Below are 55,703 nucleotides of genomic sequence, written 5' to 3'. Positions count from 1 at the left end.
CCCCCCCCCCCCACCCCCTCATCCCACATGGGACTACGCGCGGATCAGCGAGCGCAGCACGTACTGCATGATGCCGCCGTTGCGGTAGTAGTCCGCCTCACCGGGCGTGTCGATGCGGACCGTTGCGTCGAACTCGATGCCGGTTTCCGTCGTCACCCTGACCGTGGCGGGGATCTCGCTGTCGTTCAGGGCGGTGATGCCGGAGATGCGGTAGGTCTCCTCGCCCGTCAGGCCGAGGGAGACGGCGCTCTGGCCGGCGGGGAACTGCAGCGGCAGCACGCCCATGCCGATGAGGTTGGAGCGGTGGATGCGCTCGAAGGACTCGGCGATGACGGCGCGCACGCCGAGCAGCGCCGTGCCCTTGGCCGCCCAGTCGCGGGAGGAGCCGGAGCCGTACTCCTTGCCCGCCAGCACCACCAGCGGCACGCCCGCCGCCTGGTAGTTGCGGGAGGCGTCGTAGATGAACGACACCGGGCCGCCCTCGCGGGTGAAGTCGCGGGTGTAGCCGCCCTCCGTGCCGGGCGCGATCTGGTTGCGCAGCCGGATGTTGGCGAAGGTGCCGCGGATCATCACCTCGTGGTTGCCGCGGCGCGAGCCGTAGGAGTTGAAGTCGCGGCGCGTGACGCCGTGCTCCGTGAGGTACTGACCGGCCGGGGTGTCGGCCTTGATCGCGCCCGCCGGCGAGATGTGGTCGGTGGTGACCGAGTCGCCGAGCCGGGCGAGCACCCGGGCGCCGTCGATGTCGGTCACCGGCTCCGGGTCCATCCGCATGCCGTCGAAGTACGGGGGCTTGCGCACGTACGTGGAGTCCGGGTCCCACTCGAAGGTGTCGCCGGTGGGGATGGGCAGCCCGTTCCACTGCGCGCCGCCGGCGAAGACGTCGGCGTAGCTCTGGCCGAACATCTCCTGGCCGATGGCGGAGGCGACGACCTCCTCCACCTCCTGCTCGCTGGGCCAGATCTCGCTCAGGTAGACCGGCTTGCCGTCGGAGTCGGTGCCCAGCGGCTCCGTGGTGATGTCGACCTTCATCGAGCCGGCGATGGCGTACGCGACGACCAGCGGCGGCGAGGCGAGGTAGTTCATCTTCACGTCGGGGTTGATCCGGCCCTCGAAGTTGCGGTTGCCGGAGAGCACGGAGACCACGGCGAGGTCGTTGTCGTTGACGGCCTTGGAGACCTCCTCCGGCAGCGGGCCGGAGTTGCCGATGCAGGTGGTGCAGCCGTACCCGACGAGGTTGAAGCCCAGCTTGTCGAGGTACGGGGTGAGGCCGGCGCGGTCGTAGTAGTCCATGACGACCTTGGAGCCGGGCGCGAGCGTCGTCTTGACCCACGGCTTGCGCGTGAGGCCGCGCTCCACCGCCTTCTTCGCCAGCAGCGCGGCGCCGACCATCACCGAGGGGTTGGAGGTGTTGGTGCAGGAGGTGATGGCGGCGACGGTGACCGCTCCGTGGTCGAGCTCGAAGCGGGTGCCGTCGGCCATGGTCACGGGGATGGCCCTGCTGGGCACGCCGTTGGAGACGGCCGGGGAGTCGGAGGCGGGGAAGGACTCCTTGCTCGCCTCGTCCTCGTCGACGACGGCGACGTAGTCGCGCACGTCGTGGGCGAACTTCCGCTTGGCCTCGGCGAGCGCGATCCGGTCCTGCGGCCGCTTCGGCCCGGCGATCGAGGGCACGACGGTGGACAGGTCCAGCTCCAGGTACTCGGAGTACTCCGCCTCCTGTGCCGGGTCGTGCCACAGGCCCTGTTCCTTGGTGTATGCCTCGACGAGGGCGAGCTGCTGCGGGTCGCGGCCGGTGAGGCGCAGGTAGCTGATGGTCTCGGCGTCGATGGGGAAGGTGGCGGCGGTCGAGCCGAACTCCGGCGACATGTTGCCGATGGTGGCGCGGTTGGCCAGCGGCACGGCGGCCACGCCCTCGCCGTAGAACTCCACGAGCTTCCCGACGACGCCGTGCCTGCGCAGCATCTCGGTGATGGTGAGCACCAGGTCGGTGGCGGTGGTGCCGGTGGGCAGCTCGCCGGTGAGCTTGAAGCCGACGACGCGCGGGATCAGCATGGAGACCGGCTGGCCGAGCATGGCGGCCTCGGCCTCGATGCCGCCGACGCCCCAGCCCAGCACGCCGAGGCCGTTGACCATGGTGGTGTGCGAGTCGGTGCCGACGAGCGTGTCGGGGTACGCCTGTCCGCCGCGCACCATCACGACGCGCGCCAGGTGCTCGATGTTGACCTGGTGGACGATGCCGGTGCCGGGCGGCACGACCTTGAACTCGTCGAACGCCGTCTGGCCCCAGCGCAGGAACTGGTACCGCTCGCGGTTGCGTCCGTACTCCAGCTCGACGTTGACCTGGAAGGAGTCAGGCGTGCCGAACTTGTCGGCGATGACCGAGTGGTCGATGACGAGCTCGGCCGGGGCGAGGGGGTTGATGCGGGCCGGGTCGCCGCCCAGCTCGCGGACGGCCTCGCGCATGGTGGCCAGGTCCACCACGCACGGCACGCCGGTGAAGTCCTGCATGATCACCCGCGCCGGCGTGAACTGGATCTCGCGGCTGGGCTGGGCGCTCGGATCCCAGCCGCCCAGCGCCCGGATGTGATCGGCGGTGATGTTGGCCCCGTCCTCGGTGCGGAGCAGGTTCTCCAGCAGCACCTTCAGGCTGTACGGCAGCCGGGCGGCGCCCGGCACCTCCGCCAGCCTGAAGATCTCGTACGACTCGTCGCCCACCCGCAGGGTGCTGCGGGCGCCGAAGCTGTTGGCCGACACGGCTGTCTCCTTCAGTGCATGATTCACGCGTGCTCACCGCAATCCTGCCGCGCAGCGTGTGCCGCGGCTCGCTGAGGTGACCCTTATCTGCGCGCCTGAGCGTCTGATCGTCTGATCGTTCTGAGTTATCTCGATGTCGAGATAACTCTAACGCATCGGCAGCCCCCGTCACCCCCGGCGGGGCCCGCGCGCCGCGTCGGGCGCCCTCGGGTGGCCGGCCCCGCGGAGCGGGGGTACGGTCGTGAACACCGCGCCGGGCGGAAGCACCCCCCGGCGAGACACCCGTCCCCGCCCCCGGCGGGCCGTCCCACTCACTCGAACGGCCCCCCATGGGGGGCGTCATCTCATATCTGAGATAGAGTCGAGCACATGACCGACGACTACCTCGCCCGTATCGGACAGCTCATCCGCGACGCGCGCCAGCATCGCGGCTGGACCCAACTCCAGCTCGCGGAGGCCCTGTCCACCAGTCAGAGCGCCATCAACCGCATCGAGCGGGGGAATCAGAACATCAGTCTTGAGATGATCGCCCGCATCGGCGAGGCGCTCGACAGCGAGATCGTCTCGCTCGGATACGCGGGCCCGATGCACCTGCGGGTCGTCGGCGGCCGTCGGCTCTCGGGCAGCATCGACGTCAAGACCAGCAAGAACGCCGCCGTCGCGCTGCTGTGCGCCTCCCTGCTCAACTCCGGGCGCACGCTGCTGCGCAAGGTCGCCCGGATCGAGGAGGTCTTCCGGATCCTGGAGGTGCTCAACTCCATCGGCGTCCGCAGCCGCTGGATCAACGACGGCGCCGACCTGGAGATCGTGCCCCCGGCCGAGCTGGACCTGGACGCCATCGACCAGGAGGCGGCGCGCCGCACCCGCAGCATCATCATGTTCCTCGGGCCCCTGCTGCACCGCATGGACGCCTTCAAGATCCCCTACGCCGGCGGCTGCGACCTCGGCACCCGCACCGTCGAGCCGCACATGATGGCGCTCCGCCGCTTCGGCCTGGAGGTCACGGCGACCGAGGGCATGTACCACGCCACGGTGAACCCGCAGATCACCCCCGGCCGGCCCATCGTGCTGACCGAGCGCGGCGACACCGTCACCGAGAACGCGCTGCTGGCCGCCGCCCGGCACGACGGCGTCACGGTGATCCGCAACGCCTCCTCCAACTACATGGTCCAGGACCTGTGCTTCTTCCTGGAGCAGCTCGGCGTGCGGATCGAGGGCGTGGGCACCACGACGCTGACGGTGCACGGCGTTCCGGAGATCGACCGCGACGTGGACTACTCCCCGTCCGAGGACCCGGTGGAGGCGATGAGCCTGATCGCCGCCGCGCTGGTGACCGAGTCGCAGCTCACGATCCGCCGGGTGCCCATGGAGTTCCTGGAGATCGAGCTGGCGGTGCTGGAGGGCATGGGGCTCGACCACGACCTCGGCCCCGAGTACGCCGCGGACAACGGCCGCACCCGGCTGGCGGACCTGACCGTGCGGCCCTCCAAGCTGGAGGCGCCCATCGACAAGATCCACCCGATGCCGTTCCCGGGGCTGAACATCGACAACGCCCCCTTCTTCGCCGCGATCGCCGCCTCCGCCCACGGCTCGACGCTGATCCACGACTGGGTCTACGACAACCGCGCGATCTACCTGACCGACCTCAACCGGCTGGGCGGGCGGCTGCAGCTGCTCGACCCGCACCGGGTGCTGGTCGAGGGGCCGACGCGCTGGCGGGCGGCGGAGATGATGTGCCCGCCAGCGCTGCGCCCGGCCGTGGTGGTGCTGCTGGCGATGATGGCCGCGGAGGGTACCTCGGTGCTGCGGAACGTCTACGTCATCAACCGCGGCTACGAGGATCTGGCCGAGCGGCTGAACTCGGTCGGCGCGCAGATCGAGACCTTCCGCGATATCTGAGGCATCTGAGGCATATCAGGCGCAGATGGCTCACGCGGGCTGGGGCTGGGACTGAGGCGGGGCTGCCAGCGGGAGCAGGCCGCCCAGCGCCCGGTCCGTCACCACCTCCTCGGTCTCCCGGTCCACGACGCTGACGCGGACCACGTGCCCCTGCGCGTGGTCCAGGTCGGCGGCGGCGTCCAGGGCGAAGATGACCGACACAGGCCGCTCACGGCCGCCCTCGCGGTGGGTGCCGGTGTAGTGCAGGATCCGCCAGCCGTCCTCGTCCCAGTGCTCGATCAGCCCGGAGCGCACGACCGGGGACGCGGCCTGGAACGCCAGGGAGCGCTCCAGCAGCTCCACCGAGGCCGCCACCGGGACCGCGCCGTCCTCGCGGCGCGCCCGGGGCAGCGGGTGCCCGGCCACGCGCAGCCGCAGCCGCCGGAACGCCAGCCGCCAGCGGCGTTCCGGCCCGGCCGACAGGTACACCAGGCCCGCCGCGCCCGCGGCCAGCAGCGCCGCCGCGGCCAGGGGGCGGTCGGCCGCCTCGCGCCACCAGGGCTCGGCGGCCCCGGCGGCGACCGCCCCGCCGAGCGCGACCGCCCCGGCCCGGGCGAAGGAGTGCCAGGTGACGGGGGTGTCGTCGCCGGCCGAGCAGCCGCAGGAGGACTCGGGCTGGGCCGCCCTGGCGTAGCCGAGGTACGCCAGGAAGCCGGCGCCGAGCGCTGCCGTGGCGGCGCCGGGCAGGGTGGCGGCGGGGGCCGCCAGCAGGGCGGCGGCCAGCAGCACCTCGGCCGCGCCCGTGGCACGCAGCACGAGCGTGGCGCAGCGCGGGCCGCGCACCAGGCGGGGCAGGGCGGTGCGTGCGGCCTGGGCGGGCAGCGACCGGCTCAGCAGCTTGCCGGCGCCGGTCCAGGCCAGGAGCCCGCCGAGCAGCGGCGGGATGAGACTCGCTACGAGGGTCATGTCGTCCTCTCCCCTGCCCTCTCAGTGCCCGACCGTGACGCGGACCAGATCGATGGAGTCGTCGGCGGGCCGCCAGGCGCCGAGCACCTGGGCGGGCTGGCCGATGCGCAGCCGGGACAGGTCGGAGGTGAGCGCGCTGCCCGCGTAGGAGGCGGCGGTGTCGGGCAGCGTCCTGCCGACGAGCTCGTGGTTGCCGTGGGAGAGGTGGATCCGGTCCCTCTGGATGCCGCGGATGGTGGTGTAGAGGTTGACGATGTTCACCCACACCGCGTCGGCGGCGATGGTGCCGTCCGGCATCTCGACGCCCCGGGCGTACAGGCCGTCCCCGACCTCGACGGCGTCGGCGGTGGTGGGGCGGACCTTCCAGATGCTGGTGGCGTTGGTGAGCTGGATGCGGTGGCGTTCGCCGCGGGAGCCGGTGACGTGGAGCAGGGTGCCGCGGATGGCGTTGATCCGGCCCTCGGCGAAGGAGGTCTGGGCGATGGCCGGGTCCAGGGAGGGGGTGGGCTGGGCGAAGGCGGCGTCGGCGTCGAGGGCGCCGAGCGCGGAGGCGCCGACGATGGTGGCACCGCCCACGGCGGCGGAGGTGAGGAAGGCGCGGCGGCCGACGCTGGCGGTGGTCCGGGGTGCGGTCACGATGGTCTCCTCGGCTCGGTCACTCGGTGATGACCACGGGCAGCAGGCCGGAGCTGAGGCTGCCGATGGCGGAGAAGGCGGCGGGGGTGAGGTCGAGCACGCGGTTGACGCGGCAGGTGCCGCCGCAGCAGATCTGCTCGCCGCAGAAGCTCTTGGTGCGCGGGCCGCAGTCGGCCACGGTGACGCAGACGGTGGCTCCGGAACACTGATGTCTGACGTTCATGACCGAGCCGCAGCCGCGCCGGACGATGCCGGTCTCGCCGCACAGGTCGGGCCTGGTGATGTCCCAGCACGCCTGCGAGGTGTTGGGCCAGGCGGCGTGGTTGGCGGCGGAGCTGCAGTTGCCGCAGGCGCCGCCGCCGGCGGAGCCGCAGGGGCCCCAGGCGGCGCCACAGCAGAACCACGTCGTTTCCCCGGCCCAGAGCGGGGTGGTGGAGCAAGCCACGGTGATCTCCCTTTCGTGAGGAGCGGGACGGTGCGCTGTCCTCAGCACCGCTGGAGTCTGACCTGCTCATGACATCCTCGTGCGCATCCCTGATCGCATTCCTGATGGCATCCCAGAGCCTCCGAGGCGTGTCTACGCGCATCACGTCCAGGCCGCGCGGGGCACGCCCGGATGGGGTGATGAGGGCGGGGAGACTTCCTCCTGGTGCCGGCGAGATGCTGGGGGGACGTCAAGGCAGTGCAGGCGGAGCGTCGAACGGGCATATCATCCCCGCTCCGAGATGCGAGCGCCAGAGGGCCAGGCATCCGCCATTGGTCCACGCTGTGATGGTTCCGGGGGGGTGTTGAAGAGAACGAGCGTGGGTGATACTCGATGGAGCGGGAAAGGGACAAGAACCGGTCTCGCTTCGCCATCGATCCGATCAATCGCGTGACGGGGCATGACCCGGGGGTCCCCGGGGGACATTGATCCCAGGGAACGGTCAACCGCCTGGCTGTGCTGAGGAGTTCCGCGATGGACCAAGCTCTGAACAACACGGTGGACGAGACGCTGGACAGCAGGACGGCCCGGCGGACGCGGATGCTCTTCGCGGTGACCTTCTGTCTGGCCGTGCTCGCCTCGCCGGTGTTCGTGCTGTACGAACTGCTCCTGGGCACGCTCGGCCTGGTGGCCCTCGGCATGCTCGCCCGGGTGAGGGAGGGCGGCGGCACGATGACGGCCACCGTGATCGCCGCGGGCATGCTGGCCGGCAGCCTGCCGTACCTGCTGACGGCGGCGTTCGTCTCCTGAGAGGGCCGGCCGGGTCCTGAGGGGCGGTCAGCCCTCGTCGAAGCGCAGCTCGACCCGGTCGTGCACCGGGCGGTAGCCGATCCGCTGGTAGATGGCGTTGCTGGTGGGGTTGGCCACGTCCGTGAAGAGCACCATCTCGGCGGCGCCCCGGCTCAGCGCGCGGCGGGTCGCCTCGACCGTCACCGCCGCGGCGTAGCCCCGCCCCCGGTGCTCGGGCGGCGTGTAGACGGCGTAGATCCGCGACGAGCCCGCGACGCACTGGCTGGCGGCGGCCATCGACACCGGCCTGCCGTCGTGCTCCCAGAGGGTGAGGCCCTCGCGGGCGAGCCACTCGTCGACCCGCCGGTGCGCCGGGGACGCGGGCTGCCCGGCCTCCCGCGTGAAGCGCTCCACCCACCCGGCGACCACCTCGCGGTCCGGCTCGGCGATCGGCCTGGCCCGCCCCGGCGGCGGCACCGGGGGCGCGAGCCGCTCCAGGCGGTACAGGCGGGTGCGCAGGCCGGGCGTGGGGCCGCGGCCGGCGCGCTCCCGCCAGGCGGCCACGAAGGGCGGAACGGCCGACGACTCCAGGTCGATGCCGGTGCCCGGCGGGAAGGCGGCCAGCAGCTCCGCGAGGGGCGCGACCGCTTCCGGCGGCAGCGGGCTGACGTGCATCCGGTGCGGCGGCGTCTGCATCAGCGCCCCGGTGATCGCCCCCGAGGGCGAGCGCCAGTGGCCGAAGCGGGGAGGGTCGTCCCCGTAGAGGTGCGGCCCCCGGGAGCTGAGCGCGTCCGAGACGGTCAGCAGGATCGTGTGCGCGGCGGGGCGCGACCTGAGGAACGCCCCCGCCTCGGCCAGCCACGCGCGGACGTCCGGCGCCAGTGTCCAGGACATGGCGGCATCATCGCCGCGAGGGCTGCCCGGCCGCACCTGATTTCGGCGGGGCAGCCGGCCGGGGCGCCGGCCGGAGCCGCGGCCCGTCCGAGCTGGGACCCGGACGTAGCCTGGATGTGTGTACGCGCGACGGCGTCGCCGGTACTTCGTGCTGATGAGTCTCTGCCTGGGGCTGTTCATCGGCGCGTGGGGCTTCGTGCGGCTGTGGTCGGTGCCGCTGGCGATCGCGATGTGCCTGGTCGCGGCGGCCATCCCGCCGATCGCGGCGATCACCGCCAACCGGCGCGAGCCCGACGACCGCTGGTGGGACGAGCGCTAGCACCGGGGCGCCGGGCCGCTACTCCTCCCACCACCAGGGCAGGTCCTGGATCTCGTGGACGCACAGCACCGCGAAGAGGATCCCGGCGCCCAGCAGCACGGCGTTGCTGAGGTGCCCGTTGCGCCACTCGCGCGGGGTGCGGTCGGTGTTCAGCATCCAGAACAGGGTCAGCGCGAGGAACGGCATGAACAGCGCGCCGATCACCCCGTAGGCGAGGGTCAGCCCGACGGGCTGCTCGTTGAAGAGCAGGATCATCGGCGGGAAGGTCAGCCACAGCACGTACGCCCGGAAGGGCCAGGACCCCTCGCGCTCGCCGCGCGCCACGTCGGTCGCGGAGCCGGCGCCGGGCTCCTCGCGCAGGCGGGCGACGAAGTCGGCGAAGAGCAGGCTCACGCCGTGCCAGACGCCGATGACCGAGGTGAACGCGGCGGCGAAGAAGCCGATGAGGAAGAGATTGCTGGTGGCGGTGCCGAAGCGCTGCTCCAGCACGTCGCCGATATCGAGCAGGCCCTGGTTGCTGTCGTCCAGCGCGACGCTGCCGGCGTGCAGCAGCTCGGCGCCGACGATCAGCATGGCGATGACGAAGATGCCGGTCGCGATGTAGGCGACGCGGTTGTCCAGCCGCATCGTCGCCATCCAGCGGGGGGTGGTCCAGCCCTTGGAGTTGACCCAGTAGCCGTACGCGGCGAGGGTGATCGTGCCGCCGACGCCGCCCATCAGGCTGAGGGTGTAGATCACGGAGCCGTCGGGGAGGGTGGGCCACAGCCCGGTGGCCAGCTCGCCGAGGTCGGGCGTGACGCGGACGGCGAGGACGACGACCACCACGAACATGACGCCGACGAGGACCGTCATGACCTTCTCGATCACGGCGTAGCGGTTGAACCACACGCAGACCAGGCCGAGCAGGCCGCACAGCACGCCCCAGGTGCGGTAGCCGGGCCCGTCGGGGAAGAGCTCTTCCAGCGGCAGGCCGCTGGCCGCCATCGCCGTGCCCCCGTAGACGAAGCCCCAGACGAGCACGTAGATCGCGAAGTACCAGGTGGTCCAGGCGCCGAGGGAGCGCCATCCGTCGAAGATCGTCGTGCCGGTGGCCAGGTGCCACCGGCCGGTGGCCTCGGCGAGCGAGATCTTGATCAGGCAGCCGACGACCGCCGCCCACAGCAGGGTGTACCCGTACCGCTCGCCCGCGACGCTGGTCGCCACCAGGTCGCCCGCGCCGACGCCGGTCGCGGCGACGACCAGGCCGGGTCCTATCAACCGCCACCGGGTTCTGGGGAGTTGCGGCTCTTCGCGCGTCTTCGACACGAGGGAAATGCTGCCCAGCGCCGCACGCCCCACACCCGGCGTTCGAACGCCCGAGCGGGCAGGACCCAGCCGGGTCGGGCGGGGGGCGGGGGCGGTGTCCGCCGTCCGCGTCGGAATCCCGCGCGACAGCCCGGGGCGGCGGCTGATGGACTGCGCCCATGAGCCAACCCATGACCGACATCGCGCGCCACTTCCACAGCCTGCACCGCGCCGGGTCCCCCCTGGTGCTGCCCAACGCCTGGGACGCCGCCAGCGCCCGGATCGTCGAGGCGGCCGGGGCCCCGGCCATCGCCACCACCAGCTCCGGCGTCGCCTGGAGCCTCGGCGCGGCCGACGGCGACCGGCTCGGCCGCGACCCGGCGCTCGGACTGATCGCGCGCGTGGCCGCGGCCGTGCGGGTCCCGGTGACCGCCGACATCGAGAGCGGCTTCGCGCACGACCCGGCCGGGGTGGGCGAGACCGTGCGCGGCGTGGTGGCGGCGGGCGCGGTCGGCGTCAACCTGGAGGACACGCACCACGGCGGCCCGGCCCCGCTGCGCGAGGTCGCCGACCAGGCCGCCCGGCTCGCCGCCGCGCGCCGGGCGGCGGACGGCGAGGGCGTTCCGCTCTACGTCAACGCCCGCGTGGACACCTTCCTGCGCGGCGCCGGGGCCGGGGCCGACCCCGCCGGGCTGCTGCGGGCGACGCTGGAGCGGGCGACGGCGTATCTGGCCGCGGGGGCGGACGGCGTCTTCGTCCCGGGCGTCACGGACCCGGCGCTGGTCTCGGCGCTGGCGGAGGGCATCGACGCCCCGCTCAACGTGCTGGCGGGCCCGGGCGCCCCGCCCGTCGCCGAGCTGGCGGCGGCAGGGGCGGCCAGGATCAGCGTGGGCTCGGCCCTCGCCGACGCGGCGTACGCCCTCGCCGACCGCGCCGCGCGGGAGCTGCTCGGCAAGGGCACGTACGAGGCGCTCGCCGACGGCGTCGGCTTCCAGCGGCTCAACTCCCTCATGCTCGGAGACGAAAAGCGGTAGGCGCACCCCCCGGGTCAGGCGATACTCGGACGGGTGTTCCTGACGATATCCACCACCGGCACCTCCGACCGACCCGCCACCGACCTCGGCTTCCTGCTGCACAAGCATCCCGACAGGGCCCAGGAGTTCAGCGTCTCCTCCGGCACCGCGCACGTCTTCTACCCGGAGGCGCACGCCGAGCGGTGCACGGCGGCGCTGCTGCTGGACGTCGACCCCGTGAGCCTGGTGCGGGGGCGCGGCGCGCGGCTGGCGCAGTACGTCAACGACCGCCCGTACGCCGCGTCCTCGTTGCTGGCGGTGGCGCTGGCGAAGGTCTTCTCCACCGCGATGAAGGGCCAGTGCGCGGCGCGGCCCGAACTCCCCGCGGTGGCACTGCCCTTGCGGGTCGAGGTGCCCGCGCTCCCCGCCCGGGGCGGCGCCGAGATGGTGCGGCGGCTGTTCACGCCGCTGGGCTGGACCGTCGCCGCCGGGACGGTGGCGCTGGACGAGCGCTTCCCCGCGTGGGGCGACTCCCGCTACGTCCGCCTGACCCTGGAGGGCCCGGCCCGGCTGGCCGACGCCCTGCGCCAGCTGTACGTGCTGCTGCCGGTGCTGGACGCCAGCAAGCACTACTGGATGGCCCCCGACGAGGTGGACAAGCTCCTGCGCGCCGGCGAGGGCTGGCTGGAGCGCCACCCCGAGCAGCGCCTGATCGTCGGCCGCTACCTGGCGCACCGCGGCGCGCTGACCCGGCAGGCGTTCGAACGCCTCGAACTCGCCCGCCTCGCCGAGTCGGACGACGCGGAGCCGGAGGAGCTGGACAACGCGGTGGAGGACGTGGAGGAGGCGGAGAAGGCGGAGGAGGGTCTCGCCGACGACGGGACGTCCCTCGCCCCCGAGGGGGCCGCCGGCGCGGCCGGCGCGGCCGATGCGGCCGCCGCCGAACCGGCGGAGCCCGCCGTGCCGCTGGGCGTGCGGCGGCGCGAGGCGATCGTCGCGGCGTTGCGCGACTGCGCGGCCGCCCGCGTGCTCGACCTCGGGTGCGGTGACGGACAGCTGCTCGGCGTGCTGCGCAAGGAGCGGGCCATCGCCGAGATCGTCGGCGTCGACGTGTCGGTGCGGGCGCTCCAGATCGCCCGCAGGCGGCTGCGGCTCGACCGGGTGCCGGAGCGGCAGCGGGACCGGATCACGCTGCTGCAGGGCTCGCTCGTCTACACCGACTCCCGCCTCTCCGGCTACGACGCCGCCGTGCTCAGCGAGGTGATCGAGCACGTGGACCCGCCCCGGCTGCCCGCCCTGGAGTACGCCGTGTTCGGCGGCGCCCGCCCCGCCACCGTCGTCGTGACGACCCCGAACGTCGAGTACAACGTCCGCTGGGAGTCGCTGCCCGCCGGCGAGACCCGGCACGCCGATCACCGCTTCGAGTGGAGCCGCGCCGAGTTCCGGGCCTGGGCGGACACGGCGGCCGAACGCTACGGCTACGCCGTGTCCTTCCGCCCCGTCGGCCCGGAGGACCCCGAGGTCGGGCCGCCGACCCAGCTCGCGCTCTTCACGCTCAACGACCCGAAGGAGGCCGCCGCATGACGGCCCTCGCCGTGCCCGATCTCTCCCTCGTCGTGCTGATCGGCACCACCGGCTCCGGCAAGTCCACCTTCGCGCGGCGCCACTTCCTGCCCACGCAGGTCATCTCCTCCGACGTCTGCCGCGGCATGGTCGCCGACGACGAGAACGACCAGTCGGCCACCCCGGAGGCGTTCGAGCTGCTCCACTACATCGTCGGCAAGCGGCTCGCCGCCGGGCGGCTGACGGTCGTGGACGCCACCAACGTGCAGCGCGAGTCCCGCCGCCAGCTCGTCCAGCTCGCGCGCGAGCACGACGTGCTGCCGGTGGCGATCGTCCTCGACATCCCCGAGCGGCTGTGCGCCGAGCGCAACGCCGCCCGACCCGAGCGGGCCGCCATGCCCGCCCACGTGATCCCCCGCCACCGCCGCGAGCTGCGCCGCTCGCTGAAGGGCCTGGAGCGCGAGGGCTTCCGCAAGGTGCACCTCCTGCGCGGCGTCGAGGAGGCGGAGGCGGCCACCATCAGCCTGGAGCGCCGCTACAACGACCTGGCGCACCTGACCGGCCCGTTCGACCTCATCGGGGACGTCCACGGCTGCCGCTCCGAGCTGGAGGCGCTGCTGTCGGGCCCGCTGGGCTACGCCATCGAGCGCGACGAGGCGGGCCGAGCGGTGGGCGCCCGGCACCCCGAGGGCCGCACCGCCGTCTTCCTCGGCGACCTGGTCGACCGGGGCCCGGACTCCCCCGGCGTGCTGCGGCTGGTGATGGGCATGGTCGCGGCGGGCACCGCGCTCGCCGTGCCGGGCAACCACGAGAACAAGCTGGGCCGGTACCTCAGGGGCCGCAAGGTGCAGCTCACGCACGGCCTGGCCGAGACCGTGGAGCAGCTCGACCGGGAGGGCGAGAGGGATCCGGAGTTCCGCGGGCGGGTGGCGGCGTTCGTCGACTCGCTCATCAGCCACTACGTGCTGGACGGCGGCAGGCTGGTGGTCTGCCACGCGGGGCTGCCCGAGAAGTACCACGGGCGCACCTCGGGCCGGGTCCGCTCGCACGCGCTGTACGGCGACACCACCGGCGAGACCGACGAGTTCGGGCTGCCCATCCGCTACCCGTGGGCCGAGGACTACCGGGGCCGGGCGGCCGTCGTCTACGGCCACACCCCCGTCCCGGAGGCGTCCTGGCTGAACAACACGATCTGCCTGGACACCGGCTGCGTCTTCGGCGGCGCGCTGACCGCGCTGCGCTGGCCGGAGCGGGAACTGGTGGACGTCCGCGCCGAGCGCGAGTGGTACGAGCCGGTGCGGCCGCTGACCGCCGGCACCCCCGGGGCGGCGACCGGCCGCCCGCTCGACCTGGGCGACGTGCACGGCCGCCGCGTAGTGGTCACCCGCCACGCCGGGCGGATCTCGGTGCGCGAGGAGAACGCCGCGGCGGCGCTGGAGGTGATGAGCCGCTTCGCCGTCGACCCCCGGCTGCTGCCCTACCTGCCGCCCACCATGGCGCCGTGCGCCACCTCCGCCGAGGAGGGCTACCTGGAGCACCCCGCCGAGGCGTTCGCCGCCTACCGGGACGCGGGCGTGCGCGAGGTGGTGTGCGAGGAGAAGCACATGGGCTCGCGGGCGGTGGCGCTGGTGTGCCGCGACGAGGCGACCGCCGCCAAGCGCTTCGACGCCCCGCCGGGGGTGCGCGGCGCGCTCTACACCCGCACCGGGCGGCCGTTCTTCGCCGACGAGGCGCTGACGGGCCGTCTGCTGGACCGGGTCGCCGCCGGCGTCGGGCGGGCCGGGCTGTGGGAGGAGCTGGGCAGCGACTGGCTGCTGCTGGACGCCGAGCTGATGCCCTGGTCGCTGAAGGCCGGGGCGCTGCTGCGCACCCAGTACGCCGCCGTGGGCGCGGCGGCTGGCGCGGCGTTCCCCGGCGCGCTGGCGGCGCTTCAGGCGGCGGCCGCGCGGGGCGTGCCGCTGGACGGGCTGCTGGCGCGGCAGCGGGAGCGCGCGGCGGACGCGGCGGCGTTCACCGAGGCGTACCGGCGCTACTGCTGGACCACGGGAGAGAACGACGACGCCCTGGCGGGCGTGCGGCTGGCGCCGTTCCAGATCCTCGCCGCCGAGGGCCGGAGCCTGGCCGCGCTCCCCCACGACGAGCAGCTCGCGCTGATCGACCGGATGGTGGGCCAGGACGAGGGGCTGCTGGCGCCGACGCGGCGGCTGCTGGTGGACACCGGCGACGAGGCCTCCGTGCGGTCGGGCACCTACTGGTGGCTGGCGCTGACCGAGGAGGGCGGCGAGGGCATGGTCGTCAAGCCGCGCGCGGCGTACGTGCGGGGCGCGGGCGACCGGCTCGTGCAGCCGGGCATCAAGTGCCGTGGCCGGGAGTACCTGCGGATCATCTACGGCCCGGAGTACACCCGCCCCGAGCACCTGAGGCGGCTGCGGGAGCGGCACCTGGGCCACAAGAGGTCGCTGGCGCTGCGCGAGTACGCCCTGGGCCTGGAGGCGCTGGACCGGCTGGCCGAGGGCGAGCCGCTGTGGCGGGTGCACGAGGCGGTGTTCGCGGTGCTGGCGCTGGAGTCGGAGCCGGTCGACCCCCGCCTGTGACGCCTTGGACGGGCACGTTGTGCGGGTCGTGGGGACGCGCTGAGTATTGACGCGACAGCGGCGCGTCCCTACGGTCCTACGGTGCTTCCCGCTGGCGATGGGAGAGCGGGAGGTGCGTCGCGGGATGAGTCTCTTCGGGCAGGACCGGCCCTTCCTGGACGCGCTGCCGCGCGAGGACCGGCGCGCGCTCATCGCCTCGGGCACGCCGCGCTCCTACGCGCCGGGGGAGGTGGTGGTGCGGGAGCGCGACACCTCCACCTTCGTGCTGGCCATACTCGCCGGCTGGTCGGTGGTGTCGGTGGAGACCGAGCGCGGCGCCCGGCTGATCCTGGCGCTGCGCGGCAGGGGCGAGGTGATCGGCGACCTGGCCGCCGTGGACCAGCACCCGCGCAGCGCCACGGTCACGGCGCTCGGCGCGCTGCACGGCGTGGTGCTGCCGGGCGAGCGGTTCCGCCGCTTCCTCTCGGCACGGCCGGTCGCCACGCAGCTCATCATGCGCCAGCTCAGCTCCCGGCTGCGCAGCGCCGACGGCGAACGCCGCTCGCTGGCGTCGGAGACGGTGCTGCAACGCCTGTCCGCCCGGCTGGTGGAGCTGGTGGAGCGGGCCGGGCGGGCCACGCCCGAGGGCGTGGTGGTCGATCTGCCGCTGCCGCAGCACGACCTGGCCTCGGCCATCGGCGCCACGCGGGAGGCGGTGGCCAAGGCGCTGCGGCTGCTGCGGGCGCAGGGCCTGGTGGAGACCGGGCCGCGGCGGCTGGTCGTCACCGACACCGGCGTGCTGCGGCTGCTGGCGGGCGGCCACGGCGAGGCCGGATGACGCCGGAGCGAGGGCCGGTGGCGACCGATGACGACCGATGCCGACCGATACCGACAGTGTGACGCCATATCACGAATGATTTCCGGCCGTTGTGTAAACGGCTACACCGCTGAGCGCGCGACGGGTCCAGTCTGTCGTGTGTTCACGTGGTTTCGGCGAGGAGTAGACGTGACCGACCCTGGCGTGCCGGCGGTGTACCGGCTCGTTGTCTGCGGCGATGTCAAGGATTCGGGCCGGCTGGCGCTGCGGGCCAAGCTGCGCATGCGGGAGTCCCTGTACCAGGTGTTCCAGGACGCGCTCGACGTGGTCGGTGTCGGCGAGGAGATGGTCGACATGGACGACCGGGGCGACGGGCTGCTGCTGGCGTTCAGCCCCGAGGTGCCGCCCGCGCTGATGGCGGGCGCGTGGCTGGAGGAGATCCGGCAGGGGCTGCTGGAGCGCAACACCTGGCTGCGCGACCCGCTGCGGATGCGGATCGCGATGCACCAGGGCCCGGTCTCGCACGACGGCCGGGGGCTGGTGGGCCGGGCGGTGGACCTGACGTGCCGGCTGTGCGACTGCGAGCCGGCGCGCCGGATCCTGGACGCCGCCGACGGCCGGGACCTGGTGTTCGTCGTCTCGGGGGCGTTCCACGAGGCGGTGATCGCCCAGAGCGAGGGCGAGCGGTTCGTGGAGCCGGACAGCTACCGCCCGAGCCGGGTGTCGGTGAAGGAGACCGACGAGATCGCGTGGTTCCGCGTGCCCGGACTGCCGGTGCCGCCTGATGTCGCGGGGGACATCGTGACGGGGGGAGGCGGCACCGGCTTGCGCTCTGGCTCCGGCGGGCCTGGGGAGGGGGCCGGCCCGCCGGAGCCGGAGGGCGAGACGCGGGAGGCAAGGGCGGTGGCGGAGAGGACGGAAGAGCAGGCGGAGACGAACGGCGCGGGCGCCGGGGCGGCGACGTTCCACATCGACGTGCGCGAGGGCGACAGCAACGTCGTCTCCGCCCACTCCATCACCGGCGGCGTCACCATCAACAACCACGGCGATTCGGGCCGGAAACGGAGGAGGACACGCGGTGAGTGAGGAGGCCACGGGCGACGCCGCGGGGGGCGGCCGTACCCCCGGCAACGGGGACGACGGCGGCGAGGGCAGCGGCGGCGGCAACGGGCAGGACGCGGACGACGGCAGGCGCCGCGCGGCGCGGGGCGGGCGGTTCGCCGCCGCCGCGCACGCCGCGCAGGAGGTCCCCAGGGGCGGCGCGGCCGCGGCGGGCGCGGTCCACGCGGTGCGGCAGGCCCGCGCCGCCTACGCCGCCTCGCGCGGCGCCCTCACGCTGGCGGACGGCGGGCGCGTCGACGGCGCCCGGCCCGGCGAGGCCGGTCCCGCGCCGCTCCCCGGCCCGGTGCCCGCCGAGGAACTGCGCCACCTGCGGCGGGTGTTCGCCCGCCCCCCGGAGTACGCCCAGCTGCTGGACGCGCTGCGGCGGCGCCGGGTGCTGGCGTTGTGCGGCGAGCCGGGCAGCGGGCGCGGCCTGGCCGCGCTGGCGCTGCTGGACGAGGTGGCCCACGGCGCCGTGGCGCGTCTCGACCCGCGCACCGACCTCGCCACGCTCGCCGAGGCGTCGGTCAAGGAGGGCCACGGCTACTGCCTGGAGCTGACGGGCGAGGAGCCGACGGCCGCGCGCGGGCCCCAGCTCGACCGGCTCGGCGCGCTCCTGGCCGAGCGGGACGCCCACCTGGTGCTGGTGGTGGACGCCGGCGACGCCGCCGACGAGCTGCTGCGCGGGCGGGACGGGCGGCTGTTCCTGCCCCCGCCGGGCGAGGAGGTGCTGGCCCGGCACCTGGTGGCGCTGCTGGCCGACGCCGACGAGGAGACCCGCGCCCGCGCGCGGCGCACCGCGGAACGCCGGGATGTCGCCGATGCCCTGGGCCTGGACGAGCTGCGGCCCGGCGAGGCGGTGGCGCTGGCGGGGCTGCTGGCCCGGCACGCCACGGGCGCGCTGAGCGACGCCGGACTCCTCGCGGAGTGCGAGCGCTTCGCGCCCCGCCAGGCGGCGGCGTGGTTCGCGGGCGCCGGGAGCGGCGCCGCCCGGGCGGCGGCGCCGGCCGGCCTGCGCCCGGCGGCGTTCCGCATCGGGCTCGCGGTCTACGACGGCGCGCCCCACAGCGTCGCCGCCGAGGCCGCCGAGACGCTGACCTGGGAGATGGCCACCACTCTCGACCCCGAACGCCCTCCGGGGCGGCCGCTGTTCAGCGATGACCTGCGGGCGGTGCTGACCGCCGCACGCGCCGAGCTGGCCGACGGGGACGTGTGGCTCGGCGACGACCGGCTGCCGGTGCGGACCGTGCGCTTCGCGGGGCGCGGCCTGCCCTGGGCGGTGCTGTCGCGGGTGTGGGAGTGGCACCACAACGCGCGCGGCCCGGTGTGCCGGTGGCTGCGGGCGCAGTGCGACGACCCCCGCCCGCTGGCCTGGGTGCCCGCCGCGATGGCCGCCGGGGCGCTGTGCGCGCTGGACTTCCCGTACGCCCAGGCCGAGCTGATCGCCCCGCTGGCCGCCTCGGACTCCGGAACGCAGCGGCTGGCCGCCGCCACCGCGCTCGCGCACACCGTGGCGCGGGACGCCAGGCTGCGGCCGGTGGTGCGCTCGCTGGTGGCCGAGTGGGCGCGGGGGGACGACGAGCTGCTGCTCAGCACGGCGGCGTTGACCCACGGCTACGGCACGGTGGCCGGGTCGGTCGCGCGCTCGCTGGACGCGCTCGGCCCGATGGCGGAGTGGGTGGCGGGCGGGGAGCTGCTGCGGGACGCGGCGTTCGGCGTGGCGCGGCTGGCCGCCGGGCACGAGCCGGAGACGGTGCTGCGGCGGATCGGCGCGTGGCTCGACGACCGGCGGGGCAGCCGCGACGACCTTGCGCTGCTGGCCGTCGTGCGGCTCGCCGGGAGCCGGACGTGGGAGCTGTGGGGCCTGGAGGAGCCGGCGGAGTCGGCTGAGCCGGCGGCGCGGCAGGGCTGGCCGCTGCTGCCCGCGCTGCTTGCCGCGCACCCCGCGCAGGCCCCGCTGCTGGCCGACCTGGTGGGCCGCGGCCTGGCCGCGACCCGCTCCCGCGACGCCGTGCTGTCCGGCCTGACCACGTGGATCCGCGCGGCGGACGAGAGCGGCGAGCTGCTGGACCGGCTGTGCGCCTTCCTGCCGGAGCTGGCGGCGACCGCCCCGGCCAACGCCCGCCACCTGCGGTCGCGCGTAGCGCGGCTCACCGACGACCCGGACGGGCCGCTCGGCGCGGCCACGGCCACCCGCGTGACCGCGGCGCTCGCCGGTTGACGTCCGGGGCCCGCGCCCGCCCACGGGCGGCAGGCCACGGCCCGCACCCTTGGAGTGAACAGTGAACAGTGAACGGGGTCAGTGGGCGAAGCTCTGCCCGAAGTAGGTGCCGGTCCAGAAGATGTCCAGCCCCTCCACCCCTCTCGCCGGGGCCCCGAGCGCCGCCGGGCCGAACGTCGTCGCGTTCGCCGCCACCGGCCCGTCCGCCGCGCCGCCGAAGACCCACACCGCACCCGCCTGACGGTCGCCGTCCCTCTCGCCGGGCGCGCCCGCCGCCAGCTCGGGGTGGCCGTCGCCGTCGACGTCCCCCAGCCACAGCGCTGTCCCGAAGCGGTCCAGCGGCTCCCCGGCGTCCGGAACGCCGGGCGCGTCCTGGTCGAAGACCTGCGGGTCACCACCGGTCAGCCCGTCCTCGCCGCCCAGCAGCACGGCGAGCGCGCCCGCGTCCGACACCTGGCCCGTCCGCTCCCCCGGGATGCCGACGGCGAGGTCCACGTGCCCGTCGCCGTTCACGTCCGCCGCCGCCAGCGCCGCCCCGAACTCGTCGCCGCTCGCGCCGTCGAGCCCCACCGTCTCCTGGCTGATCGTCTCGGCACGGTCGACCGGCCCGGACTCGGAGCCGCGCAGCACGCGCAGCTCCCCCTCCTGGGTCTCATACGCCTCCGAGACCTCTCCGACGTCGCGGACGACGAGGTCGCCGATGCCGTCCCCGTCGACGTCGGCGACGACGCCGTTCAGGCTGTAGGCGTTGACGTCGCGGCCCTCCTCCCAGCCCCGCAGGCCGCACTCGTCGCTGGGGAAGAAGCGGCCCCGCCACTGCATCTCCTCGAACGCCTGGCTGGTGACGAGGTCGTCCCGCCCGTCGCCGGTCAGGTCGCCCACGATCACGTCCTGCGGGGTCGGGCTGTCGCCGAAGCTCGTGCCGCCGAAGGAGTCGGTCCTGCGCGCCTCGCCGTCGCGGGTCAGCGGCCCGTACAGCGCGGTCAGGCCCCCGCCATCGAGCCCGCCGGCACCCCAGAGGTTGCCCATCAGCAGGTCCGCCTGGCCGTCCCCGTCGAAGTCGCCGCCGCGCAGGCCGCTGCCGCCCGGCATCATGGTCCCGGCCGCGAGGCCCTCGGCCGAGCCCCACAGCACGGCTGTCCTGGACGGCATGGAGGCGTCGTCGCCCGAGACGGTCACCGCCAGGTCGCTGAAGCCGTCGCCGTCGAGATCGCGGGCGACCGGGCTGGTGCCGAACTCCGACCCCCGGGCCGCCAGCTCGCCGAGCGCGCCCTCGGTGGCGCGGCTGATGACCTGGGGGCGGCCGGTGTCGGGGCCGGACCGCGAGCCGTAGACCACGGAGACGGCGCCCGCCCGCTCCACGCCGTCCACGGTGCTCAGCGGGGCCGGGATCGCGAGGTCGGCGTGGCCGTCGCCGTTGAAGTCGGGGATCTCCGCCTCGGCCTCGCGCACCTCGTCGGAACACTCCCCGGAGGCCCCGTCCGACTCCGACTCCGACTCCGACCCGCAGGCCGCCAGGGGCGTGGCCACCAGCGCCGCGATGGCGACGGCGAGGCGCGCTTTCCTTAAGTCTTTGTGAATCATGGGTGACATCCTCCCTGACGTCCTCCCCTGACGGCCTCCCCTGACGGCCCTCCGAGCCGTGGGCGACCATGGAGCCATGACCTACCACGTGGCCTCCGAGACCGGGCGGCTGAAGCGGGTGATCCTCCACCGGCCCGGCCTGGAGCTGAAGCGGCTCACGCCGTCGAACCGGTCCGAGCTGCTCTTCGACGACGTGCTGTGGGTGCGCCGGGCCCAGCAGGAGCACGACGCCTTCGCCCGCGTGCTGCGCGAGCGCGGCATCGCCGTGCACCTCTTCGGCGAGCTGCTGGCCGAGAGCCTGGACGTGCGCCGCGCGCGCTCCCTCGTCCTGGACCGCGTCTTCGACGAGCGCGAGTACGGCCCCCTCGCCACCGACCAGCTCCGGGCCGACTTCGACGCCCTGCCCACTCCCGAGCTGGCCGAGGCGCTGATCGGCGGGATGACGAAGCGGGAGTACCTGGAGCGGTTCGCCGAGCCGGTGTCGGTGCGCTTCCACGTCATGGCCCCGGACGACTTCCTGCTGGCCCCGCTGCCCAACCACCTCTTCACGCGGGACACCTCCGCCTGGGTCTACGACGGGGTGGCGATCAACGCCATGCGCTGGCCCGCGCGGCAGCGCGAGAGCGTCCACTTCGAGGCGGTGTACGGCCACCACCCGCTGTTCGCCGCCGAGCGGGCGGGGGGGTTCCACGTCTGGTCGGAGGGCGAGGGCGAGCATCCCTCCACCATCGAGGGCGGCGACGTGCTGGTGATCGGCAACGGCGCGGTGCTGGTCGGCATGAGCGAGCGGACCACGCCGCAGGCGGTGGAGCTGCTGGCCCGGCGCCTCTTCGCGGCGGGCTCGGCGCGCACCATCGTGGCGCTCGACATGCCCAAGCGCCGGGCGTTCATGCACCTGGACACGGTGCTGACGATGGTGGACGGGGAGACGTTCACGCAGTACGCCGGGCTGGGGATGCTGCGCTCGTACACCATCGAGCCGGGCGCGGGCGAGAAGGAGCTGAAGGTCACCGACCACCCGCCGGAGCACATGCACCGCGCCATCGCCGCCGCCCTGGGCCTGGACGGGATCCGGGTGCTCACGCCGGTCCAGGACGTGCACGCGGCCGAGCGCGAGCAGTGGGACGACGGCTGCAACGTGCTGGCCGTGGAGCCGGGCGTCGTGGTGACCTACGAGCGGAACGTCACCGCCAACACCCACCTGCGGGAGAACGGCATCGAGGTGCTGGAGATCCCCGGCAGCGAGCTGGGGCGGGGGCGCGGCGGGCCGCGCTGCATGAGCTGCCCGGTGGAGCGCGACGCGGTCGCCTAGGCGCTGTCCGGGCGTCGCGCGTTAGCGTGGCGTGTGTGAGCGCTGAACGGAGCTGGGAGTTCGTCGTGGCGCCGCCACGCAGTGCGCCCGGGGTCGCCACGATGGTGGGCTACCGGGCGCTGGACGTGCCCGAGGCCGTCCACCGGGGGCTGCCGTCGTCGACCCTGACGTTCATCGTGAGCCTGGACGAGGGCGTCGAGGCCGCGGAGACGGCGGATGGCCTGGGGGCCGCGCGCCCGAACCCGCTGGTGCTCGGAGGTCTGCACGTGGTGGCGAGTCACGTGCGCCAGCGGAGCGGCCAGGCGGGGGTGCAGCTGGCCGTGCACCCCCTGGCCGCGCGGGCGCTGTTCGGGATGCCCAGCGCCGAGCTGAGCGTGAGCGACTTCGACGGGGCCGCCGTCCTCGGGCGGCGGGCCGTGGAGCTGCGCGAGCGCGTGTCCGAGGTGCGCGGGGCCCACGGGTGGCGCGAGGCGTTCGCTCTGGTCGCCGGGTATCTGGCGGACGCGCGAGGGCGGCGGGAAGCCACCGGCGTGCGTCCGGAGCTGGCGTACGCCTGGCACCTGCTGGAGGGCAGCCGAGGGCGGCTTCCGGTGGGCTCGGTGGCCGAGCGGGCCGGGGTGAGCGCGCGGCACCTGACGACGCTGTTCCGGCGGGAGGTCGGCCGGTCGCCGAAGACGGTGGCGAGGCTGATGCGGTTCGAGCACGCCACGGCGCGCATCGCGGACTCGGCGCGGCGGGCCGGGCGGGTGGATCTGGCCGCCGTGGCGGCGGCGTGCGGGTACAGCGACCAGGCGCACCTGACCCACGAGTTCGTCGGGTTCGCCGGCCTGCCGCCGCGGGCGTGGCTGGCCGAGGAGTTCCGAAACGTACAAGACGGCGGCCACTCGGGCTGGCCAGAGTGGGCTCATGACTACTACACACACGAACACGAACACGAACGCGACCGCTTCGACCGCTCCGAATCCGACCGTCTGGCTGGCCCTGCATGCGGCTGACGCCCCCGCGCTGATCGACTACCTGGTCGACGTCTTCGGCTTCGTCGTGGCGGCGCGGTACGGCGAGGGCGACACCGTCGACCACGCCGAGCTGCGCTGGCCCGACGGGGCGGGCGGCGTCATGCTCGGCAGCCACCGCCCGGGCAACGCCTGGTCGCGGGAGCCCGGCACGGCGGGCGGCTACGTCGTCACCGCGGACCCGGACGCCCTCTACGAGCGGGTGCTGCGCCACAAGGCCGACGTCGTGCGGCCGCTCGCCGACACCGACTACGGATCCCGGGAGTTCGCCGTCCGCGACCCGGAGGGCAACCTCTGGTCCTTCGGGCCCTACCCCGGCGCGCCTCTGCCAGACCATTTCGTTGCATAGCCATGCTGATTGGCGTATAGGATTCCCGTATCCGGTATTCGACTGCGCGCGACACGGGGAGCCCGCCATGGCCATCGACCTCACCGGCCGCCACCTGCTGCGGGAGCTCGACCTCTCGCCCGAGGAGTTCCGCCACCTGGTGGAGCTGGCCGCCGAGCTGAAGGCGGCCAGGCGCGCGGGGACCGAGGTGCGGCGGCTGAGCGGCAAGCACATCGCGCTGGTCTTCGAGAAGAGCTCGACGCGCACGCGCTGCGCCTTCGAGGTCGCGGCCGCCGACCAGGGCGCGGCGACCACCTACCTGGAGCCGACGGGAACGCACATCGGGTACAAGGAGTCGGCGAAGGACACCGCGCGGGTGCTGGGCCGGATGTTCGACGCCATCCAGTTCCGGGGGCGGGCGCAGGCGACCGTGGCGGAGCTGGCCGCGTACGCCGGGGTCCCGGTCTACAACGGGCTGACCGACGAGTGGCACCCGACGCAGATGCTGGCGGACGTGCTGACGATGGCGGAGCACAGCGGCAGGCCGCCGGCGGAGCTGGGCGAGATCGCCTTCGCCTATCTCGGCGACGCGCGCAACAACATGGGCAACTCCTACCTGGTGACGGGCGCCCTGCTCGGCATGGACGTGCGGATCGTGGCGCCGAAGCGGCTGTGGCCGGCGGACGCGGTGGTGGCCGAGGCACGCGCCCTGGCCGGGCGGACCGGGGCGCGGCTCACCCTCACCGAGGAGGTCGCCGAGGGCGTGGCGGGCGTGGACTTCGTCGCCACGGACGTGTGGGTCTCGCTCGGCGAGCCCAAGGAGGTCTGGGACGAGCGGATCGCGCTGCTCAGGTCGTACGCCGTGACGATGGAGGTGCTGCGGGCGACGGGCCGGCCGGGGGTGAAGTTCCTGCACTGCCTGCCCGCCTTCCACGACCTGGGCACGGAGGTCGGGCGCGAGATCCACGCCCGCCACGGGCTGACGTCGCTGGAGGTCACGGACGAGGTCTTCGAGTCCCCGCACTCGGTCGTCTTCGACGAGGCGGAGAACCGCCTCCACACGATCAAGGCTCTGCTGGTGGCCACGCTGGGCTAGCCCGCCCGCCCTCCCCACGGGGCTCCGCCCCCGGACCCCGGTTTCCCGCGCCCGCCCACCCTGGATGGGAACCGCTGACGACCGGCGCGGGACGGGACCCCCGCGGTTCACGTCGGCGGGATAGGGTCTGCGCGCCACCCGCCCCTCCGGAGGAGACCGTGCGCGAGACCCGTGACGAGCCTCGCATCCCGCTCACCACGATCGCCCGGGAGTGGGGCCGCATCGGCTGCATCGGCTTCGGCGGTCCCCCCACCCACATCGCGCTCCTGCGCGAGCTCTGCGTCGAGCGCGAACGCTGGATCAGCGCCCGCGAGTTCGAGGACGCCATCGCCGCCACCAACCTCCTGCCCGGTCCCGCCTCCACGCAGCTCGCGATCCTCAGCGCCTGGCGGCTGCGCGGCACGCTCGGCGCGATCGTGGGCGGCTTCTGCTTCATCGTCCCGGGCCTGGCGCTGATCCTGCTGCTGGCCGCGCTCTTCCTCGCCGGTGACCCCCCGCGCTGGGTGCAGGGGGCAGCGGCCGGGGCGGGGTCGGCGGTGGCGGCCGTGGCGCTGCACGCGGCGCTGGGACTGGCCCCGGCCAGCCTGCGGCGGGCGCCGGGCCGCGCCGAGCGCGGGCGCTGGGTCGCCTACGCCGTGGCGGGGGCGTTGGCGACGATGCTGATCGGACCCTGGCTGGTGCTGGTGCTGATCGGCACGGGCCTGGTGGAGGTGGGGCTGCGCGCCTGGGCGGTGGGCCGGGGCAACCGGGCGGCGGTCGGCCCCGACGGCGGCGCGGCGACCCCCGCGACCCCCGCGAGCCGCGCGAGCCGCGCGCCGGCCGCGACCGGCGGGAACCGGCGGCTGTGGCTGCTGCTCGCCGCCGTGCCCGTCGGCATCGCCGCCGCCTCGCTGACCGCGCTGACGTGGGTGGCGTTCAAGGTCGGCGCCCTGTCCTACGGCGGCGGCTTCGTCATCATCCCGCTCATGCAGTCCGACGCCGTGGACGGCTACCACTGGATGACGGACGGCGAGTTCCTGAACGCCGTCGCCCTCGGCCAGATCACCCCCGGCCCCGTCGTCCAGACCGTCGCCGTCGTCGGCTACGCGGCGGCCGGGGTCGGCGGCGGACTGGCGGCCGCCGCCGTGGCGTTCGGGCCCTCCTTCCTGCTGGTGGTCCTCGGTGCCCGCCACTTCGAGCGGCTGCGCGCCATCCCGGCGGTGCAGTCGTTCCTCGACGGGGCCGGGCCCGCCGTCATCGGCGCGATCTGCGGCTCGGCGGTGCCGCTGGCGGCGGCGCTGGAGCACGCCTGGCAGTACGCCGTGCTGGGGCTGGCGGCGTTGTGGCTGCTTGCGTTGCGCCGGGGGGTGGTCAGCGCGCTGCTGTCGGCCGGGGCGCTGGGCGTGGTGGCGGCGCTGCTGGACTGGCCGGTCGGCTGAGCGCTCCGCCTCCCTCGTCTCGAAACGCCCCCAGGAACAGCACTCATCTGCGGCGCCGCCGCACACCGGCGCGCTGGCCTTACGAGTTGACGACCTGTGCGAAGGCCACGGCCCTCCGGTCGAGCACGGAAACGCCCGCCTCGCGCAGCCCCTCCTCCACCTGACGGGAGATCACGGACGCGGGCAGCTCCCCGTCGTACGTGGCGTGGGCGCCCCTGACGAGCGTGACGTGGTGCCCCCGGTGCAGCGCGGCCAGGGCCGTGGCGCCGACGCAGAACTCGCTCTGCATCCCTGCCACGACGACGGCCGCGCCCTGCGGTACGAGCGCGCCCAGCTCCGTGCCGGCGAACGCGTCCGGCGCGTGCTTGTCGATCACGTGCTCGCCCGGCAGGACCTCGTGCACCAACTCCCAGCCGGGCGTGCCGGGCACGTCCGGGTCGCCGTCCGTGCCGCAGTTGCGGATATGGACCACGAGAGCGCCCGCCTCGCGGGCGCGCCGCAGCAGGTCCTCGATCGCGAAGGAGACAACACCGGCGGAGGGGACGGGGGTTGGGGGAAGCAGCATGGTGCGTTGCACGTCAACCAGGAGCAGCACGGTGTTCATGAGGCAATATTAGCACAGATGTTCGAACACGCAGGCTCACGAACCCACTCACTCCGGGACACACCTCCCTGGGGCGAGGTGCGCAGCAGGTCCAACGCCGATGTCCGCCCCGGCGCAGAGCTCGCCGACGCCGAGAACGACGCCCCGCTGCTGCGGACGGCGGCGTTCCGCGGTCCGGCCGCCGCCGCGGCCCTCACCGGCGAACGCCGACGACCGTGGCGAGGTCGGGCGCGAGCCGCAGCTCCACCGACCTCAGCGCCGGGTGTTCGAGCCAGTGCAGCCGCGCCCGGTCGGGCTGCCCGTCGTGCTGCGGCGGCCAGACGCCGGGCTCGGCAGGGCTGAAGTCGTCGATGACGACCGTGCCGCCGGGCGCCAGCAGGGCGCCGGGGTCGGCCGGCTCGTCGCCGGGGGCCTTGCCCCCTCCCCCGCCGTCGAGCACCAGCAGGTCGAACGGCCCGTGAGCGGCGATCTCCCGCCAGTCCCCGCACAGCACCGTCACCCGGTCGTCGTCGGCGAACACCTCGGCGGCCAGCCGCGCCCGCGCCGGGTCGCGCTCCACGCTCACCAGCCGCACGCCGGGCCCGGCGCCCCCGGCCAGCCACGCCAGCCCCACGCCGCAGCCCGTCCCCGTCTCGCCGATCACGCCCGCCGCGCCGCCCGCCAACGCCCGCAGCAGCAGCCCCTGTTCGGGGCGGCAGGAGCACGCGAAGCCGCTCGCCCGGGCCGCCGCCACCGCCCTCGCCACCCGCGGCGGCAGGTCGATGCCGGCGTACGCCGCCGTCCCTCCTACGGACACTCGCTCGCCTCCCTCACCAGGATCGCCACCTGCACGCGGTTGCCGCAGCCCAGCTTGCCCAGGATGCGCGAGACGTATGTCTTCACGGTCGAGACGCTCATGAACAGCTCCTCGCCGATCTCGGCGTTCGACTTGCCCTCGCCCACCGCCCGCGCGACCTCGCGCTCGCGGGCGGTGAGGGCCTCCAGCGCCGCCCGCGCGCGCTCGGCGCGCCGCCGCCGCTCGCCGTTCGGATCGCTGTCGCCGCGCACCACGCTCTCGATCAGCCGGGTCGTCACCTGCGGCGAGAGCATCGACTCGCCCTCGGCCACCTCCCGCACGGCCCGCAGGAAGTCCGCGGGCGGCACGTCCTTCACCAGGAAGCCGTTGGCGCCCGCGCGCAGTGCCCGCAGCACGTACTCGTCGGTGTTGAAGGTCGTCAGCACCACGATCGCGGGCCGCTCGGAGTCCTTGCGCAGCGCCTCCGTGGCGGCGAGCCCGTCCAGGCGCGGCATCCGGATGTCCATCAGCACCACGTCCGGCCGCAGCCGCCGCGCCGCCTCGACCGCGACCACGCCGTCCTCGGCCTCCCCCACCACCTCGATGCCCTGGTCGGCGCCGAGGATCAGCCTCAACCCCGCCCGCACCAGCGCGTCGTCGTCGGCGATGAGGACCCTGATCACGTCGGCCATGGCAACCATGCTTCCAAAGAGAAGTCGACGCGGCTGCCCCTCCCGCCGGCGCTGCCGCCGCCGTTCGCGCGCCGCACCCCGTAGTCGATGCGCCCCCCGGCCAGCGACACCCGCTCGGACAGCCCCACCAGCCCTGAGCGCGACCCCGGCATCGCGGGACCCGCCGCAGCGCCCGCCAGCGCGTTGCGCACCCGGACGCGCAGCTCGGCCTTCTCGCCCTCCCCGCACCGGTCGAGCCGTATGCGCACCTCGCTCCCGGGCGCGTGCTTGCGGGCGTTCGTCAGCCCTTCCTGCACGACGCGGTACGCCGTGCGGCTGACGGAGGACGGCAGCGAGTCGGACTCCGGCAGCCGGTCCTCCAGCACGACCGGCACCCCGGCGGCGCGGCACTCGCCGACCAGCTCCGGCAGGGCGGCCACCCCCGGCTGCGGGCGTACGGCGGCGACGTCGCCGTTGTGCCGCAGCACGCCGAGGATCTCGCGCAGGTCCTCCAGCGCCTGGTGGGCGGTGGCCCGCATGGTGCCCGCCACCGACACGACCTCCTTCGTCCCCATGTCGGGACGCAGCTCCAGCGCGCCCGCGTGGAGGCTGAGCAGCGTGATCCGGTGGGCGAGCACGTCGTGCATCTCGCGGGCGATGTGCTCCCGCTCCCGGCGGCGGATGCGCTCGGCGGTCCGCGCCGCCTCGGCCTCGGCCCGTTCGGCGCGCTCGCGCAGCGTGTTCAGCTTCTCGCGGCGGGAGCGCACCCACCAGCCCCACAGCAGGAACGGCAGCAGGATGAGGCCGGTGAAGGCGATGCCAGCCGCGACCTGCCCGGGGGCGTTGGCGCCCTGCGCCTGAAGGTCGGGATCGGGCCGGACGAGGGAGTACGGCACCGAGCTCGTGCAGGAGATCACGAGCAGGGCGAGCGCCACCCGCCGCCGGCAGTGCACCGCGACGGTGAAGAACGCCACCAGCGACGCGCCCGCCGCGAACTCCGTGTAGGAGCCGATGAGGAGGACCAGCAGCCCCACCCGGAGCGGCCGGCGCCGCCGCCACCACAGCGCGAGGTTGGCGAGCGTCGAGAGGGCCACGCCCGAGGCGAGGTAGAGGCCCGAAGCGGGCTGGACGACGTCGCCGTTGCCCGCCACGAACAGCACCGTCACCAGCGACGCCAGCACGACGCAGGTGACGTCGACCGTACGATCGCGCCTGCCCGACCTGCTCGACCTGCTCGACCTGCTCGACCTGCTCATGGCCTTACCAGCGGACGCCAGTACTGCCTGCCCGACTTCCCGTCGCGGACGACGAAGCCGAGCTTCTGCACCTCGTCCTGCAGCTCGGCGATGTCGTCCCCGGCCTTCTTCTTCAGCGCCGCCTCCCGCGCCTTGAGCAGTGCGTTCACCGCCCCCGGCAGGTCCGGCGTATCGGGCACCCAGCGCCGGTACAGCGCCTCGTACGGGTCCGTCTTCACCCACGGATAGCCGTGCGCGGTGAAGGCCCGGGCGATGTCGTCGGCCTTGGCCTCGCTCGTCCCGCGCAGCAGCTGCCGCGACTCCCGGTCGAGAATCACCAGCTTCTTGCCGTCGACGAAGACGGCGTCCACCTCGGCGCGGACGATGGTGCGCTTCTTGTCGTCCTTCTGGATGCGTATCCACTCGTCGGTGACGGTCACCTTCATCGTGGTGAAGATCGCGAAGCCCGCGAAGAGGAGCCCCAGTGCCAGACCGGTGAGGCCGAGGAGAAGGGGAGCCAGGGGCCCGTCCCAGGAGTCGATCTGGCGCAGCGCGCCGTGCTCGGGCACCCAGCGCAGCGAGAGCAGCCACCCGGCGAGTGGCGGCAGGAAGAAGCCGAGGACGGCTCCGAGCAGCGGCGCGCCGATGATCAGCAGGAGCCGGTCGACGAGAGAGAACCCCAGCTCGCTGGAGGGGATCGAGTCGGAATCGTGGTGCGTCATCACCGATGACCGTATGCGATGGGACTGACACTGCCCAGTCGCCGAAGGTCCGTTCCCGGCGGGGCGGGGATCAACTTTGGATGTATGGCGAGGAGCGCCGCAAGCGCTCTTGACATGCCCTCGTCGCCCGCTGACGATGACGAAGCCTGGGAGGTGCTGTTCGTTTCTGTTGCACGCGCGTCGTCTTACGCCCGCCTGGGAGGCACTCATGCCCGCACACGCCACCACCCGCCGCACCTTCCTGACGGGCGCCGCCGCGCTCGCCGCGGCCTCCACCGCCACGATCGCGGCGGCCGGCCGCGCCGGGGCCGCCGCCTGGGAGACCGTGCTCGACGGCTCCTTCTCCAGCTGGTCGACGTTCGAGTCGAACTGGAACTACCTCTATCCCTGGGGCTCGGACCACAACGGCACCGCCCGGATGTACGGCAGCTCCACCGACCACAACCACATCCGCGTCGAGAGCGGCGGCGTGCTGGCCCTGCTGGCCACCCGCATCACCTGGGACGAGGGCAACAGCAGCGCCGACCCCCACCTCCCGATCCGCTACCACTCGGGCGCCGTGCACGCGAAGCACCAGGTACTGGTGAACGCCACCTACCCCAACTACGAGGTCAGGGGCGAGTTCCAGGCCCCGAGCGCGCCCGGCACATGGCCCGCGTTCTGGCTGACGGGCGTCAACAGCTGGCCGCCGGAGAGCGACATCATGGAGTTCAAGGGCGACTCCAGGAACTGGTTCAACACCTTCCGCACCTCGTCGGACGTGGACAGCAAGACCGTGACGGTCTCGGACCCGGGCAGCTGGCACGAGTACCGGGCGTGGATCACGATGATCAACTCGACGGACGTGGAGATCCACTACTACCTGGACGACGTATGGCAGGCGGCCCACGTGGGTGCGGGCTTCGTCGACCAGCCGCTGTGGATCATCTACAACCTCCAGATGGAGGGCTCGTCCGGCAACTCCGGCCCGTCGGGCGAGACCTGGGTCCGGGCGCGGAACGTGTACGTCGGCCGGTCCGTGGCGTAGGCGACCCCCGCCTCGACGCGTCGGCGTGCCGTCACGAGTGAAGGGCCCGGGCCGCTACGCCATCCCGGAACGCAGCCGGTCGCGGAGGCGCCGGGCGACCTGGCCCATGAGGGCCTCCGCGCCCGGCTGGGCGCTCGCCGCCACCCGCGACTCGGTCAGCACGGCCACGGCGTAGCTCTGGCCGTCGGCGTGCTCGACGACGCCGACCTCGTGGCGCAGGTTGAGCAGGCTGCCCGTCTTGGACGACCAGGTGGAGACGTCGGAGGCGAAGTCCGGGGCGAGGCGGTGGCGCAGGATGTTGCCGGCCATGAGGGCGCGCAGGCGCGCGGCGACGTCCGGGGGGATCGCCGAGGGCTGCCGCCAGACGGCCTGGAGGAGGTCGACGAACGCCCGGGCCGTGCCGGCGTTGGCGCGCGAGACGTCGAGCTGCGGCACCCGGTGGCCGCGACCCGCCGTGCCCGCGTCGATGGCGAGGGCGTGGGCGAGGTGCGCCTCCGACGCGTCGAAGCGCTCCGCCGGGGTGTCCATCAGCTCCTCCGTCGTGTGGCGGACCGCGATGCCGCGCACCCCGTGCCGGTGCAGGAACGCCGCGACCTCGGCGGGCGGGGTGAGCCCGAACAGCGCGTCGGCGGCGCCGCTGTCGCTGATGGCCATGCTGAGGTAGAGCAGGTCGTCGACGGCGACGCGGGCGGGGTGACGGAAGCGGCTGATGCCGGTCGGTCCGGGCGTGGTGATCCGCCCGGGCTCCACCTCCAGCGCGTGGGAGCCGTCGAGTTCGCCCCGCCGGATGCGCTCCAGCGTCGCCAGGGCGAGCGGGACCTTCACCAGGGACGAGACGGGGAACTCGATGTCGGGGTCGATGCCCAGCTCGTCGCCGGAGTCCAGGTCGCGGACGAGGAACGAGCCGTGGAGCCCGCCGTCGCGCAGCTGCTGCCGCAGCTCCCTCAGGAACCGCTCCGTGGTCACCTGGCCTCCTCGGCTCCCAGACACCGGGCGATGCCGTCCGCGCAGCGCTCGCGGACGCGGGCGGCGTCGGGGTCGGCGTCGTGGGCGCTCGCCAGGGCGTATCCCCGGGTGAGCCCGGTGGCGAGCTCGCCGACCGGCCGCCACCACAGGCCGAGGTCCCGGGCCTGCGTGGCGGAGCACAGCAGCGCGTCGCCCCGGCTCACCGCGTCGGCCGCGGCCGCCGCCAGGCCGGAGGCGACGGCGAGCTGCGCCGGGCGCAGCCCGAGGGCGTCGCGCAGGCGGGCCAGGCGGTCGCGGATGTGGGGCACGTCGTCCTCCGGTTGGAGCCAGACCCGCCGGGGCCGCTGGTCGCGGTCGGCCCGGCCGGGGCGCAGGGTGTCCAGGTAGATCGGTCCGCCGCCGGGGTCGTCGGCGACGGCCAGGCCCAACGCCACGGTCCAGGCGGCTTCGTCGGGCGGCACCGCCAGCAGCGCCGCCCGCACCCGCTGGGACCGCACCAGCTCGGCGCGCTCCGTCGGTGCGGCCGGGCGCGGGTCGAGGCGTATGCCCTGACCGTGCGCGCCGGCGATGAGCCGGGCGAGGGCCCCGGTGGGGCAGTCGGCCGGAACGGCGAGCCGCAGCGGACGGTGCCGGGCGGCCTCGGCCTCGTGCTCCAACCGGTCGGCCAGCTCCACCAGCTGACGCGCCAGCGGCAGCATGTCCCGGCCGAACGGCGTCAGGCTCGCCGGGCGCGAGGAGCGCTCCAGCAGCCGCTCGCCGAGGTGCCGCTCCAGCGCGGCGACGCGGCGGCTCGCGACGGACTGCGCCATCCGGGCCGCCGCCGCGCCCACCGTGAAACTCCCGCGCTCGCTCACGTTGACGAACGCCCGGCACGCCCCCACCAGATCCACGCCCCCACTATGTCAGAGCGGCATGGACCGACCGCGCCCACGCCAGAGGGCTGTTCAGCGCGTTGAGGAAGTCCGCGGCGACCGGCCCGGCGTCGCTGCCGCCGGAGCCGCAGTCCTCCAGGACCACGGCGAAGGCCAGGTCGCGCTCGCCGAGGAAGCCGGTGATCCAGGGCGTTGGTGGACAACTCCCCAGATCCTCGACGCGAGCGCGCGCTTCCATGCCACATGGGAATGGAGCCGCGCGTTCGCGTCTTGGACGAGCGGGACCGGTGGGCCGGAAGGTGGCCCAGGGCCGCGGAGATTCCGGGGCCTTGAGAAGACTTGGAGGTCCACCCCATGACGCAGAGGTCTCGCATGCGCCGGGGCGCCGGCTGGATGGCGGGAGTGCTCGCGTTCCTCACGCTCCTCACGCTCCCGGCGTGCAGCGCGGACGACGTGTCGTCCGCGTCCGACACCCCCTCCGCATCCCCGACGTCCGCGCGCTCCGCGCCGTCTGCGGAGTCCACCGCCCGCGAGTTCCGGCAGCTGGAGCGCGAGTTCGACGCGCGGCTCGGCGTCTACGCCCTGGACACCGGCACGGGCCGGGAGGTCGCCTTCCAGGCGGACGGCCGGTTCGCGTACGCCTCCACCTTCAAGTCGCTGCTGGCGGGCGCCGTGCTCCGGGAGTACGGGGTCGAGGGGATCGACGAGGTGGTCACGTATGCGCGCGACGACCTGGTGGACTGGTCACCCGTGACGGAGAACTTCACCGAGATCGGGATGAGCCTGCGCGAGCTGTGCGCCGCCACCCTCTGGTACAGCGACAACACGGCGGCCAACCTGCTCCTCGACGCGATCGGCGGGCCCGACGGCCTGGAGGCGGTGCTGGAGGAACTCGGCGACGACGTCAGCGAGGTGGACCGGTACGAGGTGGAGATGAGCGAGGGCAGGCCGGGCGACATCCGCGACACCAGTACGCCGCGCGCCTTCGCCCGGGACCTGCGGGCCTTCCTGCTCGGCGACGCCCTGAAGCCGGACGAGCGCGAGCTGCTGCGGACGTGGATGGTGACGAACACCACCGGCGAGACGCTCATCAGGGCCGGCCTGCCGGACGGCTGGACCGTCGCCGACAAGAGCGGCGACGCAGGATACGGCGGGCGCAACAACATCGCCGTGGTCTGGCCCGACGACGGCGGCGATCCTCTCGTCGTGGCGGTCATGTCCAGCCGCGAGCAGGAGGGCGCCGAGCACGACGACGCGCTGATCGCCGAGGCCGCGGCCGTGGCCGTGGACGGCCTGGGGCGTTAGGCCGACGACCGGGCCGGGCCGCGGTCAACGCCGCCAGGACAGGTCTCGTGACGCCGCCGTCGTGAACGGCGGGCGGGTAGCGCCGCCATCCATCTGGCCGATGATGGACCGTCGACCGTGGCCTAGGCCGGGTCGCGCCCGAAGAGCGCGGCGAACGCCGTGGGGCCGGTGTCCTCGTAGCCGCGCAGCCCCGGCCGGAAGGACCACGGCCCGTGGTCCCCGTCCCGCACGAACTCGCCGATCGTCGCCGCCGTGCATCCCGCCACGGCGGCGAAGTCGCCCGTCAGCAGCTCGGTGTAGCCCTCGGCCAGGCGATACTGTGCGCCCCGCACGTCCGCGAAGGTCGTCGGCTCGCCGCGCTGCTGGATGACGACGCCGAAGACGACGCGCCCGTACTCGGGCGCCAGCCGTCCCAGCTCGAACACCATCACCTCGTCGAAGCCGAACCCCTGGCCGGTGCCGCTCTCCCGGCTGAGGGTGATGGTGCCGTCCGGGGAGCGGCTGTCGAAGTGCACGAGATAGGCGGGCGCACCGTGCAGATCGGAGGCGCGGAACGTGCCCGCGATGATGTCCAGATCCACCGGCGCCTGCCCGAGCGGACTGGGGTCCCACTTGAGCCCGAGTTCGGCCTTCTCGATCCCCTTGCTGGGAACGCTCACCGGGGCTTCCCCTCCCTCACAGCGATCTGCGGTTCTGCCTGCCGGTAGCTATCGTGTCACGCCGCTCTCGCTGAGGGGGAGTCAGGTACTCGACATAAGAACGCGGCCCACGCGGCGGGGGTGGCGCATATGGCCGGGCGGGCGGTGTCCTTGGAGTCCCGGACGTGGACGGCGCCCGGGTGGGCTGCTGTCTCGACGCGGTTGCCGCCCGCCCCCGTGCTGTGGCTGGATTCGCGCCAGGAGACCGCGACCTCCACGCAGTTGCCCCCTGAAGAGCTGCTGTAGCTGCTCTTGAACCATGCCAGTTCCCCGCTCATAGGTCTTCCGTCAGCCGTTCCACGAGTCGCATCGACTCTTCTGGGGCGAGGGCCTGCGCCCGCAGGATGCCATAGCGTGCCTGGAGAACACTGACCTTTCTGGGGTCGCTCACATACCAGGGGTCGTCCTGGCTCTCGATGTAGCCGAACGTCTGCCGGCTCTCCGTCTCCAGCAACACCATCGGACCGTCCGTTCCGACGTGCGTTTCACGGTTGGTAGGCATGACCTGGATCTCGACGTTCCGAAGCCGACCGATCTCCAGGATCCGGTACAGCTGTCCCTTCAGCGCCTGCCGCCCGCCGAACGGGCGCCTGAGAACGACCTCCTCCAGGACGTAGCTCACGATGGGAGCCGGTTTGCGCCCGAACAACGTCTGACGATCGAGTCGAGCGTTGACCCTGCGCTCGATGTCCTCGTCATCGAGCGCAGGGCAGTGCCCCGCGAACACTCCTCGCGCGTAGTCCTCCGTCTGCAACAGTCCCGGCACCACGTGGTTCTCGTACGAGTGAAGGCTGACGCACTTCTTCTCCTCCTCCGCGAACGGCCCGAACCAGTCGGGGAACTCGTCGCTCCCCCGCGACAGCTCCTCCGACGCCGCCTTGAGTGCACCCTGTGCCACCAGAACCTTCTCCGCGCTCTCGATGAACGCGTCGCTCGGCGTTCGCTCCCCCCGCTCGATCTTCGTGATCATCGAGTCCGAGTACCCGACGTCTTTGCCCAGCTCAACGCGGGTGACGCCGCGCAGCTCGCGGAAGTGGCGTACGAGCACGCCGTACATCCGCAGGTTTCCCGATCCGTTGGCACCGGTTGCCATCTCTCACCCCTCACCTACCGGCGTGCACAGCCTGCACCGCGTTCGTCCGACGAGCAGACGCGGAGCGCTGTGCCTCCGCTACGGTTGGTAACGCTAGCCGGAGCCGTACATGGTGGGCGCATGAACAGCGGAATTCCCCACGAGGTATCGATTCGCCACGACGAGCCGTTTCTGCGCCCGGAGTGGGTACCCGAGTGCGGACACGCCCTGCGGCTGGCGGGCGTGCACTTCGACGCGGTGCGGATCCACGGATGCCGGGGCGAGGAGATCATGTCGGCGCTGATGGACTGGCAGGGGTGGGCGGCGGGGCCGATCATCCACCTCGCGACGACGAACGAGGTGACGTTCCTGCTGCCGCTGGGCTCGGTGCACGCGTTTCAGTGGCCGATGGACGTGCGGTTCCAGGTGCTGACCCAGTCCGGCGACGAGGCCTCCCTCATCGGCGTCCCCGCGATGAACGGCGCCACCTGGCCCCTCCTGTGGCGGTCGCTCCCGACGGCCGAGGCGCCGTTCGTGAACACGGGGGCGCTGTACGAGGTCGTGCGGCGCACTATCGCGGGCCGCCGCCCCACCTCTGCCTAGAGGGTTTCGATCCGGCACTGCGAGCCGCTGGAGACGGAAGCGCGAGCGCGCGGCGACGGCCCCAGCTAGTTCGCCGCACGAATTATCTGGGCTGTCCGGCGTTAGCATGACCTCGTGGCCAAACAAGATGATGGGCAGATGGGCATCGCCGTCGCGCTGGTGCGGTCGGCGTTCCTGGTGGATGCCGTGTACGCCGAGTCGGCGCGGGAGCACGGCCTGACCGCGCAGCAGGGGCAGTTGATGTGCGTGCTGATGGCGCAGCCGTACGGCATGGGCGACTTGGGCGCCATGCTGGGGCTGGCCAAGTCGAGCCTCACCGGACTGGTGGACCGCACCGAGCGGAACGGGCTGGTCCGGCGCGAGCCGGATCCTCGGGACGCGCGGGCGGTGCGGGTCGCGCTCACTCCCCGGGGCGGGAAGCTGGTGGAGGGTTTCTACGCCGAGACGTGCCGGCGGATCGAGAAGCTGACGGCGGGGCTCGGCTCCGCCGAGCGCGAGACTCTCGCCGGCCTGCTCGGCCGGGTCGTGCTGGACAACGAGGTGCCCGTGGTCTTCATGGAACTGGCCGAGGGGACGCCGGACGAGCGCCGGCCCTGAGCCGCGATCACCCCGGACAAGAGAAGAGTGGGCTTGCAGTTCGTGACACGAACCAATATGTTCGGTCTACGAACTACTTCTCTTGTTCAGGGAGTACACCATCATGAGTCGTACGGTCGCGGTCATCGGCGGAGGCTACGGCGGCGCCGCCGTCGCCAAGGCGCTGGACTCCGAGGCGGACGTGGTCCTCATCGACCCTCGCGAGGCGTTCATCAACTCGGCGGCGTCGCTTCGGGCGCTCACCCAGCCCGACTGGGCGGGCAACATCTTCTTCTCCTACGACACGCTGCTCACGCGCGGCACCGCCGTGCGCGACCGCGCGGTGTCGGTCGACGGCGGCGGCGTCGACCTCGCCTCCGGCCGGCGCATCGACGCGGACTACCTGGTCCTGGCCACCGGCTCCAGCTACGCCTACCCGGGCAAGCCCAGGACCGGCGCCGATTCCGTCGGCGAGGTGATGGACGACCTCCGCCGGACCCACAAGGAGCTGGCCGGCGCCCCGCGGGTGCTGATCCTCGGCGCCGGACCGGTCGGGCTTGAGCTGGCCGGGGAGATCAGGGAGGTCTGGCCGGACAAGCGCGTGACCCTCGTGGACCCGGCCGAGCGGCTGCTGGCCGCGTTCCGGCCCGAGATGCGCCAGGACCTGCACCGCCAGCTCGACGAGCTGGACATCCGGCTGCGGCTGGGCACCGGCCTGACGGCCCCGCCGCCGACCGGGCACGGGCGCGCGGAGGCGTTCACCGTCACCACCACCGGCGGCGAGGAGATCACCGCCGACATCTGGTTCCGCGCGTACGGCGTGCGCGTCAACAGCGGCTACCTCACCGACGGCCGCCTCACGACCCCTACGCCGCAGGGGCAGGTCCGTGTCACCGAGACCCTCGCCGTCGACGGGCACGAGCACGTGTACGCGATCGGCGACCTCACCGACCTGGCCGAGGCCAAGATGGCCGGGTACGCGATGCGGCACGCCGCGGTCGTGGCGCGGAACATCGCCGCCCAGTTGCGCGGCGAGGGGCCCACGGCCACCTACCGGCCCTCGCCCGACCCCGCGATCCTGCTCCCGCTCGGCACGCGCGGCGGCGTCGGCCAACTGCCCTCCCCCGACGGCCCGTCCGTTCTCCCGGCGGCGACGGTCGCCGAGTACAAGGGTGCCGACCTGTTCACCGGCCGCTTCGCCGAGCAGTTCGGCGCCGCGCCCCTCGCCTGAAGGAAGGAACCTGAAGGAAGGAAGAAGGAGAGAGATCGTGTCGCTACAGGACATCGTTTTCGGATTCGGGGCGCACAGCGTCGTCGACGACGGGCCGGAACTGCTGCGCATGGCGCGGCAGGCCGACCGGGACGGGCTCGACATCGTCTCGCTGTCGGACCATCCCTACCTCGGCGCGCGCCTGGACGCGTACGCCGCCCTCGGGTTCATCCTCGGCCGGACCGAGCGCCTCGCGGGCTTCGCCAACGTCACCAACCTGCCGACCCGGCCCGCGCCCATGCTGGCGCGGACGGTGACCTCGCTGTCGGCGCTCTCCGGCGGCCGCGTCGTCCTCGGCGCCGGCGCGGGCGGGCTGTGGGACCGCATCGCCGACATGGGGGTGCCGCGCCTGAACCCGGGGGATGCCGTGGACGCCTTCGAGGAGGCGATCGTCCTGGTCAAGAAGCTGTCGGGCGGCGGCCCGCCCGTCACCCACCACGGCCGCCACTACCAGGTGAACCGCATCGAGCCCGCCCCCGTGGCCGCGCCCCCGGTGTGGACCGGGTCGGTCGGCCCGAAGTCCCTGGCCGCGACCGGGCGGGTGGCCGACGGCTGGCTCCCGGGCCACGCCGCCGACTGGCTCAGCGAGCGCTACCGGACCTCGCGGCCGGTCATCGACGAGGCGGCGGCGGCCGTGGGCCGCGACCCGCGCGAGATCCGCACGGTGTTCAACTTCCCCGGACGCATCACCGACCGGCCGCTGGCCGCCACCCGCGACGGCGACGGCCGCTGGATCGGCGGCTCGGTCGGCCAGTGGGTCGAGGAGCTGACCGGGGCCGTGCTGGAGCACGGCGCCTCGGGCTTCATGCTCTTCTCTCCGCGCGGCGGGGTGACGAACCCGGTCTCCCTGGGCCGATGGGGATCGGAGATCGCCCCGGCGGTGCGTGAGGCCGTCTCCAAGGAATCCGGTTAGGGGTGTCGCTGGGACTCACCGGGGAGTGGGTGACGTTGGGGGGCGGACGTGGTGGGCGAGGCCGGCCGGGTCGGCGAGGTGTAGGTGCCGTCGGGGGTCGCGGCGGCCGCGCGAGGCGAGGACGCCGACGCGCACGGCGTGACCCTTGCCGTGGTTGCGGCCCAGCGGGCAGGGGGTGGTGACCAGGCGGATCCGGGGCTCCCCGGCCGCCGCCGCGCGGACGACGGCCGGGGCGTTGCCTGACGTGCGTCACGCCTGCCGGTCAGCGGGGCAGCGCGTGGCCGTCGTGGCTGACGCGGACGAACGGCTCGCGCACCTCGGTCGCGGTCAGCGGGCCGTACGCCGCCGGGCGGCGGAAGGCGTTGCCCCAGGTCTCGGCGCGGCGGTAGGCGCGCAGCGCGTCGAGGTCGAGGAACGCCGGGTAGACGCCGGGGTGTTCGCCCGCCTCGACGACGAGCATGTCGCGGGAGCCGGAGCCGTCGGGGCCGAAGGCGATGCCGTCGAAGGCCACGGAGTGGCCCCAGGCGGGGGCGGCGTAGTTGGCCATGGCCACGGCGACCATGTTCTCGCTCGCGCGGGCCCGGAGCTGGGCGAGCCGGTTCATCTCCATGTCGCAGGCGTTGGGGATGAGGATGAGCTCCGCGCCCGCCAGCATCAACGCCCGCGCGCTCTCGGGGAACTCGCGGTCGTAGCAGATCATCGCGCCGACGGCGACCGGCCCGGCGCCCGCCGTGTCCAGCTCGCGGACGGCGAAGGCGTCGCCGGGGGTCAGGGCCGCCTCGGGGAGGCCGAAGGCGCAGGTGTGGACCTTGGCCTGGGTGAGGACGATCCGGCCGTGGCGGTCGATGAGGGAGACGGTGTTGCGCGGCGGGCCGTCCCAGGCCTCGAGGTAGGTCAGGGCGATGGCCATGTCGAGTTCGGCGGCCAGCTCCCGGAAGTGGGTGACGTAGGGCGAGTCGGCGTCGATCGGCTCGCCGCGCCAGGCGCCGCGCGGGTCGGGGATGCCGACGGGCCGCTCGCCGTCCCACAGCGAGGGGTGGCGGTAGACGTTGATGTCGTCGAACTCGGGCGGGAGCGCGGAGGCGTAGCCGGTGCTCCACATCTCGGGGAAGAGGGCGATGTCGGCGCCGAGCGCCTTGGCGCGGCGGCAGGCGGCCTCGCCCGCGGCGCGGGTGGCGGCGAGCTGGTGCCCGGCGTTCTCCAGCTGGAGCAGGGCGACGGTCAGCGTGGTCATGGCGAAGGCTCCTTCGTGGGTGGTTGCTGCTGCGGCGGCGTTCACGAAGGAGCCTGCGGAGGTCCCCGGATGCGGGGCGGGCGTCAAAGCATGGGGCGACGATACCCGTCGTCGTTCAGGGCCGGTCAAGGGCGTAGACGGTGACGGGCTTGCCGAACAGCTCGTCCTCGCGGCGGGGCGCGAAGCCCAGGCGCCGCGCGACGGCGGCCGAGGCGGCGTTGCCGGGGTGGATCATCGCGGTGAGGTACGGCACGTCGAGCCGGGCGAAGCCCCACTCGATCCAGGCGCGGGCCGCCTCGGTGGCGTAGCCGTGGCCCCACGCCTCGGCGCGCAGCGTCCAGCCGGCCTCGACCTCGTCAAAGGGGGCCCAGTGGTTCAGGCCGCAGCGGCCGACGAACTCGCCGGTGGACCTCAGCTCGACCGCGCCCAGGCCGTGGCCGCGCTCCGCCCACTGCCCCTCGATCTCCGCGAGCCGCTGCCGCGCCCGCTCCTCGGTGAACGCGCCGACGAAGCGGTTGACGCGCTCGTCGGCGTGGAGCGCGACGAACGCCGCGAGGTCGGCCTGGGTCAGCGGGCGCAGCAGGAGGCGCCTGGTGGTGATCACGCGGCCGAGGCTAGCGCCCCGCGCGGGTGCGGGCGCGGACGTGCATGCGCTCGCCCTGGGGGCCGAAGATGCTGATGGCCTCCACAGGCGTCTCGCCGGGGTTGGCGAAGCCGTGGGGGGTGCGGGTGTCGAACTCGGCGGCCTCGCCCGCGGTGAGGGTCAGGTCGTGGTCGCCGAGGGCGAGGTGGAGGCGGCCGGAGAGGATGTAGAGCCACTCGTAGCCCTCGTGAACGCGCTGCTCGGGGCGGACGTTCCGGCGCTCGGGCGGGGCTGGCGGGATGATGTGCTTGTAGGCGTGGAGGCCGCCGAGGTAGCGGGTCAGCGGGATGAAGGTCTGGCCGTTGCGGGTGAAGGGCCGGGGGCGGACGCGGGGGTCGCCGATGGTGGGCGCGCCGACGAGCTCGTCGAGGGGGACGCCGTGGGCGCGGGCGAGGGGCAGCAGGAGTTCGAGGGTGGGCCTGCGCCGGCCGGACTCCAGGCGCGAGAGGGTGCTCGTCGAGATGCCGGTGGTCTCGGAGAGCTGGGCGAGGGTGGTGCCGCGCGCCTGGCGCAGGCCCCGCAGGCGCGGGCCGACGGCGGTCAGCACGTGGGCGAGCTCGTCGCCCTGGTCGTCGGTCATGGGTCCATTGCCGCTTCGGCAAGAAGTTTTGTCAAGGCGGGGTGGGTGGACGCACGCTCCAGGCATGAGCGAGACGAGCGAGCACGAGCGAAGCGAGAGATACGAGGTCGTGGTGGTCGGCGGCGGCGCGGCCGGGCTGAGCGGGGCGATGACGCTGGCGCGGTCGCGGCGTTCGGTGCTGGTCATCGACGCCGGCCGGCCGCGCAACGCCCCGGCCGAGGGCGTGCACAACTACCTGGGGCGGGAGGGCACCCCGCCCGGGGAGCTGCTGGCCGCCGGGCGCGAGGAGGTACGGCGTTACGGCGGGGCGATCCGGGAGGGCGGCGTCGTGACGGCCGAGCGGTGCGGGGACGGCGAGGAGGGCTTCCGCCTGGTGCTGGCCGACGGCGGCGTGGTGCTGGCCGACCGGCTGCTGGTGACCACCGGGAGCGTCGACGAGCTGCCCGAGGTGCCGGGGCTGGCGGGGCTGTGGGGCAGGGACGTGCTGCACTGCCCGTACTGCCACGGCTGGGAGGCGCGCGACCGGGCGATCGGCGTGCTGGCGACCGGGCCCATGGCGGCTCACCAGGCGCTGATGTGGCGGCAGTTGAGCGAGCGGGTCACGCTGTTCCGGCACACCGCGCCCGAGCCCGGCGAGGAGGACCGGGAGCGGCTGGCCGCGCGCGGCATCGCGGTGGTGGACGGCGAGGTGGCGGCGGTGGAGACCGACGACGCCGGCCGGCTGGGCGGCGTACGCCTGGCCGGGGGCCGGGTGGTCCCGTGCGAGGTGCTGGTCGTCGCGACGCGGGTGACGGCCCGCGCCGGCCTCCTCGCCTCGCTGGGGCTGGAGCCGGAGGAGATGGAGATGGGCGGGCACGTCGTCGGCAGCCGCATCCCCGCCGACGCGACGGGCGCGACCGAGGTCCCGGGGGTGTGGGTGGCCGGGAACGTCGCCGGCCCGATGGAACAGGTCATCGGCTCGGCGGCTGCGGGCGTCCGCGCGGGCGCGGCGATCAACGCCGACCTGATCGAGGCGGAGACCCGCCGGGCCGTCGCGGCGGGCCGTCGCCATGGACATGCCGCTCTACCCGGCTAGACTCCGGCAGGCGGGGCTGGTGAAGACAACGCCTTTTCTTCGAGCACGTTCTTCACACGCAAAGGAGCGACATGTCACGCAAGTTTCTCCGTGCCGCCGCGGCCGCCGTGGCCGGGGCCGCGCTGGTCGTGGGGCCGATGGCGGGAGCCGGAGCGGGCGCCGGGGCCCAGGCCGGGCAGGCGCAGCTGCCGGTGCTCATCGGTGACTCGCAGCTGGAGACCTACGCGACGTACAGCGAGGTCAGCATCTGGCAGGACGCGTATGTGCGGATGCTGCCGCTGTCCGGCTCGACCGCGAGCGGCTGGGAGTTCCGCGACAGCACGGCGGGCGGGACGGCCATCGTCCATCTCGACACCGGGGGCTGCCTCCAGCTGGACCGCGACAGCGCGGAGCTGTACGTCGAGGTCAGCGGCTGCGCGCGGGACGCCGGCGAGGGCTGGGAGGTCCGAACCGGCGAGGAGGGAACGGTCTTCGTCCACCTCCAGACCGAGACCTGCCTGACCCGCGCGGTGAAGGGCCCGGGAGAGGGCGTCGACCCGCGCCTGACGCTGGCCAAGTGTCACGGGGGCGAGGCGCAGCTCTTCTCCCTCGTGGTGTGAGCGCGGCGGGCGCGGGGGTGGTGGGGGTAGTGGCGCATCAGGGTCGGCTCGTCGTAGCGGTGGATGGTGCGGTGCCAGGTGACGGAGCCGACGACGAAGTGGCGCAGGCGCTGCACGTACTCCTCGACCGCCGCGCGGGCCGCCTCGTCCAGGCCGAGGTCGTCGTAGAGCACCGGCAGCTCGTGGGCGGCGACGTGCTGGAACTGTCCGATGCGGGAGCCGACCAGGTCCGCCACGATGCCGACGGCCGTGGCGTAGTCGCAGTCGAAGAAGTTCTGGACGACGACCACGCTGTTGTGGAAGGTGCCCTCGAACTCGATCTCCTTCTGGTAGGAGAAGAGGTCGTTGAGCAGGCCGAAGTAGCTGGCGATGCAGCTCTCGAGCGAGGCGACGGTCCCGCTGCGCAGCACCGCCTCGGGGATCGGCGACGCGTGGCGGACCGCCCGCTGGAGGGTCGGGAAGAGGTCGAAGCCGAACGTCTTGCGGCGCATCTCGATGTAGTCGACCGGGTCGGGGATACGGTTCTGCGCCTCGTTGTCCAGCTCCCACACCCAGCTGTCGAGCATGCCGTGGAGGGCCGCGCGGAACTCCCGGCGCCCGCTCTCGGTCAGCGGGGCCGCGGTGCGCGTCCACAGCTCGGACAGGCCGCGCTCCAGCCCGTTCACGGGCACGACGGCCGGGGCGGAGTCGAGGTCGATGGGCATCAGCGCGCGCAGCCGCTCGGTGCAGGCACGCGCGCCCACCAGGTCGTGGCTGACGCCGAAGACCACCGGATAGTAGTCGTCGGCGTAGGTGCCCCAGTGCAGCCAGTCCGAGGTGATCGCCACCTCCTCCTCGGCACCGTCCGGCAGCATGCCCGCCGCGCACACCGCCAGATCGAAGTCGATCGTCTTCTGCTCGGTCCAGATGCCGTCGTGCAATCCCATCTCCTCGCACCACGCGAGGCTGTGGCGGCGGGCCGCCTCCAGGTGAGGGCTGAGCCGGACGGGGAACGGCATGGGGATCTCGGGCACCAGCGAGGGGCCCACCGGCTGGTGGCGGACGTGGGTGTAGCGCCGGGCGCGCGCCGTCAGGTGGGCGGCCGAGACGCCGAGGCCGGTCGGCAGGAAGGGCAGCACGGCGGAGGGGGAGGCGGAGACGGCGCCCTCGTTCATGTACCGGCTGGAGCGCAGGTGCCACTCGTGGCCGCCGGACTGCCAGTCCTGGAGGCCCTTGACGTATGCGGCCACGGCCGCCTGGCCGGCGGCGTCGAGGCCGGTCTCGGCGAAGAGGGGCGGCAGCTCGGTGAGGGCGGTGTGCTCGAACTGCTGGAGGCGGGAGGTGAGCAGGTCGTTGACGGCGTCGGCAGCCTCCTGGGTGGAGCAGCCGAAGAAGGTCTCCAGCACCAGCACGCCGTTGCTCAGCTCGCCCTCCTCCCCCACCTCGCGCTCGTAGGAGAACAGGTCGTTGCGCAGGTGGACGGCGTCGGCGAAGGCGTCGCGGAGGACCCGCAGCGGGCGACTGGCGGCGACGGCGTCGGGGACCTCGGCCCCGGCGGCGTGCTCGACGAGGCAGGCCGACCAGGGGGCGCCGCCGACCTTGCGGCGCATCTCGATGTACTCGACCGGGTTGGCGACCCGGCCGGCGTCGATGTTGGACAGCTCCCACAGGGACTCGTTGAGCAGGTTGGCGGTGACCTCGGCGAAGCGGGCCCGCCACGCGGGGGACATGGCGGGCACGGTGCGGGCCCACAGGTTCGCCAGGCCCGCCTCGACGGGGGTCCGCGGCTCGGGGGTGGGCTCCTCGAGGTCCGTCGGCATGAAGGCGGGGAGGCGGGCGAGGGACGCCCTGCCGCCCTCCCGGTCGAGGGTGCGCTTGAAGAGGTCGAGGAAGTGGTCGTCGAAGAAGAAGACCCACACGTACCAGTCGGTGATGAGTGACAGCTCGTCGGCGTCGCAGTCGGGGTGGGTGTAGGCGCACAGCAGGGCGTAGTCGTGGGCGTCGAGATCGCTCTGGTCCCATATGCCGGAGCCCTCCAGCATCCCCATCGCGCGGGCCCACGCGCGGGAGTGCTCGCGCGCCTGCTCCACATGCGGATTGAGACGGGCCGGGTACGGCACGTAGAAGTCAGGCAGCTTAAAGGGTTGTGTCACCCTGCGATGCTCGGCGGAGGGCTGCTGCCGCAAACCTCGGCCGGGTGAACGTCCCCCGATCGGGTGAGGGGCGGATGCGCCGGCGGGCATGCGGAACCGCGCGCCGGCGGATGCGGGGAAGCGGTTGCCGTGCGCGCGGTCCGGGCGGGCCCAGACCTCTGCCCTGCACAGCTGAGGTATGGACCACCTGACGCGAGTCTGCCGGAAGTCGGGGCACCCGCCACCGGCGCACGGACAGTTTCGGTCGCGATGCGTGGCCTCCGCGCTACCCACCGCAGGCTCCCGGGAATAGTGTCAGGGGCTGCCACCTGCCTCGAACGCCTCGAATGGCGTCGCAGCTCGCCGGCGGCGCCGGGGCCGGGCCGGTCCCCAACTCGGCCGGAATTCACGCCTCCCTCTTGATGCAACGGCGTTTCAGCAGGTCGGGAGCGGGACGACGGCCTCAGACGACGTCGTCGGCGATCGCGGCCATCTCCTTGTCCTGGCGGCCGCCCCCGACGACGGGCGTGGAGTAGGAGTGGCGGGCCACCCGCCACCAGACGGTGGCGAGCGCCAGCACCACGAGCAGGGCGACGGGCGCGTAGTTGAAGGAGTCGGCGGTCACCAGCCGGTCGGGGTCGGGGCGGGTCTGCGGCAGGCAGAACAGCACGGTGACGAGGCACACCCACACCACGGCCACCCAGCCGATCGCCGCGCTGAAGCGGCCGAGCTGCCAGGGCCCGGGGACGAACCGTTTCCCCGCGCGGCGCCGCAGGTAGACGGGGATGATGTACGCGGGCGTGATGCCGATGACGTTGATGGCGGTGACGGCGCCGTAGGCGGTGGTGGAGTACAGCGAGGGCAGCGCCAGCACGAACGGCACCGCGACCGACAGCCACACGGCGGGGCTCGGCGTACCGGTGCGGCCCGAGACGCGCCGCCACAGCCGGGAGCCGGGCAGGGCGTTGTCCCGCGAGAAGGCGAAGACCATGCGGGAGGCCGCCGCCACCTCGGCGTTGCCGCAGAAGAGCTGGGCGACGATGACGACCAGCAGCAGCGCCTTGGCGCCCGAGGTGCCGAGCGCGTCGATGAGGATCTGCGCCGGGGGGACGCCGGTGTCGCTGTTCTGGGTGCCCTCGTAGTCCTGGATCGACCAGGTGAGGCCGAAGAGGAGGACGAAGCCGGCGATCCACGACACCCAGATCGCGCGCACGATGCCCCGCGCCGCCGAGACCGGGGCCTGGGTGGTCTCCTCGCTGAGGTGGGCGGAGGCGTCGTAGCCGGAGAAGGTGTACTGGGCCAGCAGCAGCCCGATGGCGGCGACGTAGAGGGAGTTGGACCAGCCGGTGTCGTTGACGAAGGTGGTGAACACCTCGCCGGCCGGCTGGTGGTGGTCGGGCACGATCGCGAGCGCGCCGACGATGACCGCGACGCCCGCCAGGTGCCACCAGACGCTGACCGAGTTGAGGATGCTGACCAGCCGCACGCCGAAGAGGTTGAGCACCAGGTGGAGCAGCAGGATGCAGGCGAAGATGACCAGGATGGAGCCGGGGGTCGGGTCGAAGCCCCACTGGAGGCTGGCGAAGGCACCGACGAACAGCGCCGCGCCGTAGTCGATGCCCGCCACGGCGCCGAGCAGGCCGAGGAGGTTGAGCCAGCCGGTGTACCAGCCCCAGCGCGGGCCGCCGAGCTGGTGGGCCATGTAGTACAGCGCGCCGGAGGTGGGGTAGGCGCTGGTGACCTCGGCCAGGGCCAGGCCGACGAGCAGCACGAAGGCGCCGACGGCGAGCCAGCCCCACATCATCACGGCCGGGCCGCCGGTGGCCAGGCCGAAGCCGTAGAGGGTCATGCAGCCGGAGAGGATCGAGATCACGGAGAAGGAGATCGCGAAGTTGCCGAACGGGCCCATGCGGCGGACGAGCTGGGGCGTGTAGCCGAGCTGCCGCAGCACCCGGTCGTCGTCGAGCCGTGGCGCGTCCCGGCGCGTCCAGAACGCCGCCGGGGCGGGACGCACCGGGCGGCCGGGACGGGACGGGCGGTCAGCGCGCGACATGGGTTACCTCCTGGGTCGGTTGTCCGGCGGGTCGGCGGGGCGGTGTCCGTTCCCGCCGCCGCCGTTCCTGCCGTGTCCGTTCCTGCCGTGTCCGTTCCTGCCGCCGCCCCTGGTGCCCTCTCCGGCGGCCAGGCACTGGGACCGGGCCAGGACGAAGGCCCGCTCGGCGAGGTCCGCCCGGTCGGGGTCGTCGGTGATCTGCGCCCACGGCTGGCGGGTGGCGTACGCGCCCATCGCCTCGAACACCGGGGCCGCCGCCGCGAACCGGGCGGCCGACCACAGGGCGTGGGCCAGGTGGCTGAGGTCCGGCAGGGCGCGCGACGCGCCGTCCGAGCGGCCGAACCAGTCGCGCAGCGCCCGGTCGACGTCCTCCTGGACGTGCTCGCGCAGCCACAGCTGCCGCGCGAGAGGGTCGGCGGCGCCGCCCGCCCGCTCGCGCCGCGCGCGGTGGCGGCCGGCGTAGGCGTACAGCGGCAGCACCAGCAGGGGCGAGCCCGGCGGGGCCCACGTGACGACCCACTGCGCGAAGTGGAGGGCCTCGGCGTGCCGGGCCCCGCCGGCACGGGCCTGCACGAACTGCAGGATCCGGTGGTGGGCCTCGCGGTTGTACGGGTCGCGCTCGCTGAGCTCCTGCCACAGCCCCCACGGGCCGGTCGGCAGCGTGACGTCCGGCGGCGACCACTGGTGCTCGGTCAGCAGCTGCTGGTCGTCGAGCTGGGCGAGGGCCAGCAGGCACACCCAGGGGACCGGGTCCTCCTCCCTGGCGTACCGCAGCGCGACGTGGCAGGACTCCCGCGCCTCCTCGGCCAGGGCCGTGACGCCGCGGTGGCGCCTGCGGCCGGCCTGTAACACCCGCTCCACGGCGACGCGGGCCCGCATCACGACCGCGTCCGGGTTGCCGGGCTCCTCCGCGCGCCAGGCCAGCACCACGTCGGAGCCGGCCGCCGCGGCGGCCAGGACCTGGGTCCTGGAGGTGCGCAGCGCCCAGTCGTCGTCGGTGTCGCGCAGGAGCTGACGCATCGACATCCAGCGGCCGGTGCGCAGGTCCTCCAGCACCAGGCGCAGGCCGTCGTCGAAGCCGGCCGGGTGGTAGATGGGGCGGAAGTCGCCGTGGTGGGATCGCCTGCCGCGCGCCATCAGGGCGACACCTCCGATGCGCGTCGGGGCGTGCGTCGGGTCATCTGGGCCTCGGGGCGGGGTGGGCGACGTGGGTGGAGAGACGTGCGTGAGGGCGCTCGGGAGAGTTCCGTTGCACGTGAGTGACGTGAGTGACGGAGGTGACCGCACGGGGTGTGACCTTGTGGGAACGCGGCGTGCGGGACCATGCTCACTCCGCGCGCGAGTGTACATGCGTAACTCACCTATGAGTAAGCGCCCTTGGTCAGGGCGTTACCATCCGCGGACTCACCTGTCGCGGCCGTCACAGTAAGCCGACTCCGTCACGCGAGGCGCCGTGGCGCCGCAGCGTCGCGTCTGGTTCACTCACCGCTGTGTGCGTACTCGCGATCGACCAGGGCACCTCGGCGACCAAGGCCCTTGTCGTCGATCCGGCGGACGGCGTGCTCGCCGCCTGCGAGGTGCCGCTCGACCCCGGCCCGGTGCACCTGCCGGGCGGCGGCGTGGAGCAGGACCCGGGGGCGCTGCTCGCCTCGGTGCTGGACGCCGGGCGGCGGGCGCTGGACGAGGCGGGCCGGCCGCGGCTCGCGGCGGTGGCGCTGGCCAACCAGGGCGAGACGGTGCTCGCCTGGGACCGGCGTTCGGGCGAGCCGCTGACGCCGGCGATCGTCTGGCAGGACCGGCGCGCGGAGCCGCTGTGCGCGGAGCTGGCGGAGGCGCGGGAGTGGGTGGCGCGGCGCACCGGCCTCGTCCTCGACCCGTACTTCTCCGCCCCGAAGATGGCCTGGCTGCGGCGGCACCTCACCACCGAGGGCGTGGTGACGACGACCGACAGCTGGCTGCTGCACCGGCTGACGGCGGGCGCGGCGTACGTCACCGACGCGGCCACCGCGAGCCGTTCGCTGCTGCTGGACCTGGACGCCGTGGCCTGGGACGCGGAGCTGGCCGGGCTGTTCGGGCTCGCGGAGGAGGAGACGCCGCGCATCGTCGCCTGCGACGAGGTCGTCGGCACCACGGACGCCTTCGGCGCTCAGGTGCCTGTGGCGGGTCTCGTAGTGGACCAGCAGGCGGCGCTGCTGGCGCAGGGCTGCCACGCGCCGGGCACCGCCAAGTGCACCTATGGCACCGGGGCGTTCCTGCTGGCCAACACCGGCGGGCGGGCGCTGCGTTCGGCGCAGGGGCTGACGGCCTCGGTGGCGTGGCGGGCGGGCGGCGCCACCCCGTACTGCGTGGACGGGCAGGTCTACACGGCCGCCTCGGCGGTCGGGTGGCTGACTCAGCTGGGCCTGGTCGGGTCCGCCGCCGAGCTGGACGCGATCGCCTCGGAGGACGGCGAGGTGATGTTCGTACCGGGGCTCGCGGGGCTGGCCGCGCCCTGGTGGAGGCCGGAGGCCACCGCGGCGTTCACCGGCATGACGCTCGCGACCCGGCGCGAGCACCTGGTCGGCGCCGTGCTGCGCGGCATCGCGGCCCAGGTCGCCGAGCTGGCCGAGCTCGTCGGCGCCGAGGTGGGAGCGCCACTGACCCGGCTGCGGGTGGACGGCGGGCTGACGCGCAGCCGCGCGCTGATGCAGGCCCAGGCCGACCTGCTGCAGGCGCCGGTGGACGTGTACGCCTCGCCGCACGCGACGGCGCTGGGCGCCGCCGCGCTGGCACGGCTGGCCCTGGAGCCGGGGCTCGGCCTGGCCGCGGCCGTGGGCGAGCGCCCGGACGGCGCCCGGTACGAGCCGCGCTGGCCGGCCGAGCGCGCCGCCGGGCACCGGGCGCGCTGGCGGGCGGCCGTGAACGCCACGCTGGAGCATTCGTCGTGAGCGCGGGCACGGGCGCGGGCGAGTTCGACGTGGCCGTGGTCGGCGCGGGCGTCGTCGGCTGCGCCATCGCCCGCGAGCTGGCCGGGCACCGGCACCGGCACCGCGCCGGGCGCCGCCCGCTGAGCGTGGCGCTGCTCGACGCGAACGACGACGTCGGCGAGGGCACGAGCAAGGCCAACACCGCGATCCTGCACACCGGCTTCGACGCCGCCCCGGGCACGCTGGAGGCCCGCCTGGTGCGACGCGGCCACGCGCTGCTGACGGCGTACGCCCGGGACACCGGCATCCCGGTCGAACGCCCCGGCGCGCTGCTCGTCGCCTGGACGGCGGAGGAGCGCGAGGCGCTGCCCGGCCTGCGGGCGAAGGCGGAGCGCAACGGCCACGGGCGCTGCGAGCTGATCGGCGGCGCCGAGGTCCACCGCCGCCTCCCGGCGCTGCGGCCCGGCGCGCTGGGCGGGCTCGCCGTGCCGGACGAGTCCATCGTGTGCGGCTGGACCACGACGCTGGCCCTGGCCACGGACGCGCTGGCGCGCGGCGCCCGCCCGCTGCTGGGGCGCCGGGTGGTGGGCGTGACGTGGCCCGCGGAGGGCGGGTGCGTGCTGGGCACCTCGCGCGGCCCGGTCGCCGCCCGCTGGGTGGTCAACGCCGCCGGGCTCGGCGCCGACCGGCTCGACGAGGCGTTCGGCTACCGGCGTTTCACGGTGACGCCGCGCCGCGGCGAGCTGCTGGTCTTCGACAAGCGGGCCCGGCCGCTGGCCCCGCACATCGTGCTGCCGGTGCCGGGGCGGTGGGGCAAGGGCGTGCTCGTCACGCCCACGGTCTACGGCAACGTCCTGCTCGGCCCGACCGCGGAGGAGGTGCGCGACCGCTCCGACACGTCCACCACCGAGGCGGGCATCGCGTCCCTGCGGGAGCGGGGCGCGCGGCTGATGCCCCGGCTGATGGCGGAGGAGGTGACGGCCTGTTACGCCGGGCTGCGCGCGTCGATCGGCCGCGAGGACTACCTGATCGAGGTGGACGAGAAGCGGCGTTACGCCCTGGTCGGCGGCATCCGCTCCACCGGGCTGAGCTCGGCCATGGCGATCGCGGAGCACGTCCGGGAGCTGCTGGGCGAGGCCGGCCTCGCGCTGCGCCCGCGCGCCGGGCTGCCGCCGCCCCCGGCGATGCCGAACCTGGGCGAGGCGTTCCCCCGGCCCTACCGGGACGCGGAGGCGATCGGGCGGGATCCGGCGTACGGGCGGGTGGTCTGCTTCTGCGAGCGCGTGACGGAGGGGGAGATCCGCGACGCGCTGCGCTCGCCGCTGCCGCCGTCCGGCCTGGGCGGGCTGCGGCGCCGCACGCGGGCGATGAACGGCCGCTGCCAGGGCTTCCACTGCGCGGGCCGGGTGGCGTCCCTGCTGGCGACGGCACGGCCGGGGGCGAGGGCGGCGACGCGGCCGGCGACGGAGGCGCCGTGACCGGAGCGCCCGGCCTCCCGCTCACCCCGGACGTCGTCGTCGTGGGCGCCGGCCCGGCCGGGGCGGCGGCCGCCGCCGGGATCGCCGAGGCATTGCCGGGGTTGCCGGGGTTGCCCGGGCGGGTGCTGGTGCTCGAACGCCAGCCGGAGGCGACCGGGCACGCGGCGCGGGCCGCGGCCGCCGGGGCCGTGGTCCGCGCCGAGGCGACCGTCACCGGCTGGGCCGGGCCGCGCGCGCTGGAGGTCACCACGCCGCAGGGGCTGCTCCGGGTCGACGCCCGCGCGGTCGTGCTCGCCACGGGCGCGCGCGAACGCCCGCGCGCCGCCCGGCTGATCCCGGGCGACCGGCCCGCCGGGGTCTGCACCACGGGCCAGCTGCGGCGTCTCGTCGCCGCCGGCCAGGGCGTCGGCACCCACGCGGTGGTCGCGGGGACGGCCGCGGCCGCCGTCTGGCCCGCCGTGCGCGTGCTGCGCGCCGCGGGCTCCCGCACCGTGCTGGCGGCCACCACGGACAGCGCCCCGGCAGGGTGGGCCCTGCGTGCCCTCGCCGGCGTGCCGACGGTGACCCGCTGCCGGATCAGCCGCGTCATCGGCCGCGGCGGCCGGCTCCAGGGCGTGGAGATCGAGAACACCGCCACCGGGCAGCGCCGCACCCTCGCCTGCGACTGCCTGGTGCTGACCGGCGACTGGCTCCCCGAGAACGAACTCGCCCGCGCGGCCGGTCTCGACCTCACCCCCGGCGGGGACGGCACGCCGCTGGCCGACACGGCGCTGCGCGCCTCCCGCCCCGGCGTCTTCGCCGCCGGGACCCTGCTGCACCCCGGCTGGGGCTCCGCCCGCGCCGCGGCCCGCGACGGCGTCCACCTCGTCGCCCCCGTCACGGCCTGGCTGGCGGGCCGCGCCCCGGCGGCGACCGCCGTGCCGATCCTGGCCCACGCCCCCCTGCGGTGGGTGACGCCCGCGCTGCTGCGCCCCGGCGATCCCCCGCCCCCGTACGGCGGCCTCCTGGCCTGGGCCGACCGCCCGCTCCGGCTGCCGCGCCTGACGGTCCGGCAGGACGACCGGATCCTCGCCCGCCGCACCCTGCCACCGCGCCCGGGCCCCGTCGTCCCCATCCCCTGGCGCGCGCTGGCCCGCGCGGACCGCGAGGGCGGGCCGGTCCACCTGCGCGTGACGGACCTGACACCGCGCTGAGGCGAGGGGCGGCGCCCCGCCGAACCCGCGATCACCGCGAGCGTCCAGGCGCGCCGCTCCCGGGCGCCGACCCACGGGCCGATCCGGACGAGAGGCATCGCGCACCACCCGGCAACGCGGCGACGGCACCTCGCTCGCCGCACGTCCTGTCGTCACCCGGCGAGGTCCCGGCGCGCCCGAGTCGCCGCCGGAGCCGGGCGGATGGGCGGGGCGGAGTCCCACGGCGCGATCGCCTCCTGCCCGGGGGCGGGTGGGCGGAACCAACCCCGCGCTCAGCCGCGGCCCAGCGTCGCCGCCAGCGCAGCGATGTCCGCGGGGCCGACGCGGCAGCAGCCGCCGATGAGGCGGGCGCCGGCGCGGTGCCAGTCGAGAGCGAGCCCGGGGTCGAACGCCGAGGATCCGCGCCAGCGGGAACCGCGCGCGTCCCAGCCCTCGCCGCTGTTGGGGTAGGCCACCGCCGGCTTGCCGGTGGTGGCGGCGGCGCACTCCACCGCCTCCGCCACCTCGCCGGGGGCGCAGCAGTTGACGCCCGCCGCGATCACCTGGTCGCTGTCGGCGGCGAGCGCGAACGCCTCGCCAAGCTGCTGCCCCGCCCGCGTCGCGCCGCCCGCGACGGTGTAGGAGAGCCACACCGGCAGGCCGCAGCCCTCCGCCGCCCGCAGCAGCGCCTCCGCCTCGGTGATGTCCGGCACCGTCTCCAGCGCCAGCAGGTCAGGACCGGCCCCGGCCAGCGCCTCGACGCGCGGACGGTGGAAGCGGGCCAGCTCGGCGACGCTCAGCCCGTACCGGCCGCGGTACTCGCTGCCGTCGGCGAGCACCGCGCCGTACGGGCCGACCGAGGCGGCGACCCACACCCGCTCGGTGGTGGTCCGGGCCGCCGCCCGGGCCAGCCGGACGCTGTCGCCGAACAGCCCCGCCGCCGCCGCGCGGCCGACGCCGCGCCGGGCGAAGCCCTCGAACGACGCCTGGTAGCTGGCGGTGATCAGCACCCGCGCCCCGGCCCGCACGTACGCCGTGTGCGCGGCCTCGATCTGCGCGGGGCCGTCGGCCAGCAGCCGCGCCGACCACAGCTCGCCGCTCAGGTCGCAGCCCTGGTCCTGGAGCTGGTTGGACAGCCCGCCGTCCAGGACCATGGCGCGTTCCGCCAGCGGCAGCGTCACGGCAGCTGCGGCGCCACCCGCGAGGCGATGAGCTCCAGGTGGTCCAGGTCGTGCTGGTCGAGGATCTGGAGGTAGAAGCGGGAGGAACCCGCCTCGGCGTAGCGGCCGATCTTCTCCGCCACCTCGCCCGGCGTTCCCGCCAGGCCGTTGCGCCGCAGCTCCTCCGGCTCCCGCCCGATGGCGGCGGCGCGCCGGGCGAACTCGGCCTCGTCCTTGCCGACGCACGCCACCAGGGCGTTGGAGTAGACGAGGTCGCCGGGATGGCGCCCCTCCTGCTCCGCGGCCTTGCGGACGCGCGCGATCTGCTCGGCGGTCTCCTCGACCGAGCCGAAGGGCAGGTTGAACTCATGGGCGTACCGCGCGGCGAGCCGGGGGGTCCTCGTCGTGCCCGTGCCGCCGATGATGACCGGAATGGTCTCCTGGGCGGGCTTGGGCAGCGCGGGCGAGTCGCTGAGCTGGTAGTGGCGGCCGTCGTAGGAGAACGTCTGGCCCAGCGGCGTCTTCCACAGGCCGGTGACGATGGCCAGCTGCTCCTCCAGGCGCGGGAACTTGTCGGCCGGGAACGGGATGCCGTACGCCGCGTGCTCCGCCTCGAACCAGCCCGCGCCCAGGCCGAACTCGACGCGGCCGCCGGACATGGCGTCGACCTGGGCGACCTGGATGGCCAGCACGCCGGGCAGGCGGAAGGTGGCGGCCGTCATCAGCGTGCCGAGCCGGATGCGGCTGGTCTCGCGCGCGAGTCCGGCCAGCGTGATCCAGGCGTCGGTGGGGCCCGGCAGCCCGTCGGCGTCGCCCATCTTCAGGTAGTGGTCGGAGCGGAAGAAGGCGTCGAAGCCGAGCTCCTCCGTCGCCTTGGCGACGGCGAGCTGGGTGTCGTAGCTGGCGCCCTGCTGGGGCTCGGTGAAGACACGCAGATTACGAAGATCCATGCGCCCCATTGTGCGCCCCCGCGCCTGCCGTCCCCTCGGCCGGGCTCACGGTCAGGCCGTGGCGTAGCGCTGCTCGATGCTGACCCGCAGGTGGCTGTTCTCGCGGCTGTTGAGGTCCTCGAGGATGGCCTGCGCCTGCGTCTCCTCCGCGCGCGCCCGGTCCTCGCGGCCGAGCCCGCGCAGCGCCGCCGCCAGCCAGGTGCGGTGCTGGGCCATGACGAACGGGTCGAAGGGCTGCTCGGCGGCGTGGCTCAGGCCCCGGTCGGCCCAGCGCGCGGCCTGCTCGAACTCCCCGATCTCCAGGTGGTACTCGGCCAGCACGCCGGCCGCGATGCACTTCTCGTACGGCAGCCCGGTCCGGTCGTAGTTGGCGCGCAGCAGCCGGTACGCCGTGTCGTGGTTGCCGAGGAAGACGTGGCAGCGGCCCAGGTTGTTGATGATCTGGACCTC

51 protein-coding genes and 1 pseudogene (1 of these 52 only partly in view) are annotated in these 55,703 nt (G+C 74.2%); 25 read left to right on the top strand and 27 right to left on the bottom strand.

The genetic code is table 11. The annotated features are described in order from the left end of the window. Window positions 1–33 precede the first annotated feature (33 nt). Complete coding sequence (gene acnA / locus ACTWQH_RS14690) at window positions 34–2,754, bottom strand: aconitate hydratase AcnA (protein WP_443286957.1); 2,721 nt, start codon at window positions 2,752–2,754, stop codon at window positions 34–36. A gap of 369 nt (window positions 2,755–3,123) precedes the next feature. Here acnA and ACTWQH_RS14685 point away from each other — a divergent pair, with 369 nt between their 5' ends. After that, a complete protein-coding gene (locus ACTWQH_RS14685; RefSeq protein WP_443286956.1) occupies window positions 3,124–4,653 on the top strand; it encodes a UDP-N-acetylglucosamine 1-carboxyvinyltransferase in 1,530 nt (509 codons plus the stop codon). Between the two features lie 30 nt (window positions 4,654–4,683). Here ACTWQH_RS14685 and ACTWQH_RS14680 read toward each other — a convergent pair whose 3' ends face one another. Genes ACTWQH_RS14680 through ACTWQH_RS14670 form a run of 3 tightly spaced genes read right to left on the bottom strand, consistent with a single transcriptional unit; the run spans window position 4,684 to window position 6,679 of the window. Continuing rightward, window positions 4,684–5,598 (bottom strand): MauE/DoxX family redox-associated membrane protein, encoded by a 915-nt coding sequence (locus tag ACTWQH_RS14680; RefSeq protein ID WP_443286955.1) that lies wholly within the window; start codon window positions 5,596–5,598, stop codon window positions 4,684–4,686. A gap of 21 nt (window positions 5,599–5,619) precedes the next feature. Further along, window positions 5,620–6,234 (bottom strand): cell wall protein, encoded by a 615-nt coding sequence (locus ACTWQH_RS14675; RefSeq protein ID WP_443286954.1) that lies wholly within the window; start codon window positions 6,232–6,234, stop codon window positions 5,620–5,622. A gap of 19 nt (window positions 6,235–6,253) precedes the next feature. Next, window positions 6,254–6,679 (bottom strand): hypothetical protein, encoded by a 426-nt coding sequence (locus tag ACTWQH_RS14670; RefSeq protein ID WP_443286953.1) that lies wholly within the window; start codon window positions 6,677–6,679, stop codon window positions 6,254–6,256. 513 nt (window positions 6,680–7,192) lie between these two features. Between ACTWQH_RS14670 and ACTWQH_RS14665 the strand changes: the two genes are divergently transcribed. Beyond that, window positions 7,193–7,468, top strand: coding sequence for a hypothetical protein (locus ACTWQH_RS14665; protein WP_443286952.1), 276 nt, complete (start codon window positions 7,193–7,195; stop codon window positions 7,466–7,468). Between the two features lie 27 nt (window positions 7,469–7,495). On the opposite strand, the gene ACTWQH_RS14660 is transcribed toward ACTWQH_RS14665, so the two are convergent. Next, a complete protein-coding gene (locus tag ACTWQH_RS14660; RefSeq protein WP_443286951.1) occupies window positions 7,496–8,341 on the bottom strand; it encodes a GNAT family N-acetyltransferase in 846 nt (281 codons plus the stop codon). 118 nt (window positions 8,342–8,459) lie between these two features. On the opposite strand from ACTWQH_RS14660, the gene ACTWQH_RS14655 reads away from it, so the two are divergent. Further along, a complete protein-coding gene (locus tag ACTWQH_RS14655; protein WP_443286950.1) occupies window positions 8,460–8,660 on the top strand; it encodes a DUF3099 domain-containing protein in 201 nt (66 codons plus the stop codon). A gap of 18 nt (window positions 8,661–8,678) precedes the next feature. On the opposite strand, the gene ACTWQH_RS14650 is transcribed toward ACTWQH_RS14655, so the two are convergent. After that, window positions 8,679–9,974 carry an Nramp family divalent metal transporter gene (locus ACTWQH_RS14650; RefSeq protein WP_443286963.1) on the bottom strand — a complete coding sequence of 432 codons (1,296 nt, stop codon included), beginning with the start codon at window positions 9,972–9,974 and terminating at the stop codon, window positions 8,679–8,681. 149 nt (window positions 9,975–10,123) lie between these two features. Here ACTWQH_RS14650 and ACTWQH_RS14645 point away from each other — a divergent pair, with 149 nt between their 5' ends. The 6 genes from ACTWQH_RS14645 to ACTWQH_RS14620 all read left to right on the top strand — a co-directional run bounded on the left by ACTWQH_RS14645 (window position 10,124) and on the right by ACTWQH_RS14620 (window position 19,232). Beyond that, window positions 10,124–10,978 carry an isocitrate lyase/PEP mutase family protein gene (locus ACTWQH_RS14645; protein WP_443286949.1) on the top strand — a complete coding sequence of 285 codons (855 nt, stop codon included), beginning with the start codon at window positions 10,124–10,126 and terminating at the stop codon, window positions 10,976–10,978. Between the two features lie 33 nt (window positions 10,979–11,011). Then, window positions 11,012–12,541, top strand: coding sequence for a 3' terminal RNA ribose 2'-O-methyltransferase Hen1 (locus tag ACTWQH_RS14640; protein WP_443286948.1), 1,530 nt, complete (start codon window positions 11,012–11,014; stop codon window positions 12,539–12,541). Next, window positions 12,538–15,114 (top strand): polynucleotide kinase-phosphatase, encoded by a 2,577-nt coding sequence (locus tag ACTWQH_RS14635; RefSeq protein WP_443286947.1) that lies wholly within the window; start codon window positions 12,538–12,540, stop codon window positions 15,112–15,114. Before ACTWQH_RS14640 ends, ACTWQH_RS14635 begins: the two co-directional genes overlap by 4 nt. Before the next feature lie 124 nt (window positions 15,115–15,238). Beyond that, on the top strand, window positions 15,239–15,931 hold the full coding sequence (locus tag ACTWQH_RS14630) for a Crp/Fnr family transcriptional regulator (RefSeq protein ID WP_443286946.1): 693 nt from the start codon (window positions 15,239–15,241) through the stop codon (window positions 15,929–15,931). Between the two features lie 168 nt (window positions 15,932–16,099). Next, window positions 16,100–16,996 (top strand): hypothetical protein, encoded by an 897-nt coding sequence (locus ACTWQH_RS14625; protein ID WP_443286945.1) that lies wholly within the window; start codon window positions 16,100–16,102, stop codon window positions 16,994–16,996. Next, window positions 16,989–19,232, top strand: coding sequence for a hypothetical protein (locus ACTWQH_RS14620; protein WP_443286944.1), 2,244 nt, complete (start codon window positions 16,989–16,991; stop codon window positions 19,230–19,232). Before ACTWQH_RS14625 ends, ACTWQH_RS14620 begins: the two co-directional genes overlap by 8 nt. A gap of 78 nt (window positions 19,233–19,310) precedes the next feature. Here the strand turns inward: ACTWQH_RS14620 and ACTWQH_RS14615 are convergent, their stop codons facing one another. Beyond that, entirely contained in the window at window positions 19,311–20,816 is a 1,506-nt protein-coding gene (locus ACTWQH_RS14615; RefSeq protein ID WP_443286943.1) for a hypothetical protein, read from the bottom strand. Window positions 20,817–20,892: 76 nt separating this feature from the next. On the opposite strand from ACTWQH_RS14615, the gene ACTWQH_RS14610 reads away from it, so the two are divergent. The 5 genes from ACTWQH_RS14610 (at window position 20,893) to chrA (ending at window position 25,983) form a co-directional block, all read left to right on the top strand. Continuing rightward, on the top strand, window positions 20,893–22,128 hold the full coding sequence (locus tag ACTWQH_RS14610; protein ID WP_443286942.1) for an arginine deiminase: 1,236 nt from the start codon (window positions 20,893–20,895) through the stop codon (window positions 22,126–22,128). A gap of 35 nt (window positions 22,129–22,163) precedes the next feature. Continuing rightward, on the top strand, window positions 22,164–23,123 hold the full coding sequence (locus ACTWQH_RS14605) for a helix-turn-helix domain-containing protein (RefSeq protein ID WP_443286941.1): 960 nt from the start codon (window positions 22,164–22,166) through the stop codon (window positions 23,121–23,123). Next, complete coding sequence (locus ACTWQH_RS14600) at window positions 23,035–23,490, top strand: VOC family protein (protein WP_443286940.1); 456 nt, start codon at window positions 23,035–23,037, stop codon at window positions 23,488–23,490. Before ACTWQH_RS14605 ends, ACTWQH_RS14600 begins: the two co-directional genes overlap by 89 nt. Window positions 23,491–23,557: 67 nt before the next feature. After that, window positions 23,558–24,565 carry an ornithine carbamoyltransferase gene (gene argF / locus ACTWQH_RS14595; protein ID WP_443286939.1) on the top strand — a complete coding sequence of 336 codons (1,008 nt, stop codon included), beginning with the start codon at window positions 23,558–23,560 and terminating at the stop codon, window positions 24,563–24,565. 158 nt (window positions 24,566–24,723) lie between these two features. Beyond that, the gene (chrA, locus tag ACTWQH_RS14590) at window positions 24,724–25,983 is read left to right on the top strand and encodes a chromate efflux transporter (RefSeq protein ID WP_443286938.1); all 1,260 of its coding nucleotides are present in this window, start codon (window positions 24,724–24,726) and stop codon (window positions 25,981–25,983) included. 79 nt (window positions 25,984–26,062) lie between these two features. Here chrA and ACTWQH_RS14585 read toward each other — a convergent pair whose 3' ends face one another. From ACTWQH_RS14585 to ACTWQH_RS14565, 5 genes are all read right to left on the bottom strand, one after another. Continuing rightward, window positions 26,063–26,587, bottom strand: coding sequence for an isochorismatase family protein (locus ACTWQH_RS14585; protein WP_443286937.1), 525 nt, complete (start codon window positions 26,585–26,587; stop codon window positions 26,063–26,065). A gap of 193 nt (window positions 26,588–26,780) precedes the next feature. After that, window positions 26,781–27,383 carry an O-methyltransferase gene (locus ACTWQH_RS14580; RefSeq protein WP_443286936.1) on the bottom strand — a complete coding sequence of 201 codons (603 nt, stop codon included), beginning with the start codon at window positions 27,381–27,383 and terminating at the stop codon, window positions 26,781–26,783. Further along, entirely contained in the window at window positions 27,374–28,054 is a 681-nt protein-coding gene (locus ACTWQH_RS14575; RefSeq protein ID WP_443286935.1) for a response regulator transcription factor, read from the bottom strand. Before ACTWQH_RS14575 ends, ACTWQH_RS14580 begins: the two co-directional genes overlap by 10 nt. After that, window positions 28,042–29,289 carry a sensor histidine kinase gene (locus ACTWQH_RS14570; RefSeq protein WP_443286934.1) on the bottom strand — a complete coding sequence of 416 codons (1,248 nt, stop codon included), beginning with the start codon at window positions 29,287–29,289 and terminating at the stop codon, window positions 28,042–28,044. The genes ACTWQH_RS14575 and ACTWQH_RS14570 overlap by 13 nt, the downstream gene beginning before the upstream one ends. Beyond that, window positions 29,286–29,990 carry a YqeB family protein gene (locus tag ACTWQH_RS14565; protein ID WP_443286933.1) on the bottom strand — a complete coding sequence of 235 codons (705 nt, stop codon included), beginning with the start codon at window positions 29,988–29,990 and terminating at the stop codon, window positions 29,286–29,288. The genes ACTWQH_RS14570 and ACTWQH_RS14565 overlap by 4 nt, the downstream gene beginning before the upstream one ends. A gap of 208 nt (window positions 29,991–30,198) precedes the next feature. Here ACTWQH_RS14565 and ACTWQH_RS14560 point away from each other — a divergent pair, with 208 nt between their 5' ends. Then, a complete protein-coding gene (locus ACTWQH_RS14560) occupies window positions 30,199–31,017 on the top strand; it encodes a glycoside hydrolase family 16 protein (RefSeq protein WP_443286932.1) in 819 nt (272 codons plus the stop codon). Window positions 31,018–31,071: 54 nt separating this feature from the next. On the opposite strand, the gene ACTWQH_RS14555 is transcribed toward ACTWQH_RS14560, so the two are convergent. The 3 genes from ACTWQH_RS14555 to ACTWQH_RS14545 are packed head-to-tail and all read right to left on the bottom strand — an operon-like array spanning window position 31,072 to window position 33,093. Continuing rightward, on the bottom strand, window positions 31,072–31,983 hold the full coding sequence (locus ACTWQH_RS14555) for a serine hydrolase (RefSeq protein ID WP_443286931.1): 912 nt from the start codon (window positions 31,981–31,983) through the stop codon (window positions 31,072–31,074). Further along, complete coding sequence (locus ACTWQH_RS14550) at window positions 31,980–32,873, bottom strand: LysR family transcriptional regulator (protein ID WP_443286930.1); 894 nt, start codon at window positions 32,871–32,873, stop codon at window positions 31,980–31,982. Before ACTWQH_RS14550 ends, ACTWQH_RS14555 begins: the two co-directional genes overlap by 4 nt. A 7-nt stretch (window positions 32,874–32,880) precedes the next feature. Continuing rightward, entirely contained in the window at window positions 32,881–33,093 is a 213-nt protein-coding gene (locus ACTWQH_RS14545; RefSeq protein ID WP_443286929.1) for a hypothetical protein, read from the bottom strand. A gap of 116 nt (window positions 33,094–33,209) precedes the next feature. On the opposite strand from ACTWQH_RS14545, the gene bla reads away from it, so the two are divergent. Then, window positions 33,210–34,160 carry a class A beta-lactamase gene (gene bla / locus ACTWQH_RS14540; protein ID WP_443286928.1) on the top strand — a complete coding sequence of 317 codons (951 nt, stop codon included), beginning with the start codon at window positions 33,210–33,212 and terminating at the stop codon, window positions 34,158–34,160. Between the two features lie 122 nt (window positions 34,161–34,282). Here the strand turns inward: bla and ACTWQH_RS14535 are convergent. From ACTWQH_RS14535 to ACTWQH_RS14525, 3 genes and pseudogenes are all read right to left on the bottom strand, one after another. Continuing rightward, window positions 34,283–34,858 (bottom strand): annotated as a pseudogene (locus ACTWQH_RS14535) (TerD family protein); the annotation flags it as partial. A 17-nt stretch (window positions 34,859–34,875) separates the two neighbouring features. Then, on the bottom strand, window positions 34,876–35,136 hold the full coding sequence (locus tag ACTWQH_RS14530) for a DUF397 domain-containing protein (protein ID WP_443286927.1): 261 nt from the start codon (window positions 35,134–35,136) through the stop codon (window positions 34,876–34,878). Further along, a complete protein-coding gene (locus ACTWQH_RS14525; protein WP_443286926.1) occupies window positions 35,133–35,951 on the bottom strand; it encodes a helix-turn-helix domain-containing protein in 819 nt (272 codons plus the stop codon). Before ACTWQH_RS14525 ends, ACTWQH_RS14530 begins: the two co-directional genes overlap by 4 nt. 120 nt (window positions 35,952–36,071) lie before the next feature. Here ACTWQH_RS14525 and ACTWQH_RS14520 point away from each other — a divergent pair, with 120 nt between their 5' ends. The 4 genes from ACTWQH_RS14520 to ACTWQH_RS14505 all read left to right on the top strand — a co-directional run bounded on the left by ACTWQH_RS14520 (window position 36,072) and on the right by ACTWQH_RS14505 (window position 39,292). Next, a complete protein-coding gene (locus ACTWQH_RS14520; protein ID WP_443286925.1) occupies window positions 36,072–36,533 on the top strand; it encodes a hypothetical protein in 462 nt (153 codons plus the stop codon). A 138-nt stretch (window positions 36,534–36,671) separates the two neighbouring features. Then, entirely contained in the window at window positions 36,672–37,130 is a 459-nt protein-coding gene (locus ACTWQH_RS14515) for a MarR family winged helix-turn-helix transcriptional regulator (RefSeq protein WP_443286962.1), read from the top strand. A 103-nt stretch (window positions 37,131–37,233) separates the two neighbouring features. Continuing rightward, the gene (locus ACTWQH_RS14510; protein WP_443286924.1) at window positions 37,234–38,340 is read left to right on the top strand and encodes an NAD(P)/FAD-dependent oxidoreductase; all 1,107 of its coding nucleotides are present in this window, start codon (window positions 37,234–37,236) and stop codon (window positions 38,338–38,340) included. 37 nt (window positions 38,341–38,377) lie between these two features. Then, the gene (locus tag ACTWQH_RS14505) at window positions 38,378–39,292 is read left to right on the top strand and encodes an LLM class flavin-dependent oxidoreductase (protein WP_443286923.1); all 915 of its coding nucleotides are present in this window, start codon (window positions 38,378–38,380) and stop codon (window positions 39,290–39,292) included. Between the two features lie 262 nt (window positions 39,293–39,554). Here the strand turns inward: ACTWQH_RS14505 and ACTWQH_RS14500 are convergent, their stop codons facing one another. From ACTWQH_RS14500 to ACTWQH_RS14490, 3 genes are all read right to left on the bottom strand, one after another. Then, window positions 39,555–40,526: a carbon-nitrogen hydrolase family protein gene (locus ACTWQH_RS14500; protein ID WP_443286922.1), complete on the bottom strand. Its 972-nt coding sequence runs from the start codon at window positions 40,524–40,526 to the stop codon at window positions 39,555–39,557. Window positions 40,527–40,641: 115 nt separating this feature from the next. After that, on the bottom strand, window positions 40,642–41,130 hold the full coding sequence (locus ACTWQH_RS14495; protein WP_443286921.1) for a GNAT family N-acetyltransferase: 489 nt from the start codon (window positions 41,128–41,130) through the stop codon (window positions 40,642–40,644). Between the two features lie 10 nt (window positions 41,131–41,140). Then, a complete protein-coding gene (locus ACTWQH_RS14490; RefSeq protein ID WP_443286920.1) occupies window positions 41,141–41,749 on the bottom strand; it encodes a helix-turn-helix domain-containing protein in 609 nt (202 codons plus the stop codon). 64 nt (window positions 41,750–41,813) lie between these two features. Here ACTWQH_RS14490 and ACTWQH_RS14485 point away from each other — a divergent pair, with 64 nt between their 5' ends. Beyond that, entirely contained in the window at window positions 41,814–42,824 is a 1,011-nt protein-coding gene (locus ACTWQH_RS14485) for an NAD(P)/FAD-dependent oxidoreductase (protein ID WP_443286919.1), read from the top strand. Window positions 42,825–42,895: 71 nt separating this feature from the next. Beyond that, on the top strand, window positions 42,896–43,423 hold the full coding sequence (locus tag ACTWQH_RS14480; RefSeq protein ID WP_443286918.1) for an RICIN domain-containing protein: 528 nt from the start codon (window positions 42,896–42,898) through the stop codon (window positions 43,421–43,423). Here ACTWQH_RS14480 and ACTWQH_RS14475 read toward each other — a convergent pair. The 3 genes from ACTWQH_RS14475 to ACTWQH_RS14465 all read right to left on the bottom strand — a co-directional run bounded on the left by ACTWQH_RS14475 (window position 43,384) and on the right by ACTWQH_RS14465 (window position 48,724). Then, entirely contained in the window at window positions 43,384–45,555 is a 2,172-nt protein-coding gene (locus ACTWQH_RS14475) for a terpene synthase family protein (RefSeq protein ID WP_443286917.1), read from the bottom strand. The two genes, ACTWQH_RS14480 and ACTWQH_RS14475, sit on opposite strands and share 40 nt — an antisense overlap. A 442-nt stretch (window positions 45,556–45,997) precedes the next feature. Further along, a complete protein-coding gene (locus ACTWQH_RS14470) occupies window positions 45,998–47,587 on the bottom strand; it encodes an amino acid permease (protein WP_443286916.1) in 1,590 nt (529 codons plus the stop codon). A 3-nt stretch (window positions 47,588–47,590) separates the two neighbouring features. Further along, entirely contained in the window at window positions 47,591–48,724 is a 1,134-nt protein-coding gene (locus ACTWQH_RS14465) for a hypothetical protein (protein WP_443286915.1), read from the bottom strand. A gap of 353 nt (window positions 48,725–49,077) precedes the next feature. Here ACTWQH_RS14465 and ACTWQH_RS14460 point away from each other — a divergent pair, with 353 nt between their 5' ends. The 3 genes from ACTWQH_RS14460 to ACTWQH_RS14450 are packed head-to-tail and all read left to right on the top strand — an operon-like array spanning window position 49,078 to window position 53,164. After that, entirely contained in the window at window positions 49,078–50,514 is a 1,437-nt protein-coding gene (locus tag ACTWQH_RS14460) for an FGGY family carbohydrate kinase (protein ID WP_443286914.1), read from the top strand. Continuing rightward, window positions 50,511–51,971, top strand: coding sequence for an NAD(P)/FAD-dependent oxidoreductase (locus tag ACTWQH_RS14455; RefSeq protein WP_443286913.1), 1,461 nt, complete (start codon window positions 50,511–50,513; stop codon window positions 51,969–51,971). Before ACTWQH_RS14460 ends, ACTWQH_RS14455 begins: the two co-directional genes overlap by 4 nt. After that, window positions 51,968–53,164, top strand: coding sequence for an FAD-dependent oxidoreductase (locus ACTWQH_RS14450; protein WP_443286912.1), 1,197 nt, complete (start codon window positions 51,968–51,970; stop codon window positions 53,162–53,164). The genes ACTWQH_RS14455 and ACTWQH_RS14450 overlap by 4 nt, the downstream gene beginning before the upstream one ends. Window positions 53,165–53,436: 272 nt before the next feature. Here ACTWQH_RS14450 and mmuM read toward each other — a convergent pair whose 3' ends face one another. The 3 genes in view from mmuM to ACTWQH_RS14435 are tightly spaced (at most 51 nt apart) and all read right to left on the bottom strand, a layout consistent with a single transcriptional unit that may run on beyond the window. Then, window positions 53,437–54,297 carry a homocysteine S-methyltransferase gene (mmuM, locus tag ACTWQH_RS14445; protein ID WP_443286961.1) on the bottom strand — a complete coding sequence of 287 codons (861 nt, stop codon included), beginning with the start codon at window positions 54,295–54,297 and terminating at the stop codon, window positions 53,437–53,439. 23 nt (window positions 54,298–54,320) lie between these two features. Then, complete coding sequence (locus ACTWQH_RS14440) at window positions 54,321–55,253, bottom strand: LLM class F420-dependent oxidoreductase (protein ID WP_443286911.1); 933 nt, start codon at window positions 55,251–55,253, stop codon at window positions 54,321–54,323. A gap of 51 nt (window positions 55,254–55,304) precedes the next feature. Continuing rightward, window positions 55,305–55,703: the 3' end of a BTAD domain-containing putative transcriptional regulator gene (locus ACTWQH_RS14435; protein ID WP_443286910.1), read on the bottom strand. It continues 2,907 nt past the right edge of the window; 399 of the gene's 3,306 nt are visible here — the last part of the coding sequence; its start codon lies off the right edge, out of view — the gene reads right to left on this strand; the stop codon is at window positions 55,305–55,307.

It is taken from the genome of Streptomyces sp. 6N223 (assembly GCF_052246635.1).
Lineage (GTDB): Bacteria > Actinomycetota > Actinomycetes > Streptomycetales > Streptomycetaceae > Streptomyces.
The sequence above is the reverse complement of the archived record's forward strand: the minus strand, read 5'-3'. Positions and strand labels throughout refer to the sequence as shown.

Excerpts from the sequence above, each read along its gene's own strand:
- ACTWQH_RS14685 (WP_443286956.1), top strand. The coding sequence starts at position 3,124 with ATGACCGACGACTACCTCGCCCGTATCGGACAGCTCATCCGCGACGCG.
- ACTWQH_RS14680 (WP_443286955.1), bottom strand. The coding sequence starts at position 5,598 with ATGACCCTCGTAGCGAGTCTCATCCCGCCGCTGCTCGGCGGGCTCCTG.
- ACTWQH_RS14665 (WP_443286952.1), top strand. The coding sequence starts at position 7,193 with ATGGACCAAGCTCTGAACAACACGGTGGACGAGACGCTGGACAGCAGG.
- ACTWQH_RS14660 (WP_443286951.1), bottom strand. The coding sequence starts at position 8,341 with ATGTCCTGGACACTGGCGCCGGACGTCCGCGCGTGGCTGGCCGAGGCG.
- ACTWQH_RS14645 (WP_443286949.1), top strand. The coding sequence starts at position 10,124 with ATGAGCCAACCCATGACCGACATCGCGCGCCACTTCCACAGCCTGCAC.
- ACTWQH_RS14635 (WP_443286947.1), top strand. The coding sequence starts at position 12,538 with ATGACGGCCCTCGCCGTGCCCGATCTCTCCCTCGTCGTGCTGATCGGC.
- ACTWQH_RS14630 (WP_443286946.1), top strand. The coding sequence starts at position 15,239 with ATGAGTCTCTTCGGGCAGGACCGGCCCTTCCTGGACGCGCTGCCGCGC.
- ACTWQH_RS14615 (WP_443286943.1), bottom strand. The coding sequence starts at position 20,816 with ATGATTCACAAAGACTTAAGGAAAGCGCGCCTCGCCGTCGCCATCGCG.
- ACTWQH_RS14610 (WP_443286942.1), top strand. The coding sequence starts at position 20,893 with ATGACCTACCACGTGGCCTCCGAGACCGGGCGGCTGAAGCGGGTGATC.
- ACTWQH_RS14600 (WP_443286940.1), top strand. The coding sequence starts at position 23,035 with ATGACTACTACACACACGAACACGAACACGAACGCGACCGCTTCGACC.
- argF (WP_443286939.1), top strand. The coding sequence starts at position 23,558 with ATGGCCATCGACCTCACCGGCCGCCACCTGCTGCGGGAGCTCGACCTC.
- ACTWQH_RS14585 (WP_443286937.1), bottom strand. The coding sequence starts at position 26,587 with ATGAACACCGTGCTGCTCCTGGTTGACGTGCAACGCACCATGCTGCTT.
- ACTWQH_RS14575 (WP_443286935.1), bottom strand. The coding sequence starts at position 28,054 with ATGGCCGACGTGATCAGGGTCCTCATCGCCGACGACGACGCGCTGGTG.
- ACTWQH_RS14570 (WP_443286934.1), bottom strand. The coding sequence starts at position 29,289 with ATGAGCAGGTCGAGCAGGTCGAGCAGGTCGAGCAGGTCGGGCAGGCGC.
- ACTWQH_RS14565 (WP_443286933.1), bottom strand. The coding sequence starts at position 29,990 with ATGACGCACCACGATTCCGACTCGATCCCCTCCAGCGAGCTGGGGTTC.
- ACTWQH_RS14560 (WP_443286932.1), top strand. The coding sequence starts at position 30,199 with ATGCCCGCACACGCCACCACCCGCCGCACCTTCCTGACGGGCGCCGCC.
- ACTWQH_RS14545 (WP_443286929.1), bottom strand. The coding sequence starts at position 33,093 with ATGGAAGCGCGCGCTCGCGTCGAGGATCTGGGGAGTTGTCCACCAACG.
- bla (WP_443286928.1), top strand. The coding sequence starts at position 33,210 with ATGACGCAGAGGTCTCGCATGCGCCGGGGCGCCGGCTGGATGGCGGGA.
- ACTWQH_RS14530 (WP_443286927.1), bottom strand. The coding sequence starts at position 35,136 with ATGAGCGGGGAACTGGCATGGTTCAAGAGCAGCTACAGCAGCTCTTCA.
- ACTWQH_RS14525 (WP_443286926.1), bottom strand. The coding sequence starts at position 35,951 with ATGGCAACCGGTGCCAACGGATCGGGAAACCTGCGGATGTACGGCGTG.
- ACTWQH_RS14520 (WP_443286925.1), top strand. The coding sequence starts at position 36,072 with ATGAACAGCGGAATTCCCCACGAGGTATCGATTCGCCACGACGAGCCG.
- ACTWQH_RS14515 (WP_443286962.1), top strand. The coding sequence starts at position 36,672 with ATGGGCATCGCCGTCGCGCTGGTGCGGTCGGCGTTCCTGGTGGATGCC.
- ACTWQH_RS14510 (WP_443286924.1), top strand. The coding sequence starts at position 37,234 with ATGAGTCGTACGGTCGCGGTCATCGGCGGAGGCTACGGCGGCGCCGCC.
- ACTWQH_RS14500 (WP_443286922.1), bottom strand. The coding sequence starts at position 40,526 with ATGACCACGCTGACCGTCGCCCTGCTCCAGCTGGAGAACGCCGGGCAC.
- ACTWQH_RS14490 (WP_443286920.1), bottom strand. The coding sequence starts at position 41,749 with ATGACCGACGACCAGGGCGACGAGCTCGCCCACGTGCTGACCGCCGTC.
- ACTWQH_RS14485 (WP_443286919.1), top strand. The coding sequence starts at position 41,814 with ATGAGCGAGACGAGCGAGCACGAGCGAAGCGAGAGATACGAGGTCGTG.
- ACTWQH_RS14480 (WP_443286918.1), top strand. The coding sequence starts at position 42,896 with ATGTCACGCAAGTTTCTCCGTGCCGCCGCGGCCGCCGTGGCCGGGGCC.
- ACTWQH_RS14470 (WP_443286916.1), bottom strand. The coding sequence starts at position 47,587 with ATGTCGCGCGCTGACCGCCCGTCCCGTCCCGGCCGCCCGGTGCGTCCC.
- ACTWQH_RS14465 (WP_443286915.1), bottom strand. The coding sequence starts at position 48,724 with ATGGCGCGCGGCAGGCGATCCCACCACGGCGACTTCCGCCCCATCTAC.
- mmuM (WP_443286961.1), bottom strand. The coding sequence starts at position 54,297 with ATGGTCCTGGACGGCGGGCTGTCCAACCAGCTCCAGGACCAGGGCTGC.
- ACTWQH_RS14440 (WP_443286911.1), bottom strand. The coding sequence starts at position 55,253 with ATGGATCTTCGTAATCTGCGTGTCTTCACCGAGCCCCAGCAGGGCGCC.